We start from the raw sequence: 57143 nt of genomic DNA, 5'->3' as shown, positions 1-57143 counted from the left end.
TGCCTCGCCGCACCTGTGCGAGCAGGTCACCCGGGCGGTGACCGGCGAGCCTGCTGATCCGGATCGGTTGCGGCGGCTGGTCGAGTCGGTGGTGCGGTATGTGCTGCGGTGGACCGGCCGGGCGACACCGTTCGGCACCTTCGCCGGGGTAGCCCCGGTCGACTTCGGTGCCCGCACGTCGGTTCGCTGGGGCGAGGAGCACCGGAGGGTTGTCCGGCCGGACGGGCGGTTCATCGCCGCGCACGCCGCCCGGATGGAGCAGGACCTGACGGTGCTGCGCGGTGTGGCGGTGGTGACGAACGCGGTGGGCTACCGGCGTGGCGAAGTGTGGGTGCTGCCGTGCGCCCGTGCCGAGGGCGACCGCCGGTGGGACGTCGAGGTCCGCCTGACCGGGCCGGTGCGGGCGGCACTGCACGCGGCGAGTTCCCCGATCATGTTCGGTGACCTCGCCACCACGGTCGCCGGGCCGGAGCCGGCCAGGATCGGCGCGGCCGAGCGCATGCTGGGTTCGCTGGTCGGTGCTGGGGTGTTGCTGTCGGCGGTGCGGCCGGCGATGACCGTCACCGACCCCGCCGCTCACCTGGCCCGCCACGCCCCGATACCCGACCCCGGCGAGCGGGTCGCGGTGGACCTGCGGGTCGACGTGTCGGTGACGCTGCCGCCAGCGGTGCTGCGGGAGGCCGGCCGGGCCGCGGGGACGCTGACGGCGGTAGCGCCGCGGATGCGGGGGTGGGTGGAGTACCACCGGGCGTTTATCCAGCGGTGGGGTCCGGGTGCGGCCGTGCCGGTGCGCGAGGTGCTGACCGTGCTGGGCTTTCCCGCCGGCTACCGCGGCTCCACCCGGCGGGCACCGGCGCTGGTCACCGGGCGGGATCGGCTGCTCGGGCACCTGGCCCAGCAGTCGGCGCTGGACGGCGGCGCGGAGGTGATCCTCGACGACGACCTGATAGGCCGCCTCCGCGACGGCGATGATCGGCCGCCGGTCCCGCACACCGAGCTGCGGTTCACCCTCGCCGCCGTCACCGGGCACGACTTGGACCGAGGCAGGTTCGCGTTGACGGTGCTCAGCGGATCCCGCCATGCCGGGGTGTCCGCCGGCCGGTCTCTGCACCTGCTCACCCCCGCCGAGCGGGCCTGTTTCCAGGACGTCTATCGGAATCTGCCGACGGTCCTGCCCGGCGCGGTGTCGGTGCAGGTGTCCGGTCCGCCGCTGGACGCCCACCTGGCCGCGGTTGCCCGTACTGTCGAGGTGTTGCCGGTCCTGCCCGTCGGCGATTTCCATCCTGACCCGCCGTTCACGGTGGCGGACCTGGCGGTGACCGGCGACGGACAGCGGCTGTGGCTGGTGTCGCGCCGCAGCGGGCGGCCGGTCGAGCCGCTGCTGTTCAACAGTGTGCTGCTTCCGGGTCTGCAGCAGCCGCTGGTGCGGTTCCTGACGGAGATCGGGACCGCGTGGGCGGCACCGTGCGGCAGATTCGACTGGGGCCACGCCGCCGATCTGCCGTTCCTGCCCCGCGTGCGACGCGGACGCAGCATTCTGCATCCCGCCCGCTGGATCATCGACCAGTCCGCGTTGCCTCGCGGGGTGGCGTGGCCGCGGTGGCGTGATGCCTGGCAGCGGTGGCGCGAACGCCGCCGGCTGCCGCAGGAGATCCTGGTCGGCGACGACGATGTGCAGCTGCGCCTGGACCTGAACGACAACGCCCACCTGGCGGTGCTACGCGGGCACCTGCAACGGCAGGCTCGCACGATCATCACCGAGGCCCCGGGACCAGCCGGCTGGATCGACAACCGGCCCGCCGAACTCCTGCTCACCCTCACTCACACCCCATCGGCCAGTCCGCCGCCTCGACCTGCTCGGGAGGTGGCCTCGGTGCGGCATCGCCCGGGACAGTCGTCGTGGCTGGAGAGCCGCCTGTCCGGGCGGGTCGAGGACATCGTCACCGACCTCGCCCGACGGACCGCGCCGCTGCTGCCGGCGGGCTGGTGGTTCCTGCGCTACCCCGACCCGGAACCTCACCTGCGCCTGCGCATCCCCCTGAACGACGCAGGCCAGTTCGCGGTCGCCGCCATGACCATCGCCGAATGGGTGCAGCGGCTGGAGGACGACGGCGTGGCGCACGACTACAGCCTGCACACCTACCGGCCCGAAACCCGCCACGGCACCGGACACACCCTCACGGCTGCGGAGGCGGTGTTCGCCGCCGACTCCCGCACTGTCCTGCGGCGGCTGGCCGGTGACCGGCAGTCCCGCACCGCCGCTGGGATGATCGCCATCGTCGACGCGTTCACCGGCGACGGCCGGCGCTGGCTCGCCGACCACGTCCCCCACCACAGCGGCTCACGCCTCGACCCCGCCCAGCTCGACCTCGCCCGCACCCCGCACCGCGACGGCGACCTGGCGTCGGCGATAACCGGCTACCGGGATCTGGCCGCCGCCGACGGTCTCGACCTCGACCAGGTGCTGGCCGACCTGCTGCACCTGCACCACGCCCGCATGATCGGCGTCGACCTCGCCTCCGAACGGCACTGCCTACGCCTGGCCCGCACCATCTCCCGCACCCGACCGGCACCGGCATGACCACCGGACAGTCCCTCGCCGATGGCGCGGCCGGCGTCGCCCTGCTGCACCTGGAAACCGGCAACCAGGCCGCCGCGTACGCCGCCCTGCGCAAGGCCACCGCCCACGGCGTCAGCATCGCCGCCGGCGCCAGCCTCTTCTACGGCGCCCCCGCGCTCGCCTTCGTCCTCGCCACCTGTCACGAACCCGGCCTCACCCGGGCACGAACGATCGCCGCCACGGGCACCGCCACCGTCACCCGCCGGCGGCTGCAGACGGCGCACCGCCGCATCGACTCCCGCCAGCAACCCCACTACGCCGAGTACGACCTCATCCGCGGCCTGACCGGCCTCGGCGTCGTCCTGCGCCGCCTCGGCGACCACGTCCTGCTCCGCCACGTCCTGGACTATCTGGTCCGGCTCACCGAACCCGTCGGTGACCTGCCCGGCTGGTGGTGCGCCAACGGACCCCACCGCCACCAGCCACCCCCACCAGGAGGGCACGCCAACCACGGCATCGCCCACGGCATCACCGGCCCCCTCGCGCTGCTCGCCCTCACCCACCGCGACGGCATCACCGTCGACGGACACACCACCGCGATCACCCGCATCTGCCGGTGGCTGGACACCTGGCAACAGCACACCGTCGGCGGCATCTGGTGGCCGCAAACCCTCACCGTCGACGACCTGCACCGCGGCGCACCGGCCCAACACCAGCCGGGGCGCCCGTCCTGGTGCTACGGCACCCCCGGCATCGCCCGCGCCCACCAACTGGCCGTCCTCGCCCTGCACGACACCACCCGCCAACGCCTCGCCGAGACCGCGTTCACCACCTGCGTCACCGACCCCGCACAACTTGGGCGGCTCACCGACCGCAGCCTCTGCCACGGCACCGCCGGCCTGCTGGCCACCGGCCGACGCATCGCCGCCGACGCCCTCACCCCCACACCCCTCACGGACCTGGCACGTCTACACCAAGACGCCGCGCCCGTCGCCGACGAACCCTCCGGATTTCTGGACGGCACCACCGGCTGCCGCCTCACCACCGCCGCGACCACCGCCACTGGGTGGGACGCCTGCCTTCTCCTCACTTGAAAGGGGCCTGCCATGAGTCGCACCGTCTGGCAGCACGTGACCATCAGCTACCCCGGCCGCAGCCGCTACGACCGCGAACAGCAGGCGGTGGCGCACCTCAGCCGCGTGCTACCCGCCGCCGAGAACGCCGGCCTGATCACTACCTGGTGGTTCATCCGCAAGGGACCCTGGCGCATCCGCTACCTCCCCACCCCTGCCCACACCGGCCCTGCGCCCCTGGTCGAGCTGCTCACCGAGGGATGCGCCTGGAGCGGCGACATCTACGAACCCGAAATCCACACCTTCGGCGGCCCCCAGGCGATGGACACCGCCCACACGCTGTTCCATCACGACAGCCGCCACCTTCTCACCTACCTCCACGACCAGCCCACCGACCGGCGGGAACGCTCGCTGGTCCTGTGCACCGCCCTCATGCGCGCCGCCGGGCTCGACCTCAACGAACAAGGCGACGTCTGGGCGCGCCTCGCCCACCGGCGCACCGCCGAACCCCACCAGCGCCCCGCACCCGACGCCGATACCTGGGAGGCGTTCACGGGCAAGGTCCGTCACCTGCTCCTTGGCACCGCCCGCACACCCGGCGACTGGCAGACCGGCTTCGAGGCCACCGGCGCAGCCCTGCACCGCCTGCGCGAGACGGGAAAGCTAACCCGCGGTGTGCGCGCGGTCATCGCCGAACACGTGATCTTCCACTGGAACCGGATCGGGATACCCGCCGCCACCCAGGCCACGCTCGCCCACGCCGCCACCGACGCCATCTTCGGCAGCCACCCTCCGCCACCCCCGGGTAGCAGCGGTCGCTCGCGACAGCCCGTTCCGCCGATATCGTCGGTCGGGGTCAACTCGCCATGCGTCGCTCCTCGCTGACGACGCAGATCCGGACGGAGACTGACCGTGGGAAAGGGTCACCGTCATGATCGATCCGCAGCAGCTTCGCGACGCGAAGCACGCGCTCGGCAGACAGCTACGCCACCTGCGCACCGCGTGCGGCCTCCTCCAGAGAGACCTCGCGCAGCAGGTGTACAGCACCCGCAGCACCGTGGCGAACGTCGAGGCCGGCCGGCAGGTCGTCGACCGGGTCTTCTGGCAGCAGTGCGACACGCTCCTGCACGCCGGCGGCCAACTGACCAACGCCTACGACGCCTACCGCCAGTTGGAGGCCGCATACCAGAAGGAGCGGTCCGAAACGGCGATGCGGGTCCGATGGGGCGCCGCCGCCGACACGGCCCTCATCCGTCCTGAGCCCCACAGCAGCCTCGTGTCCGTTCGCCAACCTCACACCGCCACCGGACCTGCCGGCGGTGACCTCGCCGCCACGATCACGTCCACCCTGGGCCGGACTACACAGGATGTGCGGGCGGCGCACACCGTGCCCGCGCCGGCGGGACGGTACTTCCCGGGCGTGCCCGTCGACGTGGAGGTGTATCCCGCCGTCGACGACGGCCGGATCATCGCCACGATCCCCCGGACCGACACCGACCGGCAGTGGCGGCGCCCGCTGCAGCGGCGGCTCATCGCCGGACAGGTCACCGCATCCACCGGCGACGGGCTGTTCGCCCTGGACTCCCGTCAGGCCTCGCGGCGGCTGGTCGACATCGACGATGACGTGCGGCTGCTCATCCCCCGCGTGTACCAGCTCGACGCGATCACCGCGGCGGTGCTGTGGGCCGTGGCGAACCTGGACCAGTCGCTCCTGCTCGACGATGCCCGCCTCGACGCCTCCCGGACCGCCGCGACCGAGTACAGCCACCTGACCCGCTCCGCGGTCAGCGGCGACATCGGACACGACCTGGAGACCGTGTCACGGCTGTGGCTCGGCTCTGCGTTCTGCGCCGACCACATCAGCCGCCAATCGGCCGACCTCACCGACGTGCCCGTGTTCTGGACCCGGGAACAGACCGGCGAAGAGGCCAGCACCTGGCTGCTGTTCAGCCACAAACTGCGCTACCTGAAAGCGACCTCCGCCCGGTTCACCAGCGGCTCCCAGCAGGCGACACGACTGTTCTGCGTCCCACCGGCCACCGTGCAGACGTCAACGGAGTCCGAACGGATCCTCCTGCTGCTGGCGGCCGCGTTGATGGAGTCGTTCGGCGTCCGCGTCGCGATCACCGACGAACCCGAGTACGGCACGGTGCCCGGCTTCGTCCTCACCCCGCGCCGCGCGATCGTCGCCACCTGGATCCGCACCGACGGCGTGTGGCAAGTCGACGTCACCGACCACCCCTCAACCCTCGCCGAATACCGTGACGCCGCCGGGCACGTCCAGGCCCACTCCGTCATCACCGCCGACACCGCAGGCTCTCGAATGCGGGCCCTCGCCGACTACCTGAACCTCGACTGGACCTGCCTGCGCACCCGCTGCGCCGAGCTCGGTGACTACGGCCTGGCCGGGATCGCCGAACCGCGCAGCCGCCTGCTGTCCCTCGACGGTGTCGATCGGGCGTGCCGCTTCGTCGGGTCCCTGCCGTAATAGGCTCCCGCCACACCACCCTCGCGCCACACGCCTCGGGAAGGAGCTCGGTGTCCACCACCCCGGCAACGCATCCGCCACGGGTCGTGGTGTTCGGTCTCGGCGGCACCATCGCCATGACCAGCAACACCGGCGGCGCAGTGAGCCCCAGCCTGTCCGCCCAGCAGCTCGTCGACGCCGTACCCGGGCTCGCCGACGCGGGCATCGACATCGAGGTGGTCGACTTCCGGCGCCGCCCCGGCGCGTCCCTGACCATCGCCGACCTCACCGAACTCGCCGCGGCAGCAGCCGACACCCTGGCCGGTGGTGCGGACGGCGTGGTGGTCACCCAGGGCACCGACACGATCGAGGAAACCGCCTACCTGCTCGACCTGCTCCACCACCGGCCAGAACCCCTCGTGGTCACCGGCGCGATGCGCAACCCCACCCTCGCCGGTGCCGACGGACCGGCCAACATCCTCGCCGCCATCCACACCGCCGCCTCCCCCCACTCGCGAGGCCACGGCTGTGTCGTCGTTTTCGCCGACGAGATCCACGCCGCCCGCTGGGTCAGCAAAACCCACTCCACCAGCGGCGCCACCTTCCGCTCACCCGACACCGGCCCCCTCGGCTACGTCCTGGAAGGCACCGTACGGATGCTGACCCGACTGCCGTACCGGCTGACCGTCCCCCCGCCGGATTCCGCCGCCCAGGCAACCGTCGCCCTGCACACGGTCACCCTCGACGACGACCCGACCGTCCTCGACGCCATCGGCGGCCGCCTCGACGGGCTCGTCGTCGCCGGCTTCGGCGTCGGCCACGTCCCCGAACCCCTCATCGACACCCTCGCCACCCTCGCCGCACGCATCCCCGTCGTCCTCGCCTCTCGCACCCCCGCTGGGCCAACCCTCACCCACACCTACGGCTTCCCCGGCTCCGAACAGGACCTCATCGCACGCGGTCTCATCCCCGCCGGCTGGCTACACCCCTACAAAGCCCGCATCCTGCTACGCACCCTCCTCGCGGCCGCAGCGAAACCCGAAGACATCGCCACCGCGATCACCACCGCCGGGGGCCTCACCGAGCCCACCGCCTGGCCCTGGCCCACCACCGACCACCAGCCCACGGGAACTTGCACGACAGATGCATAGCCACGACCTCACCCCCGGCCGCATGATCGGCGTCGTCTTCGACCACGGCGACGACTTCTTCACCGCCCTCACCGACGCCTGCCACACCCACGGCATTCGACAGGGCTACATCCCGATGTTCATCGCCGGCCTGTCCACCGCGAAGATCGTCGGCACCTGCCAACGACTCGACAACCCCAACGCCCCCGTCTGGTCACACGTCGACCTCACCAACATCGAAGCCCTCGGCGGCGGCACCATCGCCTGGGACGACACCACCCAAACGATCACACCCCACATCCACATCACCGTCGGCCTGAAGGAACACAGCGCCACCGCCCACACCAGCCACCTCCTCGACGCCACCGTCCAGTTCCTCACCGAGATGCTCATCATCGAGATCACCTCACCCACCATGTACCGGGTTCCGAACCCCCACCTGCACGGCGTGCCGCAACTAAAGTTCGCTTATAGGTGACGGCACCGAGCCGGGAATCGGCTACGCAGTTTGCGGACCTCCAGACTGCTGGCCGGCGGTGTCATCGGGCTGGCCACCAGCCACTACCTCGACCAACAGCAACGAGCCGCGGCCCCTGGACGTCCTCGCCACGACCCCCGGCATCACCTACCACGGCACGACGACCGACCTCGCCGGACGCATCGGACTGACGTTCCAGGTCAAGGCCGAAGGGTCAACCTCGACACTGCTCATTGACCCCGCCACAGGTGAGCTACTCCCTACGCGAGAGACAGTCGCCGGGACCAGAGCGGACCTCTTCTCCTACGTCCTCATTCTGGCCCGCGGCTACACCAGCACCGACGACCTCACACCCGCCAGAAACGGCACGGGTCAGCTGACCAGCCGACTAGTCGGCGACCTTGTCAGACGGGGCGGCAACGCAAGGACATCCCCGCTGCCAGCGGAGGCTGCCTCAGCGACGTCGCCTGCGCCTCCGGCGACGCCCCCGCCAGCGGCCCAGCGGTGGTGCGAGCGGGATCGGAGCCTCGACTTCGAGCGGATCGTCCATTTCGACGTGATTGTCTAGGGCTCGCTCGTACACAAGCCGAGCGTCTGCCCGACGTTGCTCATCCGCGTGCATGACGGCGTAGGTGCCAGAGAGAAGTTTGCACCAGTTCTTGATGATCAGAACAACGGCGCTGATCGTGCCGGTCATGATCGCCACTAACAGCGCGTAGACGAGCTTGACAAGATCGGGCGAGGCTATTGCGAAGATGATCGACATGAAGCGCTCCTTCGGGATGGCCCGGAGCGCGAGGGGTTATGCAGCCGCTAGCGCCCGGAAGGCTGGTGAGGACCAGGTCTTCCGGCCAGGTGCACGGCTTCGATGACTCTCAGTGGAATGATCGACTCTGTTCACCGCCGCAACGGTGACAGCACGAGCTCTCCGCACGCGGACAATGCGAAGCATGCGCCGGAGAAGGATGCGAGCCCGGCGTTCCAGATCACGTCCCCGCCGGAGCTGCTCGCGCTCGAGCGCGGCGGTGTCAGGTGACTCGGGAAGCGGTACTTGGCCCGGTGAGAGCGTGAGCGGGGCGCTCCGCAGATCCACCTGAGGGCCGGTGGCCTCGTCGGCCTCCACGCCCAATGCCGGTAGGACATCGATCAGGCCGGGGCTCTGCGGGAACGTGACGGTGACGGAGCGAGGACGACCCTGAACTACTACCGATGCAAGTCTGTGACTCTTGATCGCCCGTACCGCGATCTTGAAGGTATCCGGCCGCCTGCTGGGCGCGTCCGGCACGGCAAGGGCTGCGGCTCCTGTGGTTTTGTCGTAGTACCGGTCGAGTTTGGCGGTTAGCCGATCAACGATTTCGGCGAGGCTGCCCGTCTTGTCAACGCTCGCCTTACCCAAAACGACCGTAAGATCGAGGTCGCTGATCGGGCGTATGGAGGTAGAGCGCGCGAGCGACCCGCTGAAGTACTCCACGGCGAACAGCGTACCGCCGGGCGCGACGCTTGCTCACACCTGCCCTTCAGGGCTGAGGCCCATGCGAGTGTCTAGCCCGCCTCATGGCCAGCCGGAACTCTGTAGTCTTGAGAGGCGAAAGGTTTGCTGATGTGTCAGAGACGACGACCAGCCGGCCGGGCTGCAGGGCACCCGTTTGGCTCTTGCTCCGCAGACGCAGGATTTTCTCAAGTCCTCGGCAACCCCACCCTGCAGCGGATCTTGATGCTGTTCGCCTGCGGTGCCGGGATGTCCGTGGGCGAGGTGGCCGAGCGAGTCGCCATCAGTCAGGCCACCGCGTCGCAGCAGTTCGCCCTGCTGCAGCCTGGCGAAAGTGGTTCCTCGCGACGCGACGCAAGACGCTGTACTACTGGGCCGACCGCGACGGCGCCTCGCCGCCCTCGGGCCGACCCCGCCACGGATGATCTCCTACAGCAAGTACATCGTGCTAACCACCACCGCCACCTTTCGGTTCGGGCAGCAAGAACACATCGACGTCACCTCGGACGAAGCCATCGGCTACGGCATTGTCATCGCCCGCCCGCCGACGTAGCCGCCGAGCTCGTCGCACGTCTCATCGCCGACCACCCGGCTGCCAAGGACCTTAGCTTGATCTTTAACCTTTGGCGGCTGGTTGGTGACCCCAGCTGATCATGGTGACAGCCCCTGGTCGATCATCTTCTTGTCGAGGGAAGAGGATCAATACCAGGGGCTGTCTTGGTGGTCAGTGTGCATGATGCTGGTTCTGCTGGTGCGTTCGGGGATCTGGCGGCGTTCCGGCGGGAGTTCCATGCCTGTCTGACCGCTCGGGCGGATGCGATGTTCGAGTTGGCTGACGCGGTGTTGTGCGGCGACGGGCCGGTGCATTCGCTGGTGGAGCTGTCGCTGGTGGGCGAGCATCGTCGTGGTCATGGGTCGCTGTACGCGGCGCTGGCCCGAGGTCGGGTGGATGTCGAGCGGCTGCGCAGGAGCTTGGCGGCGCTTCCGCTGCCTCGCGCGGCCGATGGCCGGCTGGTCCTGGCGGTCGACATCACCTGCTGGCTGCGGCCGGACGCGCACACCTCCGCGGAGCGGATCCTGTGCCACACCTACGGCCGCGGCAAGGACCAGCACGTGATGATTCCTGGCTGGCCGTACTCGTTCGTCACGGCGTTGGAGCCCGGTCGCAGTTCCTGGACCGCGCCGTTGGATGCTCAGCGGCTCGCGCCGGGCGATGATGCCGCCACCGTCACCGCCGGGCAACTCCGCCACCTCGTGCAGCGACTCATCGCCGCTGGGCAGTGGCGCACCGGTGATCCCCACATCCTGGTCGTCGCCGACGCCGGCTACGACACGCCCCGATTGGCATACCTGCTGCGCGACCTGCCGGTGCAGGTGCTGGGCCGGATGCGCTCCGATCGAGTGCTGCGCCACGCGGCCCCGCCCCGACGGCCGGGCACGAACGGTCGACCACCTCGCCACGGCAGCGAGTTCATCTTCGGTGACCCCGCGAGCTGGGGCGCGCCCGAGGTGACCACGGTGACCGACACTCGCCTCTACGGCGCTGCCACCGCCCGCAGCTGGGACCGGCTACATCCCCGGCTGACGCACCGCAACGCCTGGATCGACCAGACCGGCGACCTGCCACTCATCGAAGGCACCGTGATCCGGCTGGAGGTGAATCACCTGCCTAGCGGCGCGATCCCGAAGCCGGTGTGGCTGTGGTGGTCCGAGACCGATGCCACACCCGCCGACGTCGACCGGCTCTGGCAGGCGTTCCTGCGCCGCTTTGACATCGAGCACACCTTCCGGCTGCTCAAACAGACCCTTGGCTGGACCTGCCCGAAGATCCGCACCCCACAAGCCGCCGACCGGTGGACCTGGCTCATTCTGGCCGTCTACGCGCAGCTGCGCCTGGCACGCGGCCTCACCAGTGACCTGCGCCGCCCCTGGGAGAAACCGACACCGCCCGAACGCCTCTCACCCGCCCGCGTCCGACGAGGGTTCCGGCACCTCCGCGCGAAGACCGCCTGCCTGGCCAGCGCGCCGAAACCCTCCCGACCAGGTCCAGGGCGACCACCAGGCCGACCGAACAAGCAACCCGCTCAACGACACGACGTGCACATCAGCGCGAACGCAAGGAAGAAACCGAAGACCTCGAGCAGTCCCCGCCCACGCCGCACAGGTTAAAGATCAAGCTTAGAGCGTGTTTGAGAAGGTCTGTTGTGGACGGTGTGGCGGCGTGACATCTGTTGCCGGGGCGGGCAGGGTGGCGCGGTGGTTGCACGTCGTGGTTACCCCTCGGACCTGACTGACGCCCAGTGGGCGCTGATCGAGCCGTTGTTGCCCGAGCCGAGCACGGACGGCCGCAGGGAGAAGCATCCGCGTCGGGAGATCGTGAACGCGATCTTGTACGTGGTGCGGTCGGGGTGTCCGTGGCGCTATCTGCCGGCGGATCTGCCGCCGTGGCAGACGGTGTACTGGTACTTCACCCGGTGGGAAGAAGCCGGCGTCACCGAGAAGCTCCTGACCACGCTGCGGGTCAAGGCGCGGGTGCAGCAAGGCCGTCAGCCGGACCCGTCGGCGGGGATCATCGACTCGCAGACGGTGAAGGGCGCGGATACCGTGGGTCGGGACAGTCGGGGCTACGACGCCGGGAAGAAGGTCAACGGCCGCAAGCGGTTCATCGTCACCGACACCCTGGGACTGCTGGTCGCCGTCACCGTCCTCGCCGCGAGTTGGCAGGACCGCGACGGTGCCAAGACCGCCCTGCTGGGCGCCTACATGATCAGCCCGATCCGGCATGTCTACGCCGACCAGGGCTTCGCCGGCCGCCTGGTCGACTGGACTCGCGACACCTTGCGCACCACCCTGGAGATCGTCCGTAAACCCGCTGAGCAGCGCGGTTTCGCCGTCCACCCACGTCGGTGGGTGGTCGAGCGGACTCTGGCCTGGCTCACCGCCTGCCGCCGCCTGGCCCGCGACTACGAGCGCCACCCGGCCATCTCCGCAGCCCTCATCCGCTGGGCCGCCATCGCCGGCATCACCCGCCGCATCACCCGCGGCCAACCCGCCCGCCGGCAACCCCGCCGCACCTTCACCAGGACCTGATCAACTCCATCTCAAACACGCTCTTAGCTGGCACTTCGCTAATCTCCGCCTGACCATCGTGGAGACATGACGAATCCCGATAGGAAGCTGTCGCTGACCAACGGCCGCGATGACGTTTCGTCGGTGATTACGTTCGCTACTTAAGGCACGGCTTGATCAGGACCAGTACAGGACACAGTGCATGCCCCTTTCCCTCACATATCTAGAATCAAGGACGCCCGCTGCATTCGCCATTCCCGGATAATGCACTGACCCTTCACACACGACAGTGGATCGTGCACACTGCGTACATGCTGGCTCAGGGGGACGCCGCCACTCCCGCATCCATACGCCTGGTAACACCGGGCCCGCACGACAGGGAGGCCATCGCCGCTGCCATCCGGCTCGGAAACGCCGCCCGAGCGACCCTCGGCCACATGCCGTTCTCCGCTTATGACGATGCGGCGGCCAAAGGCACCCTGCTCATGGCCTACGCCGACGACCATGCTGTGGGGTACGCCCTTTACGCGCTGGCACGCCGACGCGTGCGGCTCAGTCACCTCTGCGTCGACCCCCCTCGGCGTGGTAGGGGGATCGCTCGGCTGCTTGTCGAGCGCATCAGCGATCTCCACCGCGACCACCTGGGCATCGCCGCGCGATGTCGGCGTGACTACCGCCTTGGCGAGATGTGGATCCGCCTCGGGTTCGCGCAGCGCGGTGAGCGTCCGGGCCGTGGTAGCAGCGGAGAACCGTTGATCGACTGGTGGCGGGACCATGACCACCCCAACCTGCTCTCTGCGGACTCCGACACCGTCTTGGTCCGTGCGGCGATCGACATGAATGTGGTGCGCGACCTCACCGAAGCCGGCCGCACCAACGCCGACGAATCAAAGGCGTTACTCGCACCTCACCTGGTAGGGCTCCTGGAAATCGTCCGCACCGCGGCCCTGAACACCGAGATCGACCGGCTGGACAGCGATCTTCGCGCCCAATGCACCGACCGGGTGCAGACGTTCCCCTCAGTGCGCTCCGATCCCGCCGCGCGTGCCCACATCATCGACGAACTGCAGCGACACACGCGTCCGCTGGATCCCGCGAACCCGAGAGACACCCAAGACCTTTTGGACCTGCAGCACGTCGGCGACGCCATCGCCGCCAACCTCAACGTCCTCGTCACCAACGACCAGGAGCTCATCAGGGTCTACCGGGAGGTCGCCGAGCGACACGGCCTGCGAATCATGCGACCCGCCGACGTGGTCATCCACATCGACGAGCTGGCACACGCCGAGGCCTACCGTCCGGCCAGCCTCCTCGACACCGGCTACGTAGAGCGGCGCCTGCGCAGCGGCGAGAACCAGACGATCGAAGCGCTGCGCACCCACTTATCTGGGGAACGGCCTCGCGAACTCCAGAGCACCGTGAACAGGCTCGCCGTCAGCGGCGCTCAACGGATGGGCATCTACCAACCCACGGGCGAACTCGTCGCCGCCTACGCCACCACCGAGTCGTCTGGCGTCCTGCGAGTGCCGCTGCTGCGCGTGGCGAACCAGCCCCTCGCCGACACCCTCGCCCGGCAACTCCTGTTCCGCCTACGGCAGTCAGCACGAGACGGCGCGCTCCCCATGATCCAGATAACTGATCCGCATCTGTCACCCCAGGCGCGACTCGCTGCGGTCGACGACGGTTTCCAGGAAACCGACGGCACCCTCTACGGCTACGCCATCGCCGCGGTGGGCCCCGCCGCGGAGGTGGAACGGGCCGCGATCTCCGCTGCGAGGGCATCCGGACTACCCGAACCCGCACCGCTACGATCTGGTATGCCCGCCGTCGCCGCCGCCGAACTCGAACGCGTCTGGTGGCCGGCTAAGATCATCGACAGCGAGCTGCCGACCTACCTCATCCCCATCCGGCAGCCCTTCTCGACCCAGCTGCTCGGCGTGCCCGCCAGCATCTTCCCCCGACACGACGCCCTGGGTATCAGCCGGGAACACGTCTACTACCGCAGTCCTGGCGGCACCAGACCGCAGGCTCCCGCACGGCTGCTGTGGTACATGAGCAAGGGCGGCACCACCACCCAACAACCAGCGGCCATCATCGCCTGCTCCCAGCTCGACGCCGTTGTCACCGCCCCGCCGGACGACCTCTACGACCGGTTCCAGCACCTCGGCGTCTGGGACAGAAACACAGTGCACGGGATCGCCCGCGACGGCTACGCACAAGCTCTACGGTTCACCAACACCGAGATCTTTCCGCGGCCGGTCTCCCGGCAAACGTTCCGCCGACTCGCTCTCGCACACGGCGGCCCGGCCGCTCCGCCACAACAACCAACCCGGATCGCCGCCACGCTGTTCGCCGCCATCTACCAGGAAGGCCGAGCCCGATGAACCACCAGCGCACCCTGCTGCTCTCGCTTCGCCCCCGCTTCGCCACCGCCATCCTGGACGGCACCAAGAACATCGAGATCCGACGACGCCCGGTCAACGCCGCCCCAGGCACCCAGGTCATCCTCTACGCCAGCTCCCCACAGATGGCCGTCGTCGGCACCGCCCGACTCGGCGCCACCACCGTCTGCGCCCCCGACGACGGATGGCGACGCTTCCACCTGCAGTTCGGCCTCAACCGCGACGAATACGACACCTACCTCGACGGCGCCGCGACCGCCCATCTCCTGCACCTCACCACCGTCAACCGCCTTGACGAGCCGCTGCCGCTGCACCACCTACGCGAGCAAGCACCCTTCCGCCCTCCACAGAGCTTCCGCTACATCGCGGCAGGCGACCCCGCCGGCCTGCGGGACCTCGTCAGCACCTGAGCACCCGGCCGACGCGTACGTCCGTCATTCGGGAAGGCCCAAGTGCTACTTGCCAGCAGCGACATCGACAGCGAGCGCTGCGATGGCCGTGACTGCCTGGAGCGCGCCGACGGCCAACGCCCACAACGCAATACGTGCTTCGAGCGCCATGCGCCTGCCAGGCGTCTGGGTCACCACTGACGAGGCAACACCCTGGACGGCTGCCGGCATCGGAGACGACGGAACAGGCGCGAACGACGGCGGAACGATGGGCAAGCGGTGGAGCCAGGGATCGAGCCAGCTAGTAGTACTTTGTCACAGTTGGGTATAGTTCGAGGGCTGTTGGTGTGGTGGGTCGTTGGCTCTGATGTGGATGTTCGGGAAGTAGAGCGTCTGGGTGGCGATCTGGCCGATTTCACTGTTGATGTGTTCGGGTCGTTGACTCGGGTCGGGTGGCAGGATCGGGCTGGGCAGTATGTGCGTGGGTTGATGGTGGATGGGCGGCGTAAGTCGATCCAGCCGATGGCGGGGCGTCTGCCGGGTGTGCATGATCAGGCGTTGAACCATTTCGTGACGAACAGTCCGTGGGACGTGGTGCCGGTGCGGCGGCGGCTGGCGGTGCGGATGGATGAGGCGATCGGGCCGGCGGCGTGGGCTCTGGATGACACGGGTTGGCTCAAGTGCGGCACGGCGTCGCCGGGGGTGGCTCGGCAGTACACCGGGACGGCGGGCAAGGTCACCAACTGTCAAATCGGGGTGAGTCTGAACCTGGTCACTGATGCCGCGTCATGTCCGGTCGACTGGCGGTTGTTTCTGCCCGAGTCGTGGGATCCCGCCTCGCCGGCCGCTGCGGCTGATGTCGATGTGCGGCGGGCGCGGTCGCAGATCCCCGATGAGGTCGGGCATCGGGAGAAGTGGCGTCTCGGGTTGGACATGATCGACGAGGTGATCGGGTGGGGGCTGACACCGCCGGTGATCGTGACGGACGCCGGATACGGCGACAGCGGCGAGTTCCGCCACGGCCTGACGGAGCGCGGCTTGTCCTATGTGGTGCAGATCGCCACCACGATCGGCGTTCAACAGCAGGAAGCGGCACGGACCGCGCCACCGGCGGCGTGGACAGGCCGGCGACCGGCACTGCGATACCGCAGCCCCGCGACCTCGGTCAAGGATCTGGTCCTGTCCCACGGTGCCGCCGCAGCCCGGTCGGTGTCCTGGCGTGACGGCTCCCGCACCCGCGCCAGCAGGCCGGTGAAGATGCGCTCCCGGTTTGTGTTCCTGCGGGTCCGGCCAGCCGGACGGACCCTGCTCGCCGCCCACCGCGATCAAGACTTGCCCGAAGCGTGGCTGATCGCCGAATGGCCACCCGAGCGCGACGAACCCACCAAGTACTGGCTGTCGAACCTGCCCGCCACCACACCGAAACGCACCCTCATCCGATGGGCGAAACTCCGCTGGCGCATCGAACACGACTACCGCGAACTCAAAACCGGACTCGGCCTCGACCACTACGAAGGCCGCACCTGGCAAGGCTGGCACCACCACGTCACCCTCGTATCCGCCGCCCACGCCTTCTGCACCCTGCAACGCCTCGACCCAAAAGCCCCCGCGCCGGCCTGACCCTCTACGCCCTACTCCACGAACTACAAGCCCTCCTGGCCAGGCTGATCGGCGCATGCCCCACCTGCAAAACCCGCTTCCCCACAGAACGAAAACCCCGAGACCACCTCCGATCATGACAAAGCACTACTAGTGCCGTGACCACGAACGTTCACGGTGTTGGATGACACGCCGTCCGGCCTGTCGGTCGGGCGGCGTTGTGCCGGTCAGGCTGTGGCGGTGGCAGATCCTGTACGCGTGCGGCGGCTGAGTGACCAGGAAGGTCAGCAGCTGCTCAGAATCACTCGCCGGGGAACTGGCTCCCCGATCCGACTGCGACGGGCGATGGTCGTGCTCGCCTCGGCCGGCGGGAACACAGTGCCGGCCATCGCCCGCCTGGTCCAGGCCGACGAGGACACGATCCGGCAGGTCATCCACCGGTTCAACGAGATGGGGATGGCCAGCCTGGACCCTCAGTGGGCGGGTGGCCGTCCCCGCCAGATCAGTAGCGACGAAGAGCAGCTCATCGTCGAGACGGCCAACACCCGCCCCGAGAAACTGGGGCGGCCGTTCACCCGGTGGAGCATCCGCAAGCTCGCCGACCACCTGCGCCTGCATGCCACCCGCCGGATCCGGATCGGGCGGGAACGGCTGCGGCAGATCCTGCACCGGCACCAGATCACCTTCCAGCGGACCAAGACGTGGAAGGAGTCCACCGACCCTGACCGGGATGCCAAGCTCGCCCGGATCGAGTACGTGAGCAGCCAGTTCCCGCAGCGGGTGTTCGCGTTCGACGAGTTCGGTCCCCTGGTGATCCGGCCGCAGGCCGGCGCCGGGTGGGCTCCGGCCGGGCATCCGCACCGGCTGCCCGCGAACTACCACAAGCTGCACGGGGTTCGGCAGTTCCACGGCTGCTACTCCGTCGGTGACGACCAACTATGGGGCGTCGTCCGACGCCGCAAGAGCGCCGCGAACACCCTCACCGCCTTGAAGTCGATCCGGGCCGCCCGCCCGGACGGGGCACCGATCTACGTGATCCTGGACAACCTGTCCGCGCACAAGGGCTCGAAGATCCGCAGGTGGGCGGCCCGGAACAAGGTCGAGCTCTGCTTCACCCCGACCTACGCCTCCTGGGCCAACCCGATCGAGGCCCAGTTCGGGCCGCTACGCACCTTCGTCATCGCTGGCTCGAACCACCCGAACCACCCGGCGATGACCCGACGGTTGCAGGCCTACCTGCGGTGGCGCAACGCCAACGCCCGCCACCCTGACGTCCTGGCCGCCCAACGCCGCGAACGAGCCCGCATCCGCAGCGAACGCCAACGACGCTGGGGCCAACCCGCCACCAGAGCGGCCTGACCCCAACACCGTGAACATTCGTGGTCAGAGCACTAGCAGCGCCGAGATGGCGAACCCAGGCCACCACTTCCTGTCGCTTGTGCTGCCGGCAACCCACGAGAACTTTGCCGTCCTTCATGCAGGGCTTGCGGGTGGTCTTGGTGAGGACGAGGCACTTGGCGTCGATCCTAAAGCCGAAGTAGTAGCAGACGTACAGCACCCCTAACGACGAAAAGAACAAAATGCAGACGACGCTCTCCCAGAACGTCGGCTGCGCTACGGGCTCCGGATTCGCTGCCACGAGAAGCACGACACTGCAACCTCACAAACGCGAGCCCCGACGACGCCCGCACCACCGCCACGTCACCCTCGACGTCGGTACGCAGCACCCGGGCCCCGCCCCGGGCCAGCCGGGCCAGCACCGCCTCGTTGGGATGACCGTAGGTGTTGCCCGCGCCAACCGGCACCAGGGCGACGGAGGGACGGACCGCGTCCGGAAAGGCCGGGTCCTGATGGGCGCTGCCGTGGTGGACGACCTTGAGCACGTCGGCCAGCAGCCCGTCCGACGGCAGCCGCTCCCGCAGCACCTGCTGTTCCTCGACCTCCGCGTCACCGGTCAGCAGGATCCGCACCCCCCGGGAATGGTGGCGAGCAGCACCAGGGAGCAATACCGCGCTGACGTTAGGAACGGGTGGCATTGGCCTGCGCTCGCCCGGCAACCTCGGGCCAGTACGGCAGCCCGGGCCGCGTTCCGCCTACACCACATTTCCCTTGTCTGCTGGCGGCACCGCCCAGCACCCAAGGTCGCGCAACCGGACGATCTCGGTCTGGCTTACGCTGTCCGCAGTCGAGGAGGGACCCCGGTGGATCGCATCACGAAGGCCAACATGGAGGCGTTCCGGGCTGAACAGAGCCTGGGTGACCTAACAGAGGCCGACGTCTTCGAGCTCTTCGCTACCTTTTGTGCCGTGTCTGACTCGGTAGATGAGGAGTTCGACATCAACGACGTGCACGTCGGCGGTGGGGACGACCTCGGCATCGACGGCGCAGCCGTGATCGTCAACGGGGTGCTGGTGACCTCGCCCGAAGAGGTGCAAGACCTCCTAGACGTCAACGGCTACATCGACGCACGGTTCATCTTCGTGCAGGCCAAGACGTCGAGCACCTTCAGCGGCAGCCTGATGATGACCTTGTTCGACGGCGTGGACGAGTTCTTCGAGAACGAGCCGGAACTTCCGATGAACGACACGGTCCAGAACCTGCACAAGGTCATGCAGAAGGTCTACGACAACAGTATCAAGTTCCGCCCGAAGCCGACCGTCACCATTCACTACATCACGACTGGGCAGTGGGAAAACGACGACTACTTGGTCAAGAAGATCGACAAGCGGGTGACGGCGCTCCGTAAGACCGGGCTCTTCTCGGCGGTCAAGTTCGTCCCAATGGGCGCAGATGAGTTGCACGAGAGTTACCAACGCAGCAAGAATAGCGCTGTCGGCGAGTTTCAGTTCGCCAGCCGGACGGTTCTTCCCGAGATTGAGGGCGTGTCTGAGTCCTACTTGGGCGTCGTACCGGCGACCGAGTTTCTGAAGCTTATCGAGGATCAGTCAGGCAACATTCGGAAGTCGCTGTTCTATGACAACGTTCGTGACTTCCAGGACTTCCAGAACCCGGTAAATGCGGACATCCGGAAGACCTTGCAGGACTCGAAGTCCCAGGGGCGGTTCGCTGTGTTGAACAACGGCGTGACCATCGTGGCGCGTGGCCTTCAGACGGTTGGCAACAAGTTCATCATGACCGACTACCAGGTCGTGAACGGCTGCCAGACCAGCCATGTGCTTTTCTACGAGCGGGACCAGATCGGGCCCTCTGTGTACGTACCCCTGAAGGTGATTGCCACAGAGGACGAGGATGTCATCAACTCGGTGATCACGGCCACAAACCGGCAGACCCAGGTAACGCCGGAGAACATCTACGCACTCGGCAGCTTTCAGAAGAAACTCGAATCTTTCTTCGCCTCATACCCTGGCAAAAAACGCCTCTACTACGAGCGCCGGTCAAAGCAGTATAACGCCGTGCCGGGCATCAAGAAGGTACAGATTATCACCGTATCGCAGCTCATCCGTGCCTTCGGCGCCATGTTCACGGACAGCCCACATCGGGCGAGCAGGTACTATCAAGACCTCCAAGCCCAGGTTGGTAAGGGCATCTTTAACGAAGATCACAAACTTGAGCCTTACTACGTGGCCGCCTACGCGTACTACAAGCTGGAGTTCTTCTTCCGTAACGGCAACCTCAGCAGCTACTACAAGCCGTCTCGCTTCCACTTGCTCATGGCCTTCCGGTACCTTGCCGGCGGCACTCCCATGCCTTCGCTCACGGCCAACAAGGCCGAGACCTACGCGAACAGGCTGTCTGAGATTCTTTGGAATGACACTAAGGCTCTGGGCTTCTTCCAGCAAGCAATTGCGGTCGTAGACGCAGCCCTGAAAGAGCAACCGCTCAACCGCGACACCGTGAAGGTGCAGACGTTTACTACGACCGTTAAGAAGGAGTTGGGCATGTTTGGGTCGTTGCCGTAGCTGTCGCAATTCCGGATCGGGGCGGCCGGGCGGCTCGCCGGATCTGTGACAGTCCGAAGGCCCGGAACCGACGCGCAGGGATTCCGGCCATAACAAAGCTGAGGAGTTCCGCCGTAGAAAATTGCCTAACTCTGAACGCGATTTGTACAAGCTCCGGACCGGCACAACAGGAAGCGACAGGGTATTCAGAAACCGACCTAGCCGTCGCGCTATAGTTCCCATTCGCTCGGCGGCGGTGCGCCCGACCGCTGCTTGACCATAAAGCCGAATGTGATCGACCGGTTTGCATGATGAGCGGAGTCATTGGTAGAAGTGTCTGCTACCTGGATATCCCAGCCAGCGTCATCGTACTTTTCACCCAAGACGTCGTAGGCCTCTCGCGGAGACCAACGAATAGAGAACCGGTCCACACCCCGCTCGTCTGCGACTGCACTGCCACCACCAAACTTGTGGTTACATAAGTAGTTCTGAATAAGAGTGCAGCCAATAGATTTCTCAGAATCTGAGGTTTCCATACTTCCGTACTCCCATGCTACGGCACCATGCGGCGTGGCGTGAGTAACTGTCACTTCGATGGTTTGAGCCCAACCGTCATTGATAACCTCCCAAGGGCTTATTGTTCCCGAAATTTGAACATCAGCGGGATCGACGGGAGGCCGTTTGCTGGTCTTTGGAGCGCTCGTGCTTGTAGGCTTAGTTCGTGACGGCGGGGTGGATGCTTTTGGAGACGCGGAAGGCGAACGTAAATCGCTGGGAGACTGGGTTTCGGATGTGGCACTCGGGGCGGAATGTGGCCAGCGGTTCCCCCCGAGGAGCATGCCATCCTTGTTCAAGGACAGGGCCGCCGCAGCTACAACTAGGGCGAGCAGAATACAGACCATATGCCACGGCTTAACCGGATCCGGCTTACGAAACCAGTTCGTGACAATGTTTGTGAGCACGCCGACAACAATCGTCGCCAATATGGTGAGCATAATCCACACGTATGCCACGCCACGTCTTCTTCCACTTAGGAACAGTTGGCTAGGATAGCACTCCTTCGCCATCGAGGGATGCTGGAGGGGAGGTCACGTCCACAGTTTGCTAGGAACATCCTAGCTCATACTAGTTTCACGTGAGTTTGTCTGGTTCTCAATATCGACCAGCCTATCAATCCTCCCGCCTCACCAACTCAAATCGTGTTGGGCCGAAGTGGCGCAAGCTAGTTTTGCTACATTCACCAACACGCACACCAACGCTTCTCTGACATACGGGCGCTTCTCAGCCAAGGTCAACCCCTTCCAATCGGGAGAGTTGACGGATTCCCGACGTTGCCGTACGCGGGAAAGCCGTTCCTCGCGCTCGCCCGCCAATACTTTTTCCTCACGCTCCAGATCGGGTAACGGCGCAAATATATTGCGTTGGAGATTCCTTGTGGCCGAGCGCGCCATGCAGCTGCGAGTTCCGCAAGGCTGTCACGCATTTCGCGCAATTCCATTGCTCTTTCCTTGCGCCAGCCGATGTAGACGACGATCACCCCCCGACTCTGTCCCGCGCACAGAAGCCGCGCGGGCCACCGTAATAATGCGCATGACGGAGCACCAGGCGGAGTGGTTGGCGTACCTGGGCGAGCAGGGCCGCGCCGCGCTGAGCCGGGTGGAAGCCGCCTTGGCGGAGCTGGGCCAGGCCCTGGCGGACGTGGTGGCCGTCGACTCCATGCGGGCCAACGTGGAGCGCCCCCTGGCTCCTGGCGGCCAGGTCTTCGCCCAGCCGTCGACGCTCAGCCGGGACGCATCAGCCACCCTGGCCGCCGGTCAGGAGGCCCACACGAAGGCGGCGGAGGCCACCGCCTCGTTGTCCCGATACGGACCGGCAGCACTCAGGAGAAGGCACTAGGCCGAAGGTGAAGGCCGTCGCCTAAGTCCGCAGACAACGGCCGGGACCCATGCCTCCAGGTCTCGGGCGTTGTGTGTCGTCCACCCGACACTTCCCGTTCCCGGGGCGTAGCCGACGGCCACCATCTCGTGACAGTCGCACTACGGAGGGACAGACGTGCCGAAGGACTACACCAAGCTCGCCACGGACTACCTGGAGATGATGGTCCGGGGCGTTGATGACATGAAGGCGGAGGACCTGACCGCAGACCGCTACGCCCGGCACGGGCAGGCTCTCGCCACCCTGGCCGTTGCCTGGGAGCTTAGGAAGCTTCGGGAGGCCATCAACGGTGTGGAGGATGCCCTGGAGGACCAGGACGGACACGGGGTGGGGACCCACCTGAGGTACGCCGCTGAGTACCTGGAGAAGCTCGCCAAGCGCTGAGCCCTACGGCAATGGCCGGGACCCACGTCTCCGGGGTCTCGGCCATTGCGTCTGCTCTCCGAGGGTGGTGCTGACATCCCGCTCAGTCCGGCGGCGGCGGTTCGTCCGCTCCCCTGGCCTTCCAGGGCTGGTGCTCCGTGATCCGGCGCTCCACGTCCTCCACCAGCCAGACGGACCCGCCGGCCAAGTGATCGAAGGGCTCCGGGAAGTCGGGCCGGTTGGTGAGCTGCGTGATGCGGACGCGGGACACGCCCAGGCGCTCCTGAAGCTCCGCGCTCCCGTACAACCTCCGTCGCCAGGCCATCTCCTGAGCATCGCCACAGGCCTTAACGACCTGATAGCCCTGGTCAAGTAACCCATTTGTACAGTTCAAGGATAGGCCTGGATGTTGTTGTAGCGTGCGGCACATCCTGCAGGACTATCAGCGCGGCGGACCTCGCGGCCGCTCGGCCAGCTGATCGCCAACTCGACTGCGACTCCTGACGGTCCGCAGCCGCACGGGCCCGCATCAGCCGATCCGCACGCTTCGTTGCAACCCCGAATAGCCGATAACAGCGACCAGCACGGAAACGGCGACCACGGCGAGCGGGTTGACCGGATACCGGTACCCCGCAGATCAGGACGACTCCCTCCAGTGTTGCGGACATCCGGGGCCGCAGGACGTCCGAACGAGCACCGTTGTCAGCAGGTCCTCGCCGATCAACGCGACGCAGCCGGCCAATCTCTCCCGATCAAGGTGCCCCCGGACCCCCAGCCAGACGGCTCAGCACCGTCAACTTATTCAGGTGCGTCAGGCTAGGTGTGCTGGGTGAGCACAGCGAGGCTGGTCGCGAACAAGGCGGTCAGGCTGTCCAGGACCGCTTTTCCCTTGGCGGCCGTGGCGAGCGATGGCTTGCCGATGACGCCGTTGTCGGTGTAGCCGCGCATCCCTAGCACCAGAAGGTCCGGGCGATCGGCGAGATGGTCAGCGCTCTGGTAGCCGGGCCGGACGAGTTCGGGGCAGAGGTGCAGCAGGAGGGAGGTTTCGATCTCACCGGCGTGCATGTCGTCGTGACCGGTACTGCCCAACCCTGCCTGCTGGCGGGCGGTCTCCCAGTCCTGCCGCCGCGGGTACAGGGCCATGCGGCGTGCTCCGACATTTGCCTCCTGCACGACGTTGGACAGCACGTAGTTTCCCCCGTGGCCGTTGACCAGGACGAGACGGTCAACACCCGCCCGGCGCAGCGACTCGACGACGTCAGTGATGATCAGGGTCAGGGTGGACGAGCGGATACTCACCGAACCCGGCCATCCGGTGTGTTCCTGGGAGCAGCTGATGGTTACCGGAGGCAGCAGCAAAAGGTCGTACTCGGTGGCAACGGCCTTCGCGACGGCGCAGGCCACGATCGTGTCCGTGATCAACGGAAGATGATCACCGTGCTGCTCGAAACTGCCCACCGGAAGCACGGCGACGTTCGCAGCTCGGGTGGCCTCGTCCGTGGTCGTCGCGGTGGAGATCAGGTCCATGATCACAGTCTGACCGTTGAGGCGACCAGGGAGAAGGAGTTTCGGAACTCGATGACGTCCGTGGATGTCGAGGATCCAGCGAGTCGCGCATGCAGTTGGCCCAGGGCGCGCATCGCCCGCGCCGAAGCGGTCGCGGCGGCCAGGGAGAGGGCGCGGCTTCCTTCGGCGCCCGCCTCGGCCAACCGGTTTGTAGCGGCGTAGGACAGGGCGAGCCAGCTTCGTGTCAGCGCCTCGTCCTGTCGGTAGTTGACAGGCCAGCCGTCCAGCGCATCTTCAAGGGCACGCGCCGCTGCCCTTACCTGGCCAAGGCGTAGCAGGCAGTAGCCCTCATGAGCTTGCAGGTAGGCGTGAGTGCAATGGTGGCCGATGGTGTCTGCATCATCCGCGCCCAGGCCCGTCGCGTGGTTGATGAGCTTGTGCGCGGCCTTGATAGCGGTGAGGGATCGGGACTGGTCGCCGCAGAGGGCGTGGCCCTGCGCCTGACGGATCAAACACAGGGCGCGGTCACGATCGGTGAGCGAAACAAGGCTTTCAGCGGTTCTGGCAAGTCCTGCAGCATGGGCTCCGTCAATGCGGTCGACGGCTTGCTGTGCTTGGCGCATGAAGACGTAGGCGGCGATCCGCTTGTCGCCTGCCCTGCACGCCAGTTCGAGCGCGTGGGCGAGCCAGTGAGTGGCTGCGCTGACATCTCCGAGATTGTCGGCGGTCCACGAAGCAAACTCCGCCCACCGCGCCTCAACCGCCAGAAGACGTGGCTTGAGGTCGTCCGTCGCCTCATGTCGATAACGGCGAACAACAGCTAACTCTCGGCAGACAGCCCGTAGACCTGGCGCGAACCGAGAACGTTGTGCGACGCGGCGAGGAGCCGGAGCATCTCCTCCCAGTGCAGCGCCATGGCGGGATCGACACTCACGGAGGCGGATCCACCTCCCAGGCCAGGTGCCGGCGAGCCGCCTGAAGGGTCTGCCAGCGCTGTCGTCGCCACCGTGCCACTGGACGGCAGCCCACCCGCGACTGGAACGTCTACCAGCGCCTGCGGCGAACCGTCGTCAACTTCACCCCAACGCGCCCGTTGCCTCGCCTCGATCCTCTCCTGATCAAAGCGCTGCTTCAGATCCCGGTATCCGTCGTAGCCGGCGAGGAGCTCGCCGCCAGCCTCCAGCAGCCGATCACACCGCCGCCAGAAGACGCGATCAGCAACCTGCTGACCCCGCTCCACCCCGGCGATGGTGCTCCGCGTGCTGTAGACCCGCTCGGCAACATCGGCCTGCGTCAAACCACGCGACCTACGACGCTGCCCGAGCCCCACACCGAGCGCACGTCTGGCGTCTTCGACCTGCTGGGGATCGATCACGAAAGTCCCGACTCTCCACAACCCTCAGGAAGGGCAAGATAACTGTTCGACGCAGAGCGAAGCTACCGCGACGGCCCGAGGCGATCGAGTAATAGTCACGCCAAGTCCAGCCTCGGCGTCCGCCAGAAACCGGGCCGAAGCAAAGGACGCCCAGCCGGACGCCGCCGGACCGACCGGGACACGAGGGATGCTCGTCGCACGAGCAGCATCCGAGCAACCAACCGACCACAATTGACAACAAAGTAAGGGGCCTGACTGCCGTTCCGGCAGGTCAGACCCCTTATGATCTTGCGCGCCCGAAGGGACTCGAACCCCTAACCTTCTGATCCGTAGTCAGATGCTCTATCCGTTGAGCTACGGGCGCTGGTGCTGGGCCAGTCTACACACCCGGCCTTCGCGCGGAGACTCCGGGATTCGAACCCGGGAGGGGCTTTAAGACCCCAACCGCATTAGCAGTGCGGCGCCATAGACCAGACTAGGCGAAGTCTCCCAGGTGGCCCGCAGACCACCGGGCCCGAGGATACAGGCCCCGCCCGGCCGGGAGCAAAGCGACTACCGGAACAGGCTGCGCCCAGGTCTCCGGGACCGCTCCCGCTGTGCATTGGTGTGATCAGGACTACGCTCCATCGACATGCAGGAGCAGCCGCCCAGCGAGCACAACCGCCGTGAGCCTGCTGAGGGAGCCCGTCGACGCTCCCCGAAGGCGACCTTCACGCCACCTCCGACGCCGCCGGCACCGCCCCCGCCCGAGGATCAGGAGGATCCTGCCGGGTCCCGTCCTCGGCGGTCGAAGGCGGCACCGAGCGTGCTTTTCCAGCCACCACCGGTGCCGGAGCAACCGCTGCCACCCCGGTCCGGGGCGAACGCCTCCGCGCCTCCGGCCGCTCCGGTCCCGCCTTTCACCAGCGGCTCCGGGGTGGTCGACCCGAGTGGGCGTACGGCGTCGCCGGACACCGGGAAGAGCGGCGATGCGACGGCCGCACCTGCGTCGCGTCGCCGTGGTCGGGCCGGCCAGCCGGCGGCAGCGGGTGTCGACGCCGCCAAAGCGGACAAGGCTCCGGCTGACGTCCGACCCACCCGCCGGAAGGCGGCCCCGGGCGGAGCGCTGCCAACGCAGGGCGGTTCTACCGGCTCCGAAGCCCCGTCGCCCGACGCCCGAGCCGTCGAGACCGCGAAGACGGGCAACGAGAGGAGCGACGACAGCGGCACGGTCTCCCGGACCACCGACACCGGCCCCGTCGACACCGGGAAGGCGGCTTCGAAGCAGACGGGCAGCGAAACGACGGGTTCGGCAGCGACCGAGGCTGGAGGGGCGCCGGCAGGGCAGGCTGCGACGCGAAGAAGGGCAGGGTCGGGCGACGCCACGGAACCTGAGCCGACCAGCGGGGTGACGAGCGTCGCGCAGAGGGCGAGGAAGGCCACGCGGCGAGCGGCAACCGGCGCGGCTGCCGCCCCAGGCGAGGCGGCTCCGGCGGCGACCACGGGGAAGGCACCGGTCAAGGCGGCCCGGAAAGCCACGAAGAAGGCAGCCCGTCGGACGGCCACCGGCGGACCGGTCACCGACGACACGCCCACCAGCGAGACAGCCACCGGCGCGCCGGTCACCGGCGACACGCCCACCAGCGGAACGACCACCAGCGCGGCGGTCGGGGCCGCGCCGCTCGACATCGGCACCGGGCGCGGCATCTCGGAGCGTACGCCGGAATCGGAGCTGCGGGTGATCGTCGCGCGAGTGCTCGACCACCCGGGCTTCGCCCCGGAGCTGCTGGCGCTGACCGCGGTGGAGGCCCTCGGACCCGGCGCGGCCGAGTGGGGCCGGCGGCTGCGGGAGTTGTACCCGGGGGCGGATGCGGACGGGTTGGCGCGGCTGGCCACCCGCCGCTTCGTCCGGCAGGCCGGAGTCGGTGGGGCGACCGCCGCGCTCACCGGGGTCTTCGCGCCGGTGGTCGAACTGGCCGTGGTGCTCTGGTCGCAGGCGAACCTGGTGCTGCACCTGGCGGCGGCGTACGGACATGATCCGGCGCATCCGGACCGGGCGGCGGAACTGCTCACCCTGACCCAGGTGCACCCCGACCTGACGAGCGCGAAGTCGGCGGTGGCGGCGGCGCGGGCGGCGCAGGGGCCGGAGGAGGAGCTTGGACTTCGGGCGGTCGAGGCGGCCTGGCGACTGGCGGCCCCGCTGGCCGCGCAGGCGGGTGGTTGGCTGGCGCTGCGGCTGGCGTCTCGGCTGTTGCCGGGCACGGCGGCGTTGACCGCGGCGGCCGGCAACTCGTCGGTGGCCGAACGCCTGGCCGCCCGAGCCACCACCCACTACCGCGCCACCACCCACTACCGCCCAGCCCGCCGGCCTCGCCCCGGTCACTGACGAAGGCGGTTGACCAAGAGGTTCGCGTCATGACGCGCCGACCGGGCAGGTGCGAACCTCTTGATCACCTACGACAGGAAGGGCGGCTGGTCAGAGCCAGGTGAACCAGTCGCGAGGGAGCAGGGCGTAGCCGAGGAAGGCGACGATGTCCAGCAGGGCATGGGCCACGATCAGTGGCATGACCCGACGGGTATGCAGGTAGAAGAGGCTGAACACCACTCCCATCACCGCGTTGCCGATGAATGCCCCGAAGCCCTGGTAGAGGTGGTACGAGGCGCGCAGCAGCGCACTCGTGGCGATGATCGCGCCGACCCGCCACTGGAGCTGGCGCAGTCGGGTCATCAGGTAGCCGACCACGATCACCTCCTCCAGGATGCTGTTCTGGAACGCGGCGAGGATCAGCACCGGCACCGTCCACCACAGGTCGGGCAGGGCGGCCGGCACCAGGGTGGCGTTGATGCCGAGCTGGGCCGCCGCCCAGAACAGCGCCAGGCCGGGAAGCCCGATCAGCGCCGCCAGCCCGGCGCCCCGGGCCAGGTCGGACCCGGGCCGTCCGGCGTCCAGGCCGAGGATCCGCGCCGGGTCGCCGGGATCCCGCGCCAGCAGGTGTACGGCGAGCAGCACCGGCAGCAACGCGAAGACGATGCCGAGCAGTTGGTACGCCAGATCGAGATAGGGCCGGGCCGACGCGGAGGTGTTCAGCGCGGCGGTCTGTCGCGACAGGCCACCTTCCGCGGTCAACTTCGCGATGATCGACACGGCGGCGTACACGGCCGACTGGCCGAGCGAGAGGCCGAGCACCAGCAGCGTCTCGGTGCCGAGCAGCCGGCGGGACACCGGGCGGGTGAGCTCAACGGTCACCGGTCCACTCTGCCCGACCGCCGACGCTCCTGGTGACACCCGCCCTCCGGCGAGCAACCCTCATGATGCGATCGCACATTCTGTGCGACCTTCATACACGCTCCGTGGAGATTCTGTCTGGGCCCGATCCGCCGTCAGAAGAAGGAGCGCCCCCGGTGGACAACTTCGCGCGGCTGCTGAAGGAGAGCTGGACCCTGGTCGAGGAGGACCGGGTCCGGCTGAGCGGTCACTTCTACGCCCGGCTCTTCCTCCTCGACCCGGAGCTGCGCAAGCTCTTCCCGGTCCAGATGACCGGCCAGGGCGACCGACTGCTCGAAGCGATCATCGCGGCGATCCACACGGTGGACGACCCGGAGGGCTTCGACGAGTTCCTCCGTGCGCTCGGCCGGGACCACCGCAAGTACCACGTCGAGGCGGCCCACTACGACACGATGGGCGTGGCGCTGCTGGACGCGTTGCGCAGCGTCGCCGGTGACGGCTGGAACCTGGAGTACGACCAGGCGTGGCGGGACGCGTACGCGGCGATCACCGAGAAGATGCTCGCCGGGGCGGCGGCGGACGACGACCCACCGTTCTGGCACGCCGAGGTGCTGACCCACGAGCGGTACGGCCCGGACACCGCCATCCTCACCTGCCGGGCGCTACAGCATCCGCTGTCCTGGAAGGCGGGTCAGTACGTCAGCGTGGAGGTGCCCCGCCATCACCCCCGGGTGTGGCGGACGTACTCGATCGCCAACGCACCGAACGACGACAACGTGCTGGAGTTCCACGTCCGAACGCCGGCCGACGCCGCCGGTTGGGTCTCCGGCGCGTTGGTCCGTCGTACCAGGCCGGGCGATCTGCTGCGGTTGGCCGCGCCGATGGGATCGATGACTGTCGACCGCTCGTCCGAGCGGGACATCCTCTGCGTCGCCGGTGGCGTCGGACTGGCTCCGATCAAGGCGCTGGTGGAGGAGTTGGCCGGTTACAACCGGGCCCGCTGGGTGCACGTCTTCTACGGCGCCCGGACCGAGACGGACCTGTACGGTCTGGACCGGTTGCGGGATCTGGTCGCGGCCCATCCGTGGCTCTCGGTGACTCCGGCGTGCAGCGGCGATCCGGACTTCGACGGCGAGCAGGGCGAGATCTCCGACGTGGTGGCCCGGTACGGGCCGTGGACGACGCACGACTGCTTCGTCTCCGGTTCGGCGCCGATGGTGCGTGCCACGCTCCGGGTGCTCGCCGCCGACGACGTACCGCCGCAGCGGACCCGGTACGACACGTTCGGCAACCTCTAGAACTTTGCTCCCCCCGAGCCGGGGCGCGTGCCCCTGCCCCCTGGGGCACGCGCCCCGGTCCCCCCGATCGGGCGGACCGGCACCGCCCCGCGCCACCTCGCCCGTCCGGCCGTCGTTCCCACCCGGGCGGGCGGGGTCGCGCCCCCCTGAGACGGGTCAGCGGGGCCGTCCCGCCGGGTTCAGTAGCGCCACGGGTGGCCGGATTCGCGGTACTCCTCGATCGGCACCAGCGGCACCCCGGGTGCCATCCGGTCGACGTAGAGCCGACCTTCCAGGTGGTCGATCTCGTGCGCGACCAGCCGGGCCATGCCGAACTCGAAGGACGTGATGATCCGACCGCCGTCGAACTGTGCGTGTTCGACGTCCAGCCGCAGCGGTCGTGGCACCAGGCCGCGGTGGTCGAAGAAGGAGAGGCACCCCTCGTACTGCTCGTCGGTGTGTGGTGCCGCGTCGACCACCCGGGGGTTGAGCAGCACCACCGGCTCGGCGGTGCGGTCCGGCGGGCGGACCACCGCGGCGGCCCGGTCGAGGTCGAGCTGCGGGGCGGCGATGCCCACTCCCTTGGTGAAGGGGTGCAGTTCGTCCAGCCGGGCCAGTGCGGTGATCAGCCGGTCGACGATCTCCCGGGCGACCGGTTCCTCGCGCGGCAGGTCGAACGGACGGGCCGGCTGGCGCAGCAGGTCGGCGCCGCGCTGCACGATGCCGAGCCCGCGCATCCGGTCCGACGGTCGGACGCGCCCGCCGTCCGCGTCGGGCTCCGGTTGGGCCCGGAACCGCCACTGCAACCGGTACCGGGCATTCAGCGGCGGCTCGTCGGTCGCCCAGTCGAAGATCGCACGCTCGCCCTCGTCGCGACGGGTCACCGCCGTCCGCAGCGGGCCCTCCTCCGCCGAGAGCGAGGTTTCCGCGCCCCAGACCTGCGGATCCAGTGCGACCGGCAGGTCCAGGCGTACGGCGAGATGTCGGGTCGGTACGCGGACCGCCCGCTGGAACCACGGCCCCCACTTGTCCTGCCCGACGGTGTACGCGTACTCGATGGTGGCGCGGCGACCGGGGTAGAGCGGAAAGCGGCGTTCGCCGTTCTCGAAGAGCAGCCAGATCTCCTTGAACGCGTCCCGGTCGTGCTTGGCGCGCCAGTGCATGGTCTCCCGCTCGCCGAACTCCTCGCGGCAGGCGGACAGTTGCAGTTCGGCGAAGCTGAGCGGGTGTTCCCGGTGGTGACGGTTGGAGCGGCCCGGATCGCTCGGGTAGCGGTCCACGGCGACGCGGATCAGGTAGCGGGTGACCGGCTCGACACCGGCGTTGTACAGCTCACGGCGGATGACGCAGCGGTAGGCATCCTCGGTGTGGGTGAGGACCGCCGTCTCGCGTTCGACGATCAGTCCGGTGCCGGGCGGCATCCACTGGCCGGGCAGGCTGGCTTCCCGATGGTTACGTTCGCCGCGGGCGTGGCGAAGGTCGTCGTACTCCCGGAAGCGCTGCCAGATCGCGCCGCTGGCCTCCAGGACGGCCTCGGCGCGACGGGCGAAGTCCTCCGTGGGGCGGTGCCGGCGTCCCTCGACGTGACTGACGTACGAGGGGTCGAAGCCCATCAGGGTGGCGAGTTGTTTCTTGGACAGCCCCCGTTCCGTCCGGTGCCGGGCAAGTTCGGCGGCGAAGGAGTCGGCAGCCCGATCGAGCGGTGAGGTCGTCATCAGCTTCCTCGTGGCCGGGAGTACCAAGTTTCACGTTGAGTCGCCGGCCGCACACTCATCTGGCACCTAGTCGACAAGAACCTTGACTGATGTGCGCTTCCTACCGATACTGCCCGCAGTTTCCATGCCGCCACCGTGCGTAGCCCCCAGCGGTGCCCGTGACCCGCGTCGCCCACTCGATCCCACCGTCGGGTTTCCCTGCGCCCAGAAGTGTGGTTAGGCTAGCCTTAGTACGCTCATGGACGCTTCGGTTCGAGTGGCTCGGGTGACGGGGGGTGGATCAGGTGACAGCGGTGCTGCCTCGCCAGGACCCGGCCACCGCACCCCTGGCGCCGGTCACCGCGACCCTGCGGGCCATGTTCGGCACCGACGACCTCCCCGGGCTGGCCCCGGGCCTGTTGGTCGTCGACGAGGCCGGTTGGGCGCCGGCGACCACCCTCACCGGTGCCCGGCTGCCGGAACTGCTCGACTCGGCCGTCCGGCTCTGGGGTGGCACCCCACACGCCTCCGCCGCGCTCGCCTGGAAGGCGTACAGCTACTGGGCCGCGCTGCCGGTGGTGCTCGGTTGGGCCACCGCCCGTCGGGTGCCGTTGCTCGACCACACCGAAGCACTGATCCACTTCGCCGACCGGCGCGCCCTGGTGACCGTGGGACTACGCGAGTCGATCCCGGTCGCGGTGCTGCCCAACGATCCGCTGGCGCTCGCGGGGCTCCCCCAGGTCCGGGTGGTGGCCGACGAGCGGGAACTGCTCGCCGCACTGCGCGCCACCCTCCTGGACGGGCACCTGTCGCCCGTGGTCTCCGCGATCCAGGGCAAGGTGCGGATCGGCGCCCGTACCCTGCTCGGCTCGGTGGCCTCCGGCATCGCCCACGGGCTGCTGCGGGCCGCCGACAACGTGCCCGGTTCCACGGTCGAGGCGATCGACACGCTGCTCGACGCACTCGATCTGGCCGATCTGGTGGAGCTGGTGCCCGGGCCGAACGGTGAGCCGGTCGTGCAGCGCCGCACCTGCTGCCTGGCGTTCACCCTGCCCCAGCCGAAGGTCTGCCAGGGCTGCTGCATCCGCAGCTAAGCTGGTCCCGCCACTCACCCCCTCAGCGGGCGCACGTCCCAGATCCAGACGCCGCCGGTGTGCTCAGGCCCGATGCCGGTCAGCTCGGTCATCCCGGTACGCAGCGCGTCGGCGTGCTCGTGCGGCCCGAGGATCACCACCCCGGCCCGCCAGTACCGCAGGTCCTCCACCGCCTCCCGACGCGTCCGCTCGGTGATCGGCGGCACCTCGCCGGTGCGTCGGATGGTGTCGAAGAAGCTGCTGGTGGGGCGCGGAGGTGCGGAGAACAGGGCGACCCGGTTGCGGCCGGGTCGGGTGTCCGGGCCGAGGAAGTAGCCACGGGCGATCGGCATCTCCTGCCGGGTACGGGCGGACCAGCGCAGCGGTTCGGCGTACTCGGTGTCGGGCAACGGCAACGTCACCACGCTGCGCCCGCCGGCCAGGTAGGGACGCCAGGCACCGGAGGTGACGAACTCGGGGACCGGTTCGAGCCGTTTCGTCGGCAGCGGAGTGGGCAGCACCGGCACCAACGCCATCGCCAGCCCGGTCACCGTGGCGAGCCGGACCTGCGACCGACGGTCCGGGTGCCGGGACGCCAGGTCCCGGACCCGCTCAGCGCCGTACGCCAGGATCAGTCCGACGATCGGGGTGATGGCCAGTGCCCAGCGGGTCGGCACCACCGAGTGCAGCACCGGCAGTTCCTCCAGCAGCGCCCACGGCCCGGGTACGCCGGTTCCGCGCCGGTCGAAGCGGATCTCCCGGCCGAGCGACAGCACCGCGAAGAGCAGCCCGAGCGCGGCCAGGCCGATCACGACGACGTTGCGCCGCAGCAACCACACGAGTGCCGTCACGAGGATCACCAGCGGCCAACCGAAGAAGGCATTCTCCTCGGTGGGGTTCTTGGCCAGTCCGGCGGCGCTGCGGGCGTCACCGGCCAGCGACTCGCGGGAGTAGGCGAAGAACGAGGCCAGGTCCGTGGAGTAGCCCCGGATCACCCAGGGCAGCCCGTGGTAGGCGCCGGGACCGAAGAACTGCACGTACAGCGGGTAGGCCAGCAGCGCGGCGGAGACGACGGCGGCCACCCCGAGGCCCGCGGCGAACGGACGGACCCGGGTCCGCAGCTCGGATCGGCCGATCACCATCGCCACGACCACCACGGCGAGGCCGATCGCGGTCATCAGCAGGATCTCCAGGTTCAGGAACGCCTGCCAGACGATCACCAGGGCCAGGAGCAGGCCGTTACGCAACCAGCGTCCGGAGTCACCGAGCCGCAGGGTACGCCAGATGATCAGCGGTACCACGTACTGCGACACGATGTTCGGATGCGCGTTGGCGTGGGAGAGCATGGCCGGTGCGTACGCGCAGAACGTGGCACCCAGCCAGGCCGGCCCGCGTGCGCCGGGCAGCACCACGCGGGAGAGCAGGAAGTACCAGGCGGCGGCCGTGGCGATCAGGCCGAGGGTGAGGAACACCAGGAACGCGGTTCGGGTGCCGAACAGCAGGGTTATCGGCGTCATGGGCAACGAAACGGACAGAACTGACGTATTCGCCATCAGATTGACCGATTCCGGCACATTCATCCGGTCAGACGAGAATGGGTAGGCGAATTCCGTGACGACCCGGGCACCGTGCGCCAACATCCACTCGAATTGCTCCATATCGGTTGGGTTGTCGCGAATGCCGTCGTGCGGATTCAGCCACATCCGTGCGGTGACCCAGAAGCCGAGCACCGCGAAGCTCGCCAACGCCGCGGCATCCCTCCACCGTCCCGAGCCCGCCCCGCCACTCGGTCCTTCCGGCCGGCGCACCGCCCTTCCCGCCTCGGACTGCGGCACCCGTCGCTCCGAATCGGGAGTAGTCATAACAATTCAGAGCGTAGTCGGCCTAAGTGGCCAGCGTGCAGGCTTCAGGGCGCTGGCGTAGTATCGGCAAGGTTCGCTGGCCACCACCGATCGTGCAGCCACCCCTACCGTTAATCGGCCACCGCGGGCCCCGATATTCCCGCCGTCCGAGCGGATGGTTCACTCAGTCGGTCCCGGCGCGGGTCGAGTCGTATCGTGAGGAATCGACGCATGGCAGAAATCACTGGGGATCAGCGCGTGCAGTCCGAGGTCCTGGAGGGCCTCGCCACGGCGGTCAACCACCGGCGCTGGTTCGTCGAGCTGGCCGTGCCCTACCTGGGCGACAACCCCATCGAGATCGGTAGCGGCCTCGGCGACTACGCCCTGGAGTGGAGCGAGAACTTCCCCCGCTTCACCGCCACCGAGGCCGACCCGGACCGCCTGGTCGCCCTCAAGGAGCGCCTCGCGGACCGACCCTCGATCGAGGTTCGCCAGATGCTGCTACCCAATCCCGAGCGGGGCGACTACAGCGCCGCGGTCTCCTACAACGTGCTTGAGCACATCGAGGACCACGTCGGCGCGCTGCGCAGCATGGGCCAACTGGTCCGGCCCGGTGGCGCGGTGGTCATCATCGTGCCGGCGTTCCAGTTCGCGATGAGCCCGGCGGACATCGCCACCGGCCACGTCCGGCGGTACACGAAGAAGACTCTGGCCAACGCGATGACCGAGGCGGGCCTGCGGGTGGAGAAGATCCACTACGCGAACGCGCTCGGCCTGATCGGCTACTTCATGGCCACCAAGGTCTTCCGCCTGATGCCGAAGGAGGGCCCGATGGTGAAGGTCTACGACACCCTGGTCCTCCCCGCCACCAAGGCCGCCGAGCAGCTCGTCCGTCCCCCCTTCGGCCAATCCGTCTTCGCCGTAGCCCGCACCCCCGCCTAACCAAGCTCCCCGGGACCGACCCCGTCCCGTTGATCATGAGGTTGGCGGCACTCTCAAAAATCGAGGTCGCCGCCAAACTCATGATCGACCGAGGCTGGGTCGGGTCAGCCGGGGATCTGGTAGGTGGGGCGGATGGTGGCTCGGGCCAGGGTGTGGAAGGCGAGGTTGAAGCCGACGTAGGCGGGGGTCGCCTCCGGGGTGACGTCGAGGCGTTCGACGTCGAGGGCGTGCACCGCGAAGACGTACCGGTGCGGACGGTCACCGGGCGGCGGCGCGGCACCGCCGAAACCGTGCTCCCCGTAGTCGTTGCGTACGGTGAACGCGCCCTTCAGATCCTTCTCGGCCGCGCCGCGCGGCAGTTCCGTCACGTCGGCCGGCAGGTTCACCAGCACCCAGTGCCAGAAGCCGCTGCCGGTCGGCGCGTCCGGGTCGAAACAGGTCACCACGAAACCCTTGGTCTCGGCCGGGAAGCCCGACCAGGCCAGCTGCGGCGAGACATTGTCGCCACCGGTGCTGCCGTGCGCGTGAGCCGCGTCCATCGGCTCACCGTTCTGCACATCGTCACTTGTCAGCGTGAAGGAGGCGACGGTCGGCAGCAGCTCGTACGGGTCCGGAGCGATGGGACGTTCCAGGGTCATCGACACAGGTCCTTCCGGTGGAAGTGGTGTTCTGCGTCCCTTTCATACCCTGTGCCGCGCCGACATTCGACAGAACCGGCCTCAAGTCCGCCGTAACCGAGAGCGCCTCACGGCGGTTGTCACCCTGCAACAACTAGCGAAGGAGTCTCTTGGCCGGGGTCTGGCGTGACTTCATCACCGCCGTCATCGCTGCCGTGCGCCGACGCGACGAGGCGGCCCTCAGCGACGAACGCCGCCGGGCACTGGACCGGCTCGCCGACGAGAAGATCCGCGAGGAACAGCGCAGACGCCCCCCGGAGGGCACCTGAGGCGGGTGGCACTCGGTCGACCAGTCCTAAGGATGCGCGTCGGTGATCGCGATTACCTCGTCGAGGCGGTCCAGGGCGGCCTGCAGGTCGTCGACCTTGGCCTGGATGCGGTCGCGCTCGGCGCGCAGCATGGCTCGCTGCTCAGCGTCGGTGTGCCCCGAACTCCAGCAGGGCAGCAGTTGCGCGATCCGCTGACTGGTCAGGCCGGCGGCGTACATCTGCTGGAAGAAGCGCACCAGGGTGACCGCGTCCTGCCGGTATAGGCGCTGCCCGGACGGGCTGCGCTCCGCGGTGAGCAGCCCCTGCTGCTCGTAGTAGCGGACGGCGCGCACCGAGACACCGGCCTCCCGCGCCACCTCTCCGATGCGGACCAGTCGCTCCCGGGCGGTCATGGTGACTCCTCTCACGCCGGCACCGAAGTCCGCAGCTTGCCTCTGACGTCAGCGTCAGGTTCTAGCGTAGCCGGCATGGATATCAACAACTCGGTTGCCCTGGTCACCGGAGCCAATCGCGGCCTGGGTCACGCCTTCGCCAAGCGACTGCTCGAACGGGGCGCCCGCAAGGTCTACGCGACAGCCCGCCGGCCCGAGACCGTCGATCTGCCCGGGGTCGAGGTGCTGCCGCTCGACATCGCCGACGCCGCCTCCGTACGCGCCGCCGCCGAAGCCGCTTCGGACGTCTCGCTGCTCGTCAACAACGCGGGAATCCAGACCGGCACCGACCTGGTGACCGGTTCGCTGGCCGCGGTCCGGCACGAACTGGAGACGAACGTACTCGGTCACCTCGGGATGATCCGTGAGTTCGCACCGACGCTCGCCCGCAACGGCGGGGGCGCGATCGTGAACGTCCTCTCCGCCATGTCGTGGTTCGGGGTCAGGGGCGCCAACGCCTACCACCTGACCAAGGCGGCCGCGTGGGCCATGACCAACGGGGTCCGCCTGGAACTCGCCGAACAGGGCACCCTCGTGACGGCGGTACACCTCGGCCTGGCCGACACCGACATGTCCGCGGGCTGGCCGGTCGACAAGATCGCACCGTCGGACCTGGCGGACGCGGCGCTCGACGGTGTCGAGGCGGGCTCCGCCGAGGTCCTCGCGGACCAGTGGAGCCGGGACGTCAAATCCCGGCTACCGCTCAAGCCGGAGGAGTTCAACGCCACGATGGAGCGCGCCCTGGCGGCGCTGACGGCAGTCTGAGCTGTCCTGGCCGAGCAAGGGACTCCCACTCGCGGGGCAGGTGGGCGGAGGGTGTGGGATTCGAACCCACGAAGACATCGCTGCCTTACCGGTTTTCAAGACCAGCGCCATCGGCCACTAGGCGAACCCTCCCGGACCACGCCGTGCGCGGCCGTGCCTAGTCTGCCACGCCCCGGGTACCAGCGACGCCGAGCCACCCCGTGCGCGGGCGAACCCGGACGGGTCCAGGGACGTGGACCGGAGGCGGGATGGGGTAAGACTGGGCCATGCGAGCGATCACCATTGCGGAGCCTGGCGGACCCGACGTACTGACCTGGTGCGAGGTGCCCGATCCGCAACCGGGTCCGGGCGAGGTGGTCGTGGACGTACGGGCGACCGCGGTGAACCGGGCCGACCTGTTGCAGCGGCAGGGGCACTATCCGCCTCCGCCGGGCGCGTCCGCGTACCCCGGGTTGGAATGCTCGGGGGTGGTGAGCGCGACCGGTCCGGACGTGGCCGGCGTGCGGGTGGGTGACCAGGTCTGCGCGCTGCTGGCCGGCGGTGGGTACGCCGAACGGGCGGCGGTGCCGGCCGGGCAGCTGCTGCCGGTGCCGGCCGGCGTCGACCTGGTCGACGCCGCCGCGTTGCCGGAGGTGGCGTGCACGGTCTGGTCGAACGTGGTGCAGGTGGCCCGCCTGGCTGCCGGCGAGACGCTGCTGGTGCACGGCGGCGGCAGCGGCATCGGCACTTTCGCGATCCAGCTCGGTGCCGCGCTCGGCGCGACGGTGGTGGCGACCGCGCGGGCCGCCAAGCACGAGCGGCTGCGCGAGCTGGGTGCCGACCTGCTCGTCGACTACCGGGAGCAGGACTTCGTCGAGGAGGTCCGGCGAGCCACCGACGGCCGGGGCGCGGATGTCGTCCTGGACATCATGGGCGCGTCCTACCTGGGCCGGAACGTCGCCGCCCTGGCCGCCGACGGGCGGCTGGTGGTGATCGGCATGCAGGGTGGTCGCAAGGGTGAGTTGGATCTGGGTGCGCTGCTGACCAAGCGCGGCACGGTCGCGGCCACCGCGCTGCGGTCCCGGCCGCTGGGGCAGAAGGCCGCGATCGTACGCGGGGTACGCGAGCAGGTCTGGCCGCTGGTCGAGGCGGGCCGGGTGCGGCCGGTGATCGACCGGCGACTGCCGATCACCGAGGCGGCGCAGGCGCATCGGCTCGTCGAGTCCAACGAGCACGTCGGCAAGGTCCTGCTCACCGTCGGCTGAGCCTCGTCACGTGCCGGACACCGGCAGCCGGGCAGCCGGGCAGCCGGGCAGCCGGGCAGCCGGGCAGCCGGGCAGCCGGGCAGCCGGGCAGCCGGGCAGCCGGGCAGCCGGGCAGCCGGGCAGCTGGGCAGCCGGGCAGCCGGGCAGCCGGGCAGCCGGGCAGGAGACTAGCCGGGCAGCACGAGGCGGGCCCCGGGGCCCTCGCCGGCCAGGTTGTCCTCGGGGTTGTAGAGGGTGCAGCGCCGCAGCGAGAGACAGCCGCAGCCGATGCAGGCGTCCAGGTCGTCGCGGAGCCGGCTCATCAGCCGGATCTTCTCGTCCAGTCTCGCCCGCCAGGTGGTGGAGAGCTTGGCCCAGTCCTCGGCGGTGGGGGTACGGGCGGCGGGCAGCGAGTCGAGCGCGGCCCGGATCTCCTCAAGTGAGATGCCGACCTGCTGGGCGATCCGGATGAACGCCACCCGGCGCAGCTCGCTGCGGTGGTAGCGGCGCTGGTTGCCGCTGGTCCGCTCGGCCCGGATGAGCCCCAGCCGCTCGTAGTAGCGCAGCGCGGACTGCGCCACCCCACTGCGGGCGGAGAGTTGGCCGATGGTCAATGCTTCCTGCATCACGTCGCCTTGAGTTGAACCCCGCTTCAACTTGCAGGCTATCCGCATGACCACATCCGCCACCACGGTCCGGGTCGCCGAGGCCGCCGCGCCAATCGACGGACGCGACCAGTTCGCACCGCTGCTGGAGCGCGTTCGCGCCGGTCGGAAGTTCGGTGCGAACGTCCTGTCGACCCTCGACGTGCTCCAGGTGCTCTACGACCGGGTGCTACGGATCACCCCGGCGACCGTCGACGACCCCGACCGGGACCGCTTTCTGCTCTCCAAGGGCCACGCGGTGGCCGGCTACTACGCCCTGCTCGCCGCGAAGGGCTTCATTCCGCCGGACTGGCTCGACGACCAGGGCGGGCCGTCGAGCCGGCTCGGCGACCACCCGGACCGCACGCTCATCCCCGGCGTGGAGATCGGCTCCGGCTCGCTCGGGCACGGTCTGGGGCTGGGTGTCGGCAGCGCACTCGGGCTACGCGCCCAGGGTCGGCTCGCTCCCCGGGTCTACGTGCTGCTCGGCGACGCCGAACTGGACGAGGGCTCGAATCACGAGGCCATCGCGTACGCCGGAGCCGTCGGGCTGGGCAACCTGACCGCGATCGTGGTCGACAACTTCTCCGCCACCCACGGCTGGCCGGGCGGACTGGCCACCCGGTTCACCGCCAACGGCTGGACCGCCGCGACGGTGGACGGGCGGGACCGGGACGCCCTCCACCCGGCACTGACCGGACACCACGGTCACCGGCCGCACGTCGTCGTCGCGCTCGTCGGGGACGGTGAGTGATCGTGCGGGACACCTTCGTGGCCACCACGACCGAGTTCCTGGACGACCCACGGACCGTCGTCGTGCTGGCCGACATCTCCGCCGAGGCGTTCGCTCCGGCCGCCACCCGGCACCCCGACCGGGTTGTCAACGTCGGCATCCGGGAGCAGCTCATGGTAGGGGTGGCGGGCGGCCTGGCACTGACCGGGCTGCGCCCCATCGTGCACAGCTACGCACCGTTCCTCGTGGAGCGGGCGTACGAGCAGATCAAGCTGGATCTCGACCATCAGGGGGTCGGCGCGGTGCTGGTGAGCGTCGGGGCGTCGTACGACCGGGCGGCAGCGGGGCGCACCCATCTCGGCCCGGCGGACGTCGCCCTGATCGACACCCTGCATGACTGGACGGTGCACGTGCCCGGGCATCGGGACGAGGTACCCGGGCTGCTGCGCGCCGTGGTCTGCGGCCAGGGCTCGGCATACGTGCGGCTCTCCACGCAGAGCAATGCGCGGGCGTACCCGGAGGCGGGCGACCTGCGGGTGCTCCGGGACGCCGGGCCGGGGGCGGCGCTGCTGGTGGCGGTCGGTCCCACGGTGGACGCGGCCCTCGACGCGACCGCGGACCTGCCGGTGACCGTGGCGTACACCCACCGACCCCGCCCGTTCGACACCGCCGGCCTACGGGCGCTCGTGGACAGTGCGGTGATCCTGGTCGAGCCGTACCTGGCGGGCACCTCGGCCCGGCTGGTCTCGGCTGCGCTGGCCGACCGACCGCACCGGCTTGCGGCGCTCGGGGTTCGTCGCGAGGAGTTGCGCCGCTACGGTTCGGCAGCGGACCACGCCCGGTGGCACGGGCTCGACGCGGCCGGGCTGCGCCGCTCGATCACCGATTTCCTGTCACCGGCGTTGGTCTGAGCGCTGCCCGGTTCGCGGCATGTCGCGGTCCGCACGAACGACGTACGGCCCGACATGCCGCGGCCCGCACCCGACTCGTGGCGCGGCCGGCAGGACGGTCAGCGGGGTGCGGTGCCGCGATTGCGACGCGTGCGCTCGCGGCCGAGGATCCAGAGCGCCTCGACGCCGTCCCGCCAGGTGATCTTCTTGCCTTCCTCGCGTCCCCGGGCCCGGTAGCTGATCGGCACCTCGTACGGTCGGATGCGGCGCCGCAGCAGCTTGCCGGTCACCTCGGCCTCCATGCCGAACCCTCGGGAACGCACGTCGAGCGAGCGGTAGAGCGCGACCGGCATCAGTTTGAAGCAGGTCTCCAGGTCGCCGATGTAGGAGTTGAACAGCACGTTCGCCGCCATGGTGACGCCCTTGTTGCCCATCACGTACCAGAAGCTGTAAGCGCTGTGGCTGCCGAAGGTGCGGTTGCCGTAGACCACCGTCGCCCGGCCGTCCAGCACCGGGGCCAGCAGCTTGGGGATGTCCTGTGGGTCGTACTCCAGGTCGGCGTCGAGGATGACCATGTACTCGCCGTCGGCGTTGGCCACCGCCGTACGGATCGCCGCGCCCTTGCCCGCGTTGCGCTGGTGGGTGATGACCCGCAGCCGGGCATCGTCGGCGCGCCCGAGGATCTCCCCGGTGCCGTCGCGGCTGCCGTCGTCGACCACCAGCAGCTCGATCTCGCACGGATACTCCACCGCCAGCGCCTGCTTGAGGGCATCCGCGATGCGTTCTTCCTCGTTGTAGACCGGCATGAGGATCGACAGCTTCACGGGAATCTCCACGAGGGCGGGCAATGTGTCGGCCATAGCCTAGCCCGGCAGGTCAGCCAGGTGGCGACGACCACCGACGGCGATCCACGCTCAGGCATCCAGGCTGATGGTGTTTACTTCCGGCCATGTCGGCCGCCGGCTTCCCGTTCGTCCTGGTTCCCGTCGCCGTGCTCGTTCTACTCGGCGTGGCTCTACGGCCACGACACGTGGGCGTCGTGGCACCCCGACGGCTCGCGGTGCTCCGGGCGACCCTTGTCGTCGGCACCTTCGCGGTGGCGACCGTGGAGGTACTCGGTGCGTTGCGGCTGCTCACCGCGCCCGCCTTCGCGCTGACCTGGCTGAGCTTCCTCATCGTGGCGGCGTTGGCGGCGGTGTGGCGACGGCGGGTCGACAACCGGATCCGCGAACGTGCCGCGGCCGGGCTCCCGGGCGCCGTGACCGCCGGTGGTCGCACGCCCCCGTCGCTGGCGGGCGTTGCTCGGTCCGGCGTGGCGGGACCGCCGGCGGATGCCGGCGAGGCGTCGGGGGCCACGGCGACGGTCGGTACGGTCACCGTGGGTCCGGACCGTCCGGCGCCGGCCCATCCGGACACCATGCCGGATGCCGCCACGACCGGCGGCTGGCGCAGCGCCGCCAGCGGTTTCTGGCGTACGGCGAGCCGTGGGGAACGGCTGCTCGCCGGTACGGTCGCCGGGCTGGTCCTGGTCGAACTGCTGATCGCCCTGCTGGCCGCGCCGAACAACTACGACTCGCAGACGTACCACCTGCCCAAGGTGGAACGGTGGGTGGCCCAGGGCGATCTGACGTTCTGGGCGACCGCGATCCACCGGCAGGTCACCATCCCGCCGGGCGCCGAATACCTACTGTTGCACCTGCGGCTGCTGACCGGTGGTGACGCGCTGCACCACCTGGTGCAGTGGGCCGCCGGCCTGGTCTGCCTGCTCGCGGCCGCCCGGGTGACCGCGCAGCTCGGTGGTGGCCGGCGGGCGCAGTTGCTCACCGTGTTCGTGCTGGCCACCACGCCGATGGTCACCCTGCAGGCGACCAGCACCCAGACCGATCTGGTCTGCGCCGCCTGGGTGCTCTGCGCCGGCACGCTCGCGCTGGACGGGCTGCGCCGACGTGCGCACCTGGGTGACCTGCTCGCGCTCGGAGCGGCCACCGGGCTGACCGCGGTCACCAAGACCAGCGGACTGCTCGCGGTCGGTCCGCTGCTGGTGCTCTGGGGAGTGGGCCAGCTACGCCTGGCGTACCTCGACAGGTCGACCACGCGCCGCCGGGCCCCGGTCGCCGGGATCACCCGTACCGTCGGCGCCTCGGTCCTGATCCTGCTGGTCGCCGCCGCGCTGGTCGGCCCCTTCCTGGGCCGGGTGTACGTCGAGTTCGGCCACCCGTTGGGACCGGAGCGGCTGCGCGAGTCGGTGCCGATGGAACGCCACGACCCACCGTCGGTCCTGGTGAACGCGCTCCGGATCGGACACACCGCGCTGGACACTCCGCTGGCGCCGCTGCGCGAGGTGTCCGCCGAGGCGATCATCGGGCTGGCCGGGCTGATCGGGGTCGACCCGCAGGACCGCGCGATCACGTTCGGCCGGGAAATCTTTCCGGTCGCGTCCTGGTATCCCGACGAGGACCGGGTGGCCTTCCCGCTGGCCGGTGCGCTGGCGCTGATCGGCGCGGTGGCGGCGCTGCGCCGCCCGGCCCGGGTCAGTCCGGGCGCGGCGGGGGCGCTGCGCGCGTACGCCCTGGTGGTGGTCGTCGCCGTGGTGCTGCACACCGCGATGATCAAGTGGCAGCCGTGGGGGAACCGGCTGATCCTCTACGCGCTGGCGGCCTCGGTGCCGCTGGCCGGTCTCTGGCTCGACGCCTTCTTCCGCCGCTCGGGTCGGGTCGCGTCCGGCGTCCGGGGCGGTGATCCGGCGGGCACCGGCGGTCGGCGACCGGTCGCCGCCGGGCTCGCCGTGACGGTGCTGGCCACCTGCGCACTGGCCGGGGTGTTGGCGGTGTCGTACGGCTTTCCGCGCCGACTGGTCGGCGCGGGTTCGGTCTTCACCACCTCCGACTGGGAGAGCCGGTTCATCCGGCGTCCGCAGTGGGCGGAGGAGTACCGGTGGGCGGCCGACGCGGTCCGGGCCGCCGACGCGCGCCGGATCGGGTTGTCCCAGCGCAACGACGACTGGGAGTACCCCTGGTGGCTGCTGCTCCGCGACGCGGACGGCAACCCGCCCGACCTGCTGGCGCTCCAGTCGGTGCTTGACGATCGGCCACCGGACGATCCGGCCTCGGTCGACGCGATCCTCTGTGTCGGCAGCCGGAAACTCTGCGCCGACCTGGTGCCCGCCGGTTGGCGGCTGGAGTTCCGCAGCTACGTCGGCTACGCCCTGCCGGAGCAGCGGTGACCGGTCAGCGCGGCACGTCGAGCGGTCCGGGCCGGTAAAGGACCATTGGCCCGGTTCGCCGCAGCACGCAAGTATTCCGAGACGTATTCACATACCTGCATCGCACGCGTTACCGTCCGGTAACCCGATCGACGTCCCGCGATCGGATCGAAAGGAGTGCGTCGATGTCTGGTACCCACGCCAGGCGTGAACGGACACCTCGACGGCGTCTTGCCGAGGTCGCCGTCCTCGCCACCGCTCTCGTCCTGCCGATGCTGGCCACGGCCTCACCCGCCGCCGCGGCCGACCGTCCCGCCGTCCAGCCGCTCCCCGCCCACCTCGAAACCATCCGCGCCGCCGAAGCCACCGCGCTCTACGGCGACCCCGGCATCCGGCCGCTCGACCAGCGCCGCACCGCACTGGTCACCATGGGTGACAGCCAGATCTCCGGTGAGGGGGTCGGCAACTATGTGCCCGGCACCCACCAGCCGGGCAACTGGTGCGACCGCTCGTACGACCAGGCGGTATTCCGCACCGGTATCGCCGCCGACGAGCGCTACAACATCGCCTGCTCCGGCGCCACCCCGTGGAACCTGATCGCCGGTGGTCCGACCCAGCACAACGAGCTGAACCAGGGCGACCACCTGGCGATCAAGGCACGCAACACGCAGATCAAGCTGATCTGGGTGGTGGCCGGCGCCAACGGCGACGGCACGATCCAGTTCGGCCCGGTCGCCACCGACTGCGCGCTCCGCCGCGTCCTCTTCCAGGGACCGTGCTGGCCCACCTACACCGACCAGTGGACGGTACGCATCGACGGCAGCCGCCGGGCCGTCGAGGAGGCGCTCACCGACATCCGCCGGACCATGACGAACGCCGGCTACCTCAGCTCCGACTACGAGCTGGTGTTCATGTCGTACTCCAGCCCGGCCAGTCCGGACGTGGAGGACAACCCGAACTTCCCCGGCTGGTACTCCGGCGGTTGCCTGCTGTACCTCGCCGACGCCGCGTTCGCCCGGAACAAGGCGGTGCCGCTGTTCGAGTCGGCGCTGCGGGCGGCGGCGGCCAACACCGGCACCCGCTACCTCGACGCCAGCCGCCTCTTCCACGGCCACGAGGTCTGCACCGACAACACCTCGGTACGCGGCCTCTACATCGAGGTGGGGATCTGGGACGAGAACGCGGCCCGCCAGTCGTTCCACCCGAACTACCGGGGACACGGCATGTTCGCCCAGTGCATCACCCAGTTCTACGCCTCCGGCCAGCAGCAGGGCACCTGCGTCGACCCGGCGAGCACCGGCAACGGCCAGCTCTACCCCGGACTGATGGAGTTCCGGCAGCTACGCAACGCCGCCACCGGCACCTGTGTGGACGGCAAGGGCTACAACTCGCGCAACGGCACAGCGCAGCAGTCGTACCGCTGCCACGGCGGACGTAACCAGGGCTTCTGGTACGACCCGACCCGGCAGTCGCTGCACTCCGAGCTCTCCCACGACCGCTGCCTGGACGTGGCCGGTGGTTCGCTGCGGTCCGGCACGGCGGTGAACGTCTACGACTGCCACGGCGGCACCAACCAGCGGTTCACCATCTCCGGCAACCAGATCCGCGCCGCCGGTGCCACCAACCTCTGCCTGGCCTTCGACAACCCGCTGCTCGGTACGCCCCGACTGCGGCTGGCCACCTGCTCCAGCAGTTCCCGGCAGCAGTGGTCATTCGAGTCGCGGTCGTTCGCCCAGCCCGTCGGGTACGGGCGGGACGACTTCATCGGCTCCCGGGTCTACTGATACCGAGGGCAGGTGGGCCCGCCGCGTCCAGGTGGTCAAGATTGATCACCTGGACGCGGCGGGCCCACCGTCACTTCTGCTTGAACGGTACGACGATCAGACGGGCCTGCGCCTGCTCGCCGGCCACGGTCCCGGCCACGCCCAGCTTGGTGCCGACCTTGATGTCCGTGGCGGCGATCGACCTGCGCCGTTCGACCACCCGCAGGTCGTCGGTGAAGGTCCAGGTCCTGGTGAAGCCGTCGGCCGACTTGACCGTGATCTTGTCGTCGGCGAGGGCGGTCACCTCGCCGCGCTGCACCGAGACGGTCTTCGTGCCGCCGTCCTTGGTCTGCACCACGACGTCGCCGTGCAGCGTATTCTTGCGCAGCAGCACCCGGGCCGCCCGACGCTTGCGCCACTCCTCGACCCGCTCCTTGCGCTTGTTGGCCGCGCTCGGGGTCGGCTCCACCTGCGCGGCCGTGCTCGGGTCTGCGTCCAGTTCCTCGGGGTCGAGACCGAGCGCGGCCAGTGCCTGGCCCTCCGCGCCCATCGCGGCGACCACCTCGACGGCGCTGTCCTGCATCGCGTCCCGCTCGGCCCGGCCCACCCCGCAGCCGGCGGCGGCCAACGCGACCGTCACCAGTAGCGCGCCGGTGGCGGTGAAGGATCCTCTGCGTGCCATTCCTCGTCCTCTCGTCGGTGCTGGTCCGCCGGATCTCGTGGCGCCGCGTCACGGCCGGCGCGGATCCGTCCCCTCAGCGTGGACCGACCGGATGAGCCGACCGTCAGGCCGACGTTCGGGTCAGGTAAGGAATCCCGGCAGCCGGATGGTGAACGCGGCACCGCCCTCGGCAGCGTGCCCGGCGCTTGTCTCACCGCCGAGCCGGCGGACCAGGCCGGCGGCGAGCGCGAGGCCGAGCCCGCTGCCGACCTTCCGTAGCCCCCGGTAGCGTTGGTGCAGCGCCCCACGCTCGAAGGCCACTGTCAGGTCGTCGTCGGTCAGCCCCGGTCCACCGTCGCGGACCTCGACCACTCCACCGGCGCTCGGGTCGGCACCGGCCGGCCGGACCGCCAGCACCACCGGCGCACCCGGCGGCACCACCCGCAGCGCGTTCTCCAGCAGCCCGTCGATCACCTGCCGGATCCGCCCCGGGTCGGTGTACACCGGCACCGGCTGCCCCGGCAGCTCGGTGCGGAACGTCACCCCGACCGAGGAGCACCGGTCCGCCCAGGTCCGGCCGGCGTCAGCCGCCAGGGCGACCAGGTCCACCGGCACCGGTTCGAGGGGAAAGTCGACCGCCTCCAGGCGGGCCAGGGCGAGCAGGTCGGTGACCAGGCGGTCCAGGCGCTCCGCCTCGTCGAGCATGGTCCGACCGGTCTCGGCCGCCGCCGACGGTTCCACCACCCCGTCGGCCAGCGCCTCGGCGTAGCCACGGATCGCGGTGAGCGGGGTACGCAGTTCGTGCGAGACGGAGAGCAGGAACTCCCGCTGTCGTCCCTCGCTGGTGGCCAGTGCGGCGGCCAGCCCGTTCAGCGCGTACGCCAGGTCGGCCACCTCGGCCGGCGACTCGACCGGCACCCGGACGGTGCGGTCGCCGGCTCGCAGCCGGGCCGCGACGAGGGCCGCCCGGCGGATCGGCCGGGCCAGCCGGCGGGCGAGCAGCGAACCGGCGACCGCACCCGCGACCATCCCGGCCAGCAGCGGCAGCCAGAGGCCGCGCAGCACCTGACGCCACACCCCCGCGCCGAGTGGACGGGTCAGCACCACGCCGTCGCCGCCGGGCAGCGCCCGGCCCTCGACCAGCGCCCGTTGCCCGTCGACCAACCGCCGACCGGAGACATTCCGCCCGTTGGACACCCGGTTCACCACCTGCGGAGGCAGGCCGGCACGGTCCACCTCACCGCCGGAGATCAGGAAGATGGTGGTGCCCTGGTTCCCGAGTTGGCGGATCAACCGCTCGCCGGCCAGTTCGCGGACCCGGCCGGGGCGCGCCCGCAGCAGCTCGGCGGCGACCTGTGCCTGTGCGGCGAGCGCCTGGCGGTCCCGCCGTTCGGCGGCGCGGACCGCCACCGGCACCGCGACCATCGCGGTGACCAGCACCGACACCAGGGCCACCGCGCAGGTCACCAACACCGCGCGAGCGGTGAGCGTACGGCCGGGACGGTCAGCCATCGGCGGCGTATCCCACTCCGCGATGGGTCCGGATCACACTGGCACCACCGAGCTTCGCCCGCACCTGCGCCACATGCACGTCGACGGTACGGGTGCCGGAGTGCGCCGCGTACCCCCAGACGGCGGCCAGCAGTTCCTCCCGTGAGAAGACCCGGCCCGGCCGACTCATCAGGTGGGCCAGCAGGTCGAACTCGGTGGAGGTCAGCTGCACCGGCACGCCGTCGGCGGTGACCGACCTGCGATCGGGGTCGACGGTGACCCGCCCGAGCACGACGGGCTGCCCGGCACCGCCCGGCGGGCCTGCGGCGCGGCGCAGCACCGCCCGCAGCCGGGCGACGAGTTCCCGGGGGCTGAACGGCTTGGTGAGGTAGTCGTCGGCCCCCAGCTCCAGGCCGACGACGCGGTCCACCTCGTCGTCGCGGGCGGTGAGGAAGATGACCGGGGTCCAGTCGCCGGCCTCGCGTAGCCGACGGCAGATCTCGGTGCCGGCCAGCCCCGGCAGGGCGATGTCGAGCACGCAGGCCACCGGACGCAGCCGGCGAGCCGCCGAGAGACCGGCGCTGCCGTCCCGTTCGACATGTACGCCGAAACCGTCCCGGCTGAGGTAGAGCCGGACCAGGTCGGCGATGCTCGGTTCGTCCTCCACCACGAGGACCAGCCCGCGTTGTGGGTTCTCGGCGGTCACTGGGCCATGATTGCCGATCGACGGGATCCGGCAGCGGCAGGTCGTGTTCGGATTCGGTAAGAAGACCCGCTCAGCGGGCCACGACGGGCTGGAAGGCGACCGGCCGTACGGTGGGGGGCTCGGCGACGGTGGTCACGACCCGTGGCTGCGCGCTGCGGACACGGGTACGGAAGGCGTGATCGAGCAACGCGTCCAACTGCCACACCTGCTTCGGATGCTGGGTGCGGATCAGGAAACGCTCGCGGATGCCGTCGATCGCAGTGGCGGCCAGCTCGACGCAGCGCAGTCGCGGGTCGGGGCTCCAGGTGACGTGGCTCAGCTCGCGGAGCTCCGTGTTGAGGTGCAGACGGAGCCGATGCAGCACCCGTGTCTGCCGGGTGACCACCAGCCGTCGATGGGTGAGCAGCAGCAGATACTCCCCGTGGACCGGCCGGTCGGGCCGGCTGCACCGGGTGACCAGGACGGTGGCGTCGCCGGAACCCACGCAGCGACGGAACACCGGCATGTGCCGACTGGCGGTCTGCACCGCCAGGCCGGCCTCGGCGGCGGCCGGAAGGAACGTTCGGGAGAAGACGTCCATGACCTGCCCAACGACCCTGCCCCTACAAGTGACGCGGCCCTCAACCTGCTTTCTGCAATTTCCACCCCACCCCGACCCCACCCCGAACCAACTGCGTTGATCAAGAAGTTTGCGTCACCGATCGGCTCAGCCCGACCAAAACTTCTTGATCAACCCGGCGTAGTGGGGTGGGTGGGTGGGTGGGTGGTTAGAGGAGTTCGAGGATGGTGGCGTTGGCCATTCCGCCGCCTTCGCACATGGTCTGGAGGCCGTAGCGGATGTTGTTGTCGCGCATGTGGGCGAGCATCGTGGTCATGATCCGGGCGCCGGAGCCACCGAGCGGATGCCCGAGGGCGATCGCGCCGCCGCGCGGGTTGAGCCGCTCCGGGTCCGCCTCGGTCTCAGCCAACCAGGCCAGCGGCACCGGGGCGAACGCCTCGTTCACCTCGTACACCCCGATCTCCTCGATGCCCAGCCCCGCGCGCCGCAGCGCCTTCGCGGTCGCCGGGATCGGCGCGGTGAGCATGGCGACCGGGTCGTCGGCCGCGACCACGGCGGTGTGCACGCGGGCCAGCGGGCGCAGCCCGTGTCGGCTGGCCCACTCGCTCGTGGTTACCGCGAGCGCGGCGGCACCATCGGAGATCTGCGAGGCCGAGCCGGCGGTGACCACACCGTCGGGGCGGAACGGAGTGGGCAGCTCGCCCAGCTTCGCCAGCGAGGTGTCGCGCCGGATGCCCTCGTCCACCGCGAACTTGCCGCCGTCCGCGAGCGCCACCGGGGCCAGCTCAGCCTCGAACGCTCCGGCGTCCTGCGCGGCTGCGGCCTTCTCGTGGCTGGTCAGCGCGAACTCGTCGAGCTGGGATCGGGACAGGCGCCAGCGCTGCGCGATCAGCTCCGCTCCCACGCCCTGGTTGAAGGGCAGCGGGGAGTCCTCGGCGACTCCCTCGACCCCCCGGTAGCGGCTCAGGATCTGCTCGCTGAACGGCATCCCGCCGGCGACGCTGGAGCCCATCGGCACCCGGGTCATCGACTCGACCCCGCCGGCGACGACCAGATCCGCCTGACCGGAGAGCACGGTGGCTGCGGCGAAGTGCAGGGCCTGCTGGCTGGAACCACACTGCCGGTCGACGGTGGTGCCCGGCACCGACTCCGGCCAGCCGGCGGCCAGTACGGCGTTGCGGGCGACGTTCCACGACTGCTCGCCGACCTGCGACACACAGCCCCAGACCACGTCGTCCACCTGGGCCGGATCGATCCCGGTGCGTTCGGCCAGGGCGCGCAGGACGTGTGCGGACAGATCCACCGGGTGCACCGTGGCCAGGCTGCCCTTGCGCCGCCCGACCGGGGTGCGCACCGCACCGACGATAACCGCGTCACTCATGTCTACTCCCCGGTAACTTGGGCTGCTCCCGATCCTACGCCCACCCTGGCCGTCCTCCCCGACCCCGCCCTCGGGCACGGCCCCGGGGCGGATGCCGGTTCCCGGCGGCGCTGGCATGCTGGTGCCGTGGCGGACGACACGATCGCACAGCGGTGGCGGGTGCCACCCGCCCTACCCGTCCTCAAGCTGGCTGCCGCGGTTGTCGTGCTCGCCCTGGGGATGCTGCTCGCCGCAGGGGACCCGCTCCGGCCGGTGCTCGGCGGGTTGGCCGCGGTGATCCTCGTCGGCTGGGGCCTGCGGGATCTGCTCGCGCCGGTGCGGCTGGCGGTGGACGCGACCGGCGTCACCGTGCCGGCCGGGATGCTGAGCCGACGGCACCTGCCCTGGCCGACTGTGGAGAACATCCAGCTGCACCGTCGGTCCGGGCGCGGACTCGCCGGACCGACCTTGGAGATCGACACGGGCGACTCGCTGCACCTGTTCAGCCGGCTCGATCTCGGAACCGATCCGGCCGAGGTCGCCGACGCGTTGCGCGCCGCCCGGGCGGCGAGTCCCGGCGGCACCGGCTGATCCGCTCCGCGCACCCGGGCCGGCGACGTGGGCCGGCGGTGCTGCCCGGTCCCGCCGGCACGGTGCCGGGCAGCGTCAGCCCAGCAGCGCGGCGGTGCGAACCAGGGCCATCCCGAGCAGTAGCACCACGATGATCGCGCCACCAGCGACCTGCACGAGCGTCCGGCGCGAGCGCGGCGCATAGGCCAGCACCAGCGCCATCAGCGCACCGAACACCAGGCCGCCGAGGTGACCGGCGATCGAGATCTGCGGCACGGTGAAGGTGAAGATCAGGTTGATCACCAGGATGGGGACGATGGCCGAGGTGTCCCGCCCGAGTCGCCGCATGATCACGAATATCGCCGCGAACAGGCCGAAGATGGCGGTCGACGCTCCCGCCGACATCTGGTTGGGCGCGCTGAACACGTAGACCGCGACGTTGCCGCCGAAGCCGGCGATGAAGTAGAGCGCGGCGAAACGCAGCGGCCCGAGTACCGCCTCCAGCGAACGACCGAGCACCCAGAGCGCCCACATGTTCAGCAGCAGGTGCACCACGCCGTAGTGCAGGAACATCGCGGTGATCAGGCGGTACCACTGGCCCTCGGCGACGCCGCCGACGGTGCCGTCGAGAAACATCGCCCGACCCAGCACCGCGCCCCACTCGGTCAACGGGGTGCCGCCGCCCATCAGCCCGCCGAAGCCGTTACCGCCGGCCGCCGCGTCGCCGCCCCGGTCCGAGGCGATCGACGCCAGCATCACCAGCAGGTTGAGGGCGATCAGGGTCTTGGTCACGTAACCGTGTCGACCGACGACCCCGCCACCGAAGGCGGTACGCGCCGGCCGCACGCTGCGGCGTCCCTCCGACACGCACTCCGGGCACTGGAACCCGACCGACGCCTCGTTCATGCAGTCGGGGCAGATCGACCGGTCACACCGCGTGCAGCGGACGTACGTCTCCCGGCCGGGGTGGCGATAGCAGGCCGGCGTGGTCGGTGGGGACTCGCTCATCGTTGGCCCCAGGCACCCGAGCGCTCAGTCATGCGAGCAAAGGTACCCCGAGCCGTCGCTCAGGCGGGTCGAGGCATGTCCCGGTCCGTACAGGTCGCCCGCGCCCGGCCCGCCGCGCCCAGCCTCGGCCGGCGGGCCGGATCCAGCGCGGGTCAGGCCGAGCGCTCGATCTCGATGCGCTCGATGACGACGTCCTGGAGCGGCCGGTCGCTGGGACCGGTCGGGGTGTTGGCGATCGCCTCGACGATCTTCGCGGACTGCTCGTCGGCCACCTGCCCGAAGATGGTGTGCCGGTTGTTCAGGTGCGGCGTCGGCGAGACGGTGATGAAGAACTGCGAGCCGTTGGTGCCGGGCCCGGCGTTCGCCATCGCCAGCAGGTACGGCCGGTCGAACCGCAGCTCGGGGTGGAACTCGTCGGCGAAGGTGTAGCCCGGCCCGCCACGACCGGTGCCGGTCGGGTCACCCATCTGAATCATGAAACCGCTGATCACGCGGTGCGAGATGGTGCCGTCGTAGTACGGACCGTTGCCCGGCTGCCCGGTCCGCGGATCGGTGTACTCACGCGTGCCCTCGGCCAGCTCGACGAAGTTGCGAACGGTCTTCGGCGCGTGGTTGGCGAAGAGTTCCAGCCGGATCGGGCCGGCGTTGGTGTGCACGGTGGCGTAGACAGCCTCGGCCACGGGTACTCCTTACTCGTTGGTCAGTTCCATGCGGATCCTCCCATGTGCCCGATCTGGACATGCGGAGGCATCCGAAGGTGGAGGATGAGACAGAGCAACTCCCAGGAGGTGGGACCGTGTTTGGAAACTGGCGGCGCAAGAGCCAGGCGCAGTTGGCCCGGGCCGAACTCAATCGCAGCATCGGTCACCTGAGGCAGGCCGCCACGCATGCCGCGAGGGGAGCCGGCGACACGGTCGGCCCGCGATTCCAGGCGGCCCGCGGCGCGGTGGCACCGACCGCCGTCGTGGTCCGGGATCGGGCATCGAGCGGCCTCGCGTCGACGGCCGCCGCTCTCGCGCCGCTCGCTCTGGCCGTACGTCACGCGCAGTCCGACGCGGCCGATCGGGCCGTCAAGGGAAAGAAGACCGCCCTCGCCAAGCAGGCCGCGGTCACCAGGAAGGCGAAGAAGATGAAGGCGAAGAGGAAGTCCCGCCGGAGCGGGACCATGTTCGGCTTGTTGGCCGCCGGTGCGGTGGCCGGGCTCGCCGGTGCGATGGCCCTGCGCCGGCACCGTGAGCAGCAGGAGTGGGCCGAGTACGACACGGGTGCCGCGCTTGAGCCGATGCACGACGAGGTGGAGACCATCGAGGTGCGTACGGCCGGTCCGGCCGGTGCCGGCAAGGTCTCGACCGGCGCGGGCAGCTCGGCGGTGGCCGCCAGCGACAGCGCCACCACCGCTACCGCCCCGTCCGGCGTCGCCACCACCGGGAAGGTCCCCTCGGTCGCCGAGGGTGCCCGCACCACCACCGGCCGCCCCGCCGACGACCTGAGCAAGGCCACCAACCACAAGTCCAACACCCGCGCCTGACCCCTCCCGCCCCACCGAGATTGATCATGAAGTTGTTGCCGCGACACTCCGGTGAGCGCGGCAACAACTTCATGGTCGACGCGACGGCGCGGCGAGCGGTCGGGTGGGGCGAGGGTCAGAGCCAGTCGTTGCGGCGGAACCAGCGGTAGAGGGCCAACGAGATGCTGAGCATCAGGGCCAGCACCACGGGGTAGCCGTAGGTCACCCTCAGCTCCGGCATGAAGTCGAAGTTCATGCCGTAGATGCCGGCGATCGCGGTCCACACGGCGGCGATGGCCGCCCAGGCCGCGATCTTGCGCATGTCGTTGTTCTGGTCGACAGTGACCTGGGCCAGCCGCGCCTGGAGGATCGAGTTGAGCAGGTCGTCGTACGAGTTGACCTGCTCAACGGTGCGGCTGAGGTGATCCTGCACGTCCCGGAAGTAGCGGCGTACCTCCTTGGGCACGTCCCGGTTCATCTGCGAGGTCAGCGTCACCAGCGGCCGCTGCAACGGCATCACCGCCCGCTTGAACTCGACCAGTTCCCGCTTCATCTGGTAGATCCGCTGGATCCGGCCGCTGGTCTGGCGGTCGAACACCTCCGTCTCCAGCACGTCCATGTCGTCCTCGAGCTGGTCGGCGACCTCCAGGTAGAGGTCGACGACCCGGTCCGTGATCGCGTACGCGACGGCCCAGGGACCGTTGAGCAGCAGCTCCCGGCGAGCCTCCAGCTCCTCGCGGACGGGCGCGAGCCGGCAGGCGTCACCGTGCCGGACGCTGATCACGAACTGCGGGCCGATGAAGAGCATCACCTGCCCGGTCTCCACCACCTCGGAGTTCTCCGTCAGCTCGGTGTGCTCGCAGTAGCGGGCGGTGCGCAGCACCAGGAAGCTGACCTCGCCGAAACGTTCGAGCTTCGGACGCTGTTGAGCCTTGACCGCGTCCTCCACGGCCAGCTCGTGCAGCCCGTAGGTGGTGGCGATGTCGGTCATCTCGGCCAGCTCCGGCTCGTGCAGACCGAGCCAGACGAAACCCGCTTCGGCGCTGCGCGCCGCGGCGAGCGCGTCGGCGTAGTCCCAGTCGCCGGCCTGCCGCTGACCGTCGAGGTAGAGCGCGCAGTCGACCACGGCGTTACGTCGCCGCTCGGTCGACGGCTGGCCGGACTGTGATCCGTCGGGGCTGAGCCGACGAGTCACTGCCCGAACCGGCGACCAGCTCCGCGGCCGCAGGGCCCGGCTGCCGTTGGCGCTCGCGGTCCTGTCGCCAGCGGTGGCCGGGGCGGTCGCCCCCGTGCGCCGCGTCCGCTCCGTCATTACGCCCTCCCCCCGCCGGCTGCGGTTTGCAGGTTACGCCGCCACAGCGATCATGGCCGGACGGCCGGGGGTGGCGCCGGACGGACCGGACCGCATCGGGGGGTGAGGGGTGATCCGGCCCGCCCGGCGCCGTGGGGGCGGGGGGTTGTGCCTACGCGTCGTGAGTAACGCTCGCAGCATTGTGGGCCCCGAGTCGCATCAGCGGGAGACCCGAGCCGGTCGGTATCGCCATTCTGTCGGAAAGCCGACAGAAATTTAGTCACGCACCGACGCCATCGCCTCGGCCAGCCGCCGAACGCCCTCGTCGATCCGGTCCGCGGTGACCGCCGAATAGGCCAGCCGGAGGGCGTGCCGCCCACCGTCCAGCACGAAATCGCTGCCCTTGACCACCGCGACGCCACGCTCGGCCGCCGCCGGGGCGAGCCGGTCGACCTCGACGTCCTCCGGCAACTCGACCCAGAGGAAGTAGCCGCCGTCGGGCTCCACGAACCGGGCCTGGGGAATGTGCCGGCGCAGCGACTCGGCGAGCACCGTGGCGCGCTCGCCGAGGGCCGCCCGCACCGTCTCGATCGACCGGTCGATGTCCCCCGACACGCAGAACTGGTGCACGATCGCCTGGGACACCATGCCGGGCGAGATGTAGAGGCTCGTCGCCTTCTTCGCGATGTCGCCGATCAGGTCGGCCGGACCCACCAGGTAGCCCACCCGAACGCCCGGGCAGACGGTCTTGGTGAAGCTGGAGGCGTGCACGACCACGTTGCGGGTGTCCATCGACAGCATCGACGGCAGCGCCTCACCCCGGAACCGGATGTCGGCGTACGGGTCGTCCTCGAAGATCGTGAAGCCGAACTCGGCGGCCAGGTCGAGTAGTTCGCGACGCTTCTCCAGGGACAGCGTCACGCCCGCCGGATTCTGGTAGTTCGGAATGACGTGGGCCAGCCGGGGGCGCACCCCGGACTCCAGCAGCTTGCGTAGCTCGGCGGTGTCCATCCCGTCCGGCTGGATGGTGACGGCGTGCAGTTCGCTGCCCATGTTCCGCAGGTTGAGCAGGGTGCGGTCGTAGGTGGGACGCTCCACCACCACCGCGTCGCCGGGGCGCACCAGGTGGTCGAAGAGAAAGGCGTCGGCCTGCAACGAGCCGTTGGTGACCAGCACCTGCTCCGCCTCGACACCGTGCTTCTCGGCGATCCACTTGCGGAGCGGGACGTAACCGACGGAGGTGCCGTACGCGGTCACCCCGGCAGGGTCGGCGTCGAAGGCGCGGACGGCGGCGGCCTTGAGCCCCTCGACATCGACAATGTCCAGTGAGGGGGCGCCACGGGCGAAGGAGATCAGCTGCTCGGCGGTCATGGCTGTTCAGCGTACGGGCGGAGGTGGGACGTGCGCGGAAGGCACGGCGATGTCCGCATCCTGAGCCACCGGGTCGGGTGAACGGGTCGCGTCCGGTGGCCCACCCGCCCGCGCCGACTGTGCGGCAGCTCAGGCCGGAACGCCCACCGGTTCCGACGGCCGCCGGGACGTTCCCGCCAGGTGCAGACCCAACAGCGTCATCAGCTGGCCCCAGTCGAAGTAGGACCGCCAGGCGACGATCCGCCCCCGACGCACC

At 69.4% G+C, this 57143-nt stretch carries 52 protein-coding genes, 3 tRNA genes and 2 pseudogenes (2 of these 57 cut by a window edge); 29 read left to right on the top strand and 28 right to left on the bottom strand.

The features are described 5' to 3' along the window. From ENC19_RS21475 to ENC19_RS21450, 6 genes are all read left to right on the top strand, one after another. On the top strand, positions 1–2581 hold the 3' portion of the coding sequence (locus tag ENC19_RS21475; protein ID WP_164448889.1) for a lantibiotic dehydratase. It extends 161 nt beyond the left edge of the window; the window shows 2581 of its 2742 coding nt (coding positions 162–2742); its start codon lies beyond the left edge, outside the window; it ends in the stop codon at positions 2579–2581. Then, positions 2578–3654 carry a lanthionine synthetase C family protein gene (locus ENC19_RS21470; RefSeq protein WP_164448888.1) on the top strand — a complete coding sequence of 359 codons (1077 nt, stop codon included), beginning with the start codon at positions 2578–2580 and terminating at the stop codon, positions 3652–3654. Before ENC19_RS21475 ends, ENC19_RS21470 begins: the two co-directional genes overlap by 4 nt. A gap of 12 nt (positions 3655–3666) precedes the next feature. Continuing rightward, entirely contained in the window at positions 3667–4518 is an 852-nt protein-coding gene (locus ENC19_RS21465) for a thiopeptide-type bacteriocin biosynthesis protein (protein WP_164448887.1), read from the top strand. A gap of 46 nt (positions 4519–4564) precedes the next feature. Continuing rightward, positions 4565–6121, top strand: coding sequence for a helix-turn-helix domain-containing protein (locus ENC19_RS21460; RefSeq protein ID WP_166458905.1), 1557 nt, complete (start codon positions 4565–4567; stop codon positions 6119–6121). A gap of 116 nt (positions 6122–6237) precedes the next feature. Next, positions 6238–7251 (top strand): asparaginase, encoded by a 1014-nt coding sequence (locus ENC19_RS21455; RefSeq protein WP_164448917.1) that lies wholly within the window; start codon positions 6238–6240, stop codon positions 7249–7251. Continuing rightward, positions 7244–7708: a PPC domain-containing DNA-binding protein gene (locus ENC19_RS21450; RefSeq protein ID WP_164448886.1), complete on the top strand. Its 465-nt coding sequence runs from the start codon at positions 7244–7246 to the stop codon at positions 7706–7708. Before ENC19_RS21455 ends, ENC19_RS21450 begins: the two co-directional genes overlap by 8 nt. A gap of 454 nt (positions 7709–8162) precedes the next feature. Here the strand turns inward: ENC19_RS21450 and ENC19_RS21445 are convergent, their stop codons facing one another. Next, positions 8163–8474, bottom strand: coding sequence for a hypothetical protein (locus ENC19_RS21445; protein ID WP_164448885.1), 312 nt, complete (start codon positions 8472–8474; stop codon positions 8163–8165). Between the two features lie 36 nt (positions 8475–8510). Then, entirely contained in the window at positions 8511–9179 is a 669-nt protein-coding gene (locus ENC19_RS21440; protein WP_164448884.1) for a nucleotidyltransferase family protein, read from the bottom strand. Positions 9180–9618: 439 nt separating this feature from the next. Between ENC19_RS21440 and ENC19_RS31070 the strand changes: the two genes are divergently transcribed. The 7 genes from ENC19_RS31070 (at position 9619) to ENC19_RS21410 (ending at position 18015) form a co-directional block, all read left to right on the top strand. Then, positions 9619–9750 (top strand): hypothetical protein, encoded by a 132-nt coding sequence (locus ENC19_RS31070; RefSeq protein WP_268968067.1) that lies wholly within the window; start codon positions 9619–9621, stop codon positions 9748–9750. A gap of 167 nt (positions 9751–9917) precedes the next feature. Continuing rightward, a complete protein-coding gene (locus tag ENC19_RS21435; RefSeq protein ID WP_164448883.1) occupies positions 9918–11366 on the top strand; it encodes an NF041680 family putative transposase in 1449 nt (482 codons plus the stop codon). Positions 11367–11423: 57 nt separating this feature from the next. After that, complete coding sequence (locus ENC19_RS21430) at positions 11424–12287, top strand: IS5 family transposase (protein WP_164448360.1); 864 nt, start codon at positions 11424–11426, stop codon at positions 12285–12287. A gap of 416 nt (positions 12288–12703) precedes the next feature. Further along, a complete protein-coding gene (locus tag ENC19_RS21425) occupies positions 12704–14650 on the top strand; it encodes a GNAT family N-acetyltransferase (protein ID WP_235944969.1) in 1947 nt (648 codons plus the stop codon). Then, positions 14647–15078 carry a hypothetical protein gene (locus ENC19_RS21420; protein ID WP_164448881.1) on the top strand — a complete coding sequence of 144 codons (432 nt, stop codon included), beginning with the start codon at positions 14647–14649 and terminating at the stop codon, positions 15076–15078. Before ENC19_RS21425 ends, ENC19_RS21420 begins: the two co-directional genes overlap by 4 nt. A 348-nt stretch (positions 15079–15426) precedes the next feature. After that, on the top strand, positions 15427–16677 hold the full coding sequence (locus tag ENC19_RS21415) for an IS701 family transposase (RefSeq protein WP_164448916.1): 1251 nt from the start codon (positions 15427–15429) through the stop codon (positions 16675–16677). Positions 16678–16896: 219 nt separating this feature from the next. After that, positions 16897–18015: an IS630 family transposase gene (locus ENC19_RS21410; protein WP_309245962.1), complete on the top strand. Its 1119-nt coding sequence runs from the start codon at positions 16897–16899 to the stop codon at positions 18013–18015. 266 nt (positions 18016–18281) lie between these two features. On the opposite strand, the pseudogene ENC19_RS21405 reads toward ENC19_RS21410, so the two are convergent. Further along, positions 18282–18658, bottom strand: a pseudogene (locus tag ENC19_RS21405) (ComEC/Rec2 family competence protein); the annotation flags it as partial. Positions 18659–18857: 199 nt separating this feature from the next. Between ENC19_RS21405 and ENC19_RS21400 the strand changes: the two are divergent. Next, on the top strand, positions 18858–20576 hold the full coding sequence (locus ENC19_RS21400; protein WP_164448880.1) for an AIPR family protein: 1719 nt from the start codon (positions 18858–18860) through the stop codon (positions 20574–20576). A gap of 209 nt (positions 20577–20785) precedes the next feature. On the opposite strand, the gene ENC19_RS29590 is transcribed toward ENC19_RS21400, so the two are convergent. Continuing rightward, the gene (locus tag ENC19_RS29590) at positions 20786–21568 is read right to left on the bottom strand and encodes a hypothetical protein (protein ID WP_208020965.1); all 783 of its coding nucleotides are present in this window, start codon (positions 21566–21568) and stop codon (positions 20786–20788) included. A 577-nt stretch (positions 21569–22145) separates the two neighbouring features. Between ENC19_RS29590 and ENC19_RS21395 the strand changes: the two genes are divergently transcribed. Both ENC19_RS21395 and ENC19_RS21390 read left to right on the top strand, forming a co-directional pair. Further along, on the top strand, positions 22146–22451 hold the full coding sequence (locus ENC19_RS21395) for a hypothetical protein (protein ID WP_164448879.1): 306 nt from the start codon (positions 22146–22148) through the stop codon (positions 22449–22451). Positions 22452–22607: 156 nt separating this feature from the next. Continuing rightward, on the top strand, positions 22608–22874 hold the full coding sequence (locus ENC19_RS21390) for a hypothetical protein (RefSeq protein WP_164448878.1): 267 nt from the start codon (positions 22608–22610) through the stop codon (positions 22872–22874). Between the two features lie 82 nt (positions 22875–22956). Here ENC19_RS21390 and ENC19_RS21385 read toward each other — a convergent pair whose 3' ends face one another. The 6 genes from ENC19_RS21385 to ENC19_RS21360 all read right to left on the bottom strand — a co-directional run bounded on the left by ENC19_RS21385 (position 22957) and on the right by ENC19_RS21360 (position 26224). Next, complete coding sequence (locus tag ENC19_RS21385) at positions 22957–23124, bottom strand: DNA-binding protein (RefSeq protein WP_309246261.1); 168 nt, start codon at positions 23122–23124, stop codon at positions 22957–22959. A gap of 545 nt (positions 23125–23669) precedes the next feature. After that, positions 23670–24380, bottom strand: coding sequence for a creatininase family protein (locus ENC19_RS21380; protein ID WP_164448876.1), 711 nt, complete (start codon positions 24378–24380; stop codon positions 23670–23672). A 2-nt stretch (positions 24381–24382) separates the two neighbouring features. Then, a complete protein-coding gene (locus ENC19_RS21375; protein WP_164448875.1) occupies positions 24383–24982 on the bottom strand; it encodes a hypothetical protein in 600 nt (199 codons plus the stop codon). 197 nt (positions 24983–25179) lie between these two features. Further along, the gene (locus ENC19_RS21370) at positions 25180–25734 is read right to left on the bottom strand and encodes a helix-turn-helix domain-containing protein (RefSeq protein ID WP_164448874.1); all 555 of its coding nucleotides are present in this window, start codon (positions 25732–25734) and stop codon (positions 25180–25182) included. Between the two features lie 291 nt (positions 25735–26025). After that, positions 26026–26098 (bottom strand) — tRNA-Arg (locus ENC19_RS21365). A 35-nt stretch (positions 26099–26133) separates the two neighbouring features. After that, positions 26134–26224 (bottom strand) — tRNA-Ser (locus tag ENC19_RS21360). 897 nt (positions 26225–27121) lie between these two features. On the opposite strand from ENC19_RS21360, the gene ENC19_RS21355 reads away from it, so the two are divergent. After that, positions 27122–28099, top strand: coding sequence for an EcsC family protein (locus tag ENC19_RS21355; RefSeq protein ID WP_235944968.1), 978 nt, complete (start codon positions 27122–27124; stop codon positions 28097–28099). Between the two features lie 90 nt (positions 28100–28189). Here ENC19_RS21355 and ENC19_RS21350 read toward each other — a convergent pair whose 3' ends face one another. Continuing rightward, a complete protein-coding gene (locus tag ENC19_RS21350; protein ID WP_164448873.1) occupies positions 28190–28960 on the bottom strand; it encodes a CPBP family intramembrane glutamic endopeptidase in 771 nt (256 codons plus the stop codon). Between the two features lie 155 nt (positions 28961–29115). Here ENC19_RS21350 and ENC19_RS21345 point away from each other — a divergent pair, with 155 nt between their 5' ends. Beyond that, entirely contained in the window at positions 29116–30237 is a 1122-nt protein-coding gene (locus ENC19_RS21345) for a globin domain-containing protein (RefSeq protein ID WP_164448872.1), read from the top strand. A 179-nt stretch (positions 30238–30416) separates the two neighbouring features. Here ENC19_RS21345 and ENC19_RS21340 read toward each other — a convergent pair whose 3' ends face one another. Beyond that, a complete protein-coding gene (locus tag ENC19_RS21340; RefSeq protein WP_164448871.1) occupies positions 30417–31931 on the bottom strand; it encodes a peptide deformylase in 1515 nt (504 codons plus the stop codon). Between the two features lie 296 nt (positions 31932–32227). Between ENC19_RS21340 and ENC19_RS21335 the strand changes: the two genes are divergently transcribed. Then, entirely contained in the window at positions 32228–33004 is a 777-nt protein-coding gene (locus ENC19_RS21335) for a hypothetical protein (protein WP_164448915.1), read from the top strand. 14 nt (positions 33005–33018) lie between these two features. Here the strand turns inward: ENC19_RS21335 and ENC19_RS21330 are convergent, their stop codons facing one another. After that, positions 33019–34845 (bottom strand): hypothetical protein, encoded by a 1827-nt coding sequence (locus ENC19_RS21330; RefSeq protein WP_166458900.1) that lies wholly within the window; start codon positions 34843–34845, stop codon positions 33019–33021. A gap of 210 nt (positions 34846–35055) precedes the next feature. Between ENC19_RS21330 and ENC19_RS21325 the strand changes: the two genes are divergently transcribed. After that, positions 35056–35766: a class I SAM-dependent methyltransferase gene (locus ENC19_RS21325; protein WP_164448870.1), complete on the top strand. Its 711-nt coding sequence runs from the start codon at positions 35056–35058 to the stop codon at positions 35764–35766. Positions 35767–35870: 104 nt separating this feature from the next. On the opposite strand, the gene ENC19_RS21320 is transcribed toward ENC19_RS21325, so the two are convergent. Further along, positions 35871–36404 carry a YbhB/YbcL family Raf kinase inhibitor-like protein gene (locus ENC19_RS21320; RefSeq protein ID WP_164448869.1) on the bottom strand — a complete coding sequence of 178 codons (534 nt, stop codon included), beginning with the start codon at positions 36402–36404 and terminating at the stop codon, positions 35871–35873. Between the two features lie 149 nt (positions 36405–36553). On the opposite strand from ENC19_RS21320, the gene ENC19_RS21315 reads away from it, so the two are divergent. Then, on the top strand, positions 36554–36712 hold the full coding sequence (locus tag ENC19_RS21315; RefSeq protein ID WP_164448868.1) for a hypothetical protein: 159 nt from the start codon (positions 36554–36556) through the stop codon (positions 36710–36712). A 26-nt stretch (positions 36713–36738) separates the two neighbouring features. Here the strand turns inward: ENC19_RS21315 and ENC19_RS21310 are convergent, their stop codons facing one another. Then, the gene (locus tag ENC19_RS21310; RefSeq protein WP_164448867.1) at positions 36739–37104 is read right to left on the bottom strand and encodes a MerR family transcriptional regulator; all 366 of its coding nucleotides are present in this window, start codon (positions 37102–37104) and stop codon (positions 36739–36741) included. A gap of 75 nt (positions 37105–37179) precedes the next feature. On the opposite strand from ENC19_RS21310, the gene ENC19_RS21305 reads away from it, so the two are divergent. Beyond that, positions 37180–37908, top strand: a complete 729-nt coding sequence (locus tag ENC19_RS21305; protein ID WP_164448866.1) for an SDR family oxidoreductase — start codon at positions 37180–37182, stop codon at positions 37906–37908. Positions 37909–37953: 45 nt separating this feature from the next. Here ENC19_RS21305 and ENC19_RS21300 read toward each other — a convergent pair. Further along, a tRNA-Ser gene (locus ENC19_RS21300) sits at positions 37954–38040 on the bottom strand. A 134-nt stretch (positions 38041–38174) separates the two neighbouring features. On the opposite strand from ENC19_RS21300, the gene ENC19_RS21295 reads away from it, so the two are divergent. Beyond that, a complete protein-coding gene (locus ENC19_RS21295) occupies positions 38175–39152 on the top strand; it encodes an NAD(P)H-quinone oxidoreductase (RefSeq protein WP_164448865.1) in 978 nt (325 codons plus the stop codon). Between the two features lie 167 nt (positions 39153–39319). On the opposite strand, the gene soxR is transcribed toward ENC19_RS21295, so the two are convergent. Beyond that, on the bottom strand, positions 39320–39757 hold the full coding sequence (soxR, locus tag ENC19_RS21290; RefSeq protein WP_164448864.1) for a redox-sensitive transcriptional activator SoxR: 438 nt from the start codon (positions 39755–39757) through the stop codon (positions 39320–39322). A 46-nt stretch (positions 39758–39803) separates the two neighbouring features. Here soxR and ENC19_RS21285 point away from each other — a divergent pair, with 46 nt between their 5' ends. Further along, positions 39804–40529 (top strand): transketolase, encoded by a 726-nt coding sequence (locus ENC19_RS21285; RefSeq protein ID WP_164448863.1) that lies wholly within the window; start codon positions 39804–39806, stop codon positions 40527–40529. Between the two features lie 2 nt (positions 40530–40531). After that, the gene (locus ENC19_RS21280) at positions 40532–41419 is read left to right on the top strand and encodes a transketolase family protein (RefSeq protein WP_164448862.1); all 888 of its coding nucleotides are present in this window, start codon (positions 40532–40534) and stop codon (positions 41417–41419) included. A gap of 98 nt (positions 41420–41517) precedes the next feature. Here the strand turns inward: ENC19_RS21280 and ENC19_RS21275 are convergent, their stop codons facing one another. After that, entirely contained in the window at positions 41518–42222 is a 705-nt protein-coding gene (locus ENC19_RS21275; protein ID WP_164448861.1) for a glycosyltransferase family 2 protein, read from the bottom strand. 125 nt (positions 42223–42347) lie between these two features. Here ENC19_RS21275 and ENC19_RS21270 point away from each other — a divergent pair, with 125 nt between their 5' ends. Together ENC19_RS21270 and ENC19_RS21265 are read left to right on the top strand one after the other, a co-directional pair. Next, entirely contained in the window at positions 42348–44621 is a 2274-nt protein-coding gene (locus ENC19_RS21270) for a DUF2142 domain-containing protein (RefSeq protein WP_164448860.1), read from the top strand. Positions 44622–44785: 164 nt separating this feature from the next. Further along, complete coding sequence (locus ENC19_RS21265) at positions 44786–46384, top strand: ricin-type beta-trefoil lectin domain protein (protein ID WP_164448859.1); 1599 nt, start codon at positions 44786–44788, stop codon at positions 46382–46384. 70 nt (positions 46385–46454) lie between these two features. On the opposite strand, the gene ENC19_RS21260 is transcribed toward ENC19_RS21265, so the two are convergent. The 5 genes and pseudogenes from ENC19_RS21260 to ENC19_RS21240 all read right to left on the bottom strand — a co-directional run bounded on the left by ENC19_RS21260 (position 46455) and on the right by ENC19_RS21240 (position 51161). After that, positions 46455–47045, bottom strand: a complete 591-nt coding sequence (locus ENC19_RS21260) for a hypothetical protein (RefSeq protein WP_164448858.1) — start codon at positions 47043–47045, stop codon at positions 46455–46457. A gap of 103 nt (positions 47046–47148) precedes the next feature. Further along, positions 47149–48536, bottom strand: a pseudogene (locus ENC19_RS21255) (sensor histidine kinase). Then, a complete protein-coding gene (locus ENC19_RS21250) occupies positions 48529–49221 on the bottom strand; it encodes a response regulator transcription factor (RefSeq protein WP_164448857.1) in 693 nt (230 codons plus the stop codon). The pseudogene ENC19_RS21255 and the gene ENC19_RS21250 overlap by 8 nt, the downstream one beginning before the upstream one ends. 70 nt (positions 49222–49291) lie before the next feature. Continuing rightward, the gene (locus tag ENC19_RS21245) at positions 49292–49801 is read right to left on the bottom strand and encodes a hypothetical protein (RefSeq protein ID WP_164448856.1); all 510 of its coding nucleotides are present in this window, start codon (positions 49799–49801) and stop codon (positions 49292–49294) included. 187 nt (positions 49802–49988) lie between these two features. Next, entirely contained in the window at positions 49989–51161 is a 1173-nt protein-coding gene (locus ENC19_RS21240) for a thiolase family protein (RefSeq protein WP_164448855.1), read from the bottom strand. A gap of 126 nt (positions 51162–51287) precedes the next feature. On the opposite strand from ENC19_RS21240, the gene ENC19_RS21235 reads away from it, so the two are divergent. Next, on the top strand, positions 51288–51731 hold the full coding sequence (locus tag ENC19_RS21235; protein ID WP_373688918.1) for a PH domain-containing protein: 444 nt from the start codon (positions 51288–51290) through the stop codon (positions 51729–51731). A 75-nt stretch (positions 51732–51806) separates the two neighbouring features. Here the strand turns inward: ENC19_RS21235 and ENC19_RS21230 are convergent, their stop codons facing one another. Beyond that, positions 51807–52718, bottom strand: coding sequence for a rhomboid family intramembrane serine protease (locus ENC19_RS21230; RefSeq protein ID WP_164448854.1), 912 nt, complete (start codon positions 52716–52718; stop codon positions 51807–51809). Between the two features lie 152 nt (positions 52719–52870). After that, positions 52871–53398, bottom strand: coding sequence for a peptidylprolyl isomerase (locus tag ENC19_RS21225; protein WP_164448853.1), 528 nt, complete (start codon positions 53396–53398; stop codon positions 52871–52873). A gap of 59 nt (positions 53399–53457) precedes the next feature. Here ENC19_RS21225 and ENC19_RS21220 point away from each other — a divergent pair, with 59 nt between their 5' ends. Then, complete coding sequence (locus ENC19_RS21220; RefSeq protein ID WP_164448852.1) at positions 53458–54246, top strand: hypothetical protein; 789 nt, start codon at positions 53458–53460, stop codon at positions 54244–54246. A gap of 115 nt (positions 54247–54361) precedes the next feature. Here ENC19_RS21220 and corA read toward each other — a convergent pair whose 3' ends face one another. The 3 genes from corA to ENC19_RS21205 form a co-directional block, all read right to left on the bottom strand. After that, the gene (gene corA / locus ENC19_RS21215; RefSeq protein WP_281604635.1) at positions 54362–55420 is read right to left on the bottom strand and encodes a magnesium/cobalt transporter CorA; all 1059 of its coding nucleotides are present in this window, start codon (positions 55418–55420) and stop codon (positions 54362–54364) included. Between the two features lie 372 nt (positions 55421–55792). After that, positions 55793–56887 (bottom strand): aminotransferase-like domain-containing protein, encoded by a 1095-nt coding sequence (locus tag ENC19_RS21210; protein WP_164448850.1) that lies wholly within the window; start codon positions 56885–56887, stop codon positions 55793–55795. Positions 56888–57016: 129 nt separating this feature from the next. Then, on the bottom strand, positions 57017–57143 hold the end of the coding sequence (locus ENC19_RS21205; protein ID WP_164448849.1) for an ester cyclase. Its footprint extends 329 nt past the window's final position; 127 of the gene's 456 nt are visible here — the last part of the coding sequence; the start codon falls outside the window, past its right edge; its stop codon occupies positions 57017–57019.

Source organism: Verrucosispora sioxanthis, from assembly GCF_010560025.1.
Classification (GTDB): domain Bacteria; phylum Actinomycetota; class Actinomycetes; order Mycobacteriales; family Micromonosporaceae; genus Micromonospora; species Micromonospora palythoicola.
The sequence above is the reverse complement of the archived record's forward strand: the minus strand, read 5'-3'. Positions and strand labels throughout refer to the sequence as shown.

Excerpts from the sequence above, each read along its gene's own strand:
- ENC19_RS21470 (WP_164448888.1), top strand. The coding sequence starts at position 2,578 with ATGACCACCGGACAGTCCCTCGCCGATGGCGCGGCCGGCGTCGCCCTG.
- ENC19_RS21465 (WP_164448887.1), top strand. The coding sequence starts at position 3,667 with ATGAGTCGCACCGTCTGGCAGCACGTGACCATCAGCTACCCCGGCCGC.
- ENC19_RS21460 (WP_166458905.1), top strand. The coding sequence starts at position 4,565 with ATGATCGATCCGCAGCAGCTTCGCGACGCGAAGCACGCGCTCGGCAGA.
- ENC19_RS21455 (WP_164448917.1), top strand. The coding sequence starts at position 6,238 with ATGACCAGCAACACCGGCGGCGCAGTGAGCCCCAGCCTGTCCGCCCAG.
- ENC19_RS21450 (WP_164448886.1), top strand. The coding sequence starts at position 7,244 with ATGCATAGCCACGACCTCACCCCCGGCCGCATGATCGGCGTCGTCTTC.
- ENC19_RS21445 (WP_164448885.1), bottom strand. The coding sequence starts at position 8,474 with ATGTCGATCATCTTCGCAATAGCCTCGCCCGATCTTGTCAAGCTCGTC.
- ENC19_RS31070 (WP_268968067.1), top strand. The coding sequence starts at position 9,619 with ATGATCTCCTACAGCAAGTACATCGTGCTAACCACCACCGCCACCTTT.
- ENC19_RS21425 (WP_235944969.1), top strand. The coding sequence starts at position 12,704 with ATGCCGTTCTCCGCTTATGACGATGCGGCGGCCAAAGGCACCCTGCTC.
- ENC19_RS21420 (WP_164448881.1), top strand. The coding sequence starts at position 14,647 with ATGAACCACCAGCGCACCCTGCTGCTCTCGCTTCGCCCCCGCTTCGCC.
- ENC19_RS21395 (WP_164448879.1), top strand. The coding sequence starts at position 22,146 with ATGACGGAGCACCAGGCGGAGTGGTTGGCGTACCTGGGCGAGCAGGGC.
- ENC19_RS21380 (WP_164448876.1), bottom strand. The coding sequence starts at position 24,380 with ATGGACCTGATCTCCACCGCGACGACCACGGACGAGGCCACCCGAGCT.
- ENC19_RS21375 (WP_164448875.1), bottom strand. The coding sequence starts at position 24,982 with ATGCGCCAAGCACAGCAAGCCGTCGACCGCATTGACGGAGCCCATGCT.
- ENC19_RS21340 (WP_164448871.1), bottom strand. The coding sequence starts at position 31,931 with ATGACGACCTCACCGCTCGATCGGGCTGCCGACTCCTTCGCCGCCGAA.
- ENC19_RS21330 (WP_166458900.1), bottom strand. The coding sequence starts at position 34,845 with ATGACTACTCCCGATTCGGAGCGACGGGTGCCGCAGTCCGAGGCGGGA.
- ENC19_RS21325 (WP_164448870.1), top strand. The coding sequence starts at position 35,056 with ATGGCAGAAATCACTGGGGATCAGCGCGTGCAGTCCGAGGTCCTGGAG.
- ENC19_RS21320 (WP_164448869.1), bottom strand. The coding sequence starts at position 36,404 with ATGACCCTGGAACGTCCCATCGCTCCGGACCCGTACGAGCTGCTGCCG.
- ENC19_RS21310 (WP_164448867.1), bottom strand. The coding sequence starts at position 37,104 with ATGACCGCCCGGGAGCGACTGGTCCGCATCGGAGAGGTGGCGCGGGAG.
- ENC19_RS21305 (WP_164448866.1), top strand. The coding sequence starts at position 37,180 with ATGGATATCAACAACTCGGTTGCCCTGGTCACCGGAGCCAATCGCGGC.
- ENC19_RS21295 (WP_164448865.1), top strand. The coding sequence starts at position 38,175 with ATGCGAGCGATCACCATTGCGGAGCCTGGCGGACCCGACGTACTGACC.
- soxR (WP_164448864.1), bottom strand. The coding sequence starts at position 39,757 with ATGCAGGAAGCATTGACCATCGGCCAACTCTCCGCCCGCAGTGGGGTG.
- ENC19_RS21285 (WP_164448863.1), top strand. The coding sequence starts at position 39,804 with ATGACCACATCCGCCACCACGGTCCGGGTCGCCGAGGCCGCCGCGCCA.
- ENC19_RS21270 (WP_164448860.1), top strand. The coding sequence starts at position 42,348 with ATGTCGGCCGCCGGCTTCCCGTTCGTCCTGGTTCCCGTCGCCGTGCTC.
- ENC19_RS21265 (WP_164448859.1), top strand. The coding sequence starts at position 44,786 with ATGTCTGGTACCCACGCCAGGCGTGAACGGACACCTCGACGGCGTCTT.
- ENC19_RS21260 (WP_164448858.1), bottom strand. The coding sequence starts at position 47,045 with ATGGCACGCAGAGGATCCTTCACCGCCACCGGCGCGCTACTGGTGACG.
- ENC19_RS21245 (WP_164448856.1), bottom strand. The coding sequence starts at position 49,801 with ATGGACGTCTTCTCCCGAACGTTCCTTCCGGCCGCCGCCGAGGCCGGC.
- ENC19_RS21240 (WP_164448855.1), bottom strand. The coding sequence starts at position 51,161 with ATGAGTGACGCGGTTATCGTCGGTGCGGTGCGCACCCCGGTCGGGCGG.
- ENC19_RS21230 (WP_164448854.1), bottom strand. The coding sequence starts at position 52,718 with ATGAGCGAGTCCCCACCGACCACGCCGGCCTGCTATCGCCACCCCGGC.
- ENC19_RS21220 (WP_164448852.1), top strand. The coding sequence starts at position 53,458 with ATGCGGAGGCATCCGAAGGTGGAGGATGAGACAGAGCAACTCCCAGGA.
- ENC19_RS21210 (WP_164448850.1), bottom strand. The coding sequence starts at position 56,887 with ATGACCGCCGAGCAGCTGATCTCCTTCGCCCGTGGCGCCCCCTCACTG.